Here is a 56351-nt window from a genome sequence, read left to right on the forward strand (position 1 = left end):
GCGCTGACGCTGTACACCCTGCTGTTGGCGCAGTTTTACCCCCTCAAGACCTTCCCTATCGCCCGGGAAAATCTGCAGATCTACGGGATGTGGCTGAGCTTTGCGCTGTCCGCTGCGGTTATCACGTTTTTCGCCGCGCGCATGGCCGAAGAGCTGCGCCGTCAGGAAGAACTGCGCGCCATTCGCCGTGAAGAAGGCCTGCGTGACCAGCAGTTGCTGGCCGTCGCCACCCAGGCCGCCGGCGCGGCCCATGAGTTGGGCACACCGCTGGCGACCATGAGCGTACTGCTCAAGGAAATGACCCAGGACCATCACGACCCGGCGCTGCAAGACGACCTGAGCGTGTTGCAGGAACAGGTCAAGCAGTGCAAGCAGACCTTGCAGCAACTGGTACGCGCCGCCGAGGCCAATCGCCGCCTGGCGGTGGAGATGCAGGACGTGACCCAGTGGCTCGACGAAGCCCTGAATCGCTGGCACCTGATGCGCCCCGAAGCCAGTTACCGTTTCAACCTGCTGGGCCAGGGCAGCGTGCCGCGCATGGCACCGCCGCCAGACCTGACGCAGGCGTTGCTCAACCTGCTGAACAACGCCGCCGATGCCTGCCCTGAAGGGTTGGGCGTGCAGTTGGACTGGGACGCGGAAAACGTGACCATCAGCATTCGTGACCACGGCGCGGGCGTGCCGTTGGCCATTGCCGAGCAGATCGGCAAACCCTTCTTTACCACCAAGGGCAAAGGCTTCGGCCTCGGCCTGTTTTTGAGCAAGGCCAGCGTGACCCGCGCGGGCGGCTCAGTGAAGCTCTATAGTCATGAGGAAGGTGGCACGCTCACCGAGCTGCGCCTGCCCCGTGTCGCACGAGGAGATATCGATGAGTGACGAGATCCAAGTCGAAGGCGAAGAACTGCCGCACCTGCTGCTGGTAGATGACGACGCCACCTTTACCCGCGTGATGGCGCGCGCCATGAGCCGCCGTGGTTTTCGCGTGAGCACCGCAGGCTCGGCCGAAGAAGGCCTGACCATCGCCCAGGCCGATTTGCCGGACTACGCCGCGCTCGACCTGAAAATGGACGGCGACTCCGGCCTGGTGCTGCTGCCCAAGTTGCTGGAACTCGACCCCGAAATGCGCGTGGTGATCCTCACCGGTTACTCGAGCATCGCCACCGCCGTCGAGGCTATCAAGCGCGGTGCCTGCAATTATCTGTGCAAGCCGGCGGACGCCGACGACGTGCTGGCCGCGTTGCTCTCCGAGCATGCCGACCTCGACACCCTGGTGCCGGAAAACCCGATGTCGGTGGACCGTCTGCAGTGGGAGCACATCCAGCGTGTGCTGACCGAGCACGAAGGCAATATCTCCGCCACTGCCCGCGCCCTGGGCATGCACCGGCGTACTCTGCAACGCAAGCTGCAGAAGCGCCCGGTACGGCGCTGAACAAAGTCTGAACAATCTGCTTCAGGCTGCACGGAGCCCTGAACCGATCGTCTATGATCGGTTCAAACGCCTGTCACTTTTTCCTACCGAGCCTGAACGATGAATCAGAACGCTGAGTACTCCGCGGTCAACGACGCGGTGCGTGGGCACTTCTTTCGCCGAACCTGGGCGATGATCACGCCCTATTGGCGCAGCGAAGAGAAGGGCAAGGCCTGGTTGTTGCTGGCTGCAGTGATTGGCCTGTCGCTGTTCAGCGTGGCGATCTCCGTGTGGATCAACCACTGGTATAAAGACTTCTACAACGCGCTGGAAAAGAAGGACACCGCCGCCTTCTGGCAGTTGATCGGCTATTTCGGCGGGATCGCCGCCGTAGCGATTCTCGGCGCGGTCTATCGCCTTTACCTGACCCAGATGCTGACGATCCGCTGGCGTGCCTGGCTCACCGAAAAGCATTTCGCTCGTTGGCTTGCCAACAAGAATTACTACCAGCTGGAGCAGGGCGGTTACACCGATAACCCGGACCAGCGGATTTCCGAAGACCTCAACAACTTCACCTCCAGCACTTTGAGCCTTGGTCTGGGCCTGCTGCGTAATGTGGTCAGCCTGGTGTCGTTCTCGATCATCCTGTGGGGCGTGTCGGGCAGCATTGAAGTATTTGGCTTCACCATTCCCGGCTATATGTTCTGGTGCGCATTGGTCTACGCGGGCGTCGGTAGCTGGCTGACCCACTTGATCGGCCGTCGTTTGATCGGCCTGAGCAACCAACGACAACGCTTCGAAGCAGACCTGCGTTTCTCCATGGTGCGTGTGCGTGAGAACGCCGAGAGCATCGCCTTGTACAACGGCGAGCCGAATGAGAACCAGCGCCTGAGCGCACGCTTTGGCAAGGTCTGGCACAACTTCTGGGACATCATGAAAGTGTCCAAGCGCCTGACCTTTTTCACCGCTGGCTACAGCCAGATTGCGATCATCTTTCCCTTCATTGTCGCCGCGCCACGCTACTTCACCGGCAAGATCGAGCTGGGCGAGCTGATGCAAATCAACTCGGCGTTCGGCAACGTGCAAGAGAACTTCAGCTGGTTTATCAACGCGTATTCGGAGCTGGCTTCGTGGCGCGCGACCAGCGATCGTCTGCTCAGCTTCCATCAGGCCATGAGTGACAACGAGCAGCGTGTGCCTGCCATCGACGTGCACCCCGAGGGCGAGCGCCTGGTGGTGAAAAACCTGGGCATGGATTTGGCTGACGGGCGTCACTTGCTGACCGACGCCGACATGACTGTAGAGCCGGGCCAGCGCGTGATGCTCAGTGGGCGCTCAGGTAGCGGCAAGAGTACGCTGCTGCGCGCAATGGGCCACCTTTGGCCCGCAGGCCACGGCAGCATTCGCCTGCCGGCTGCGCGTTACCTGTTCCTGCCGCAAAAGCCTTACTTGCCCATTGGCACGCTGAAGGCGGTGTTGAGTTATCCACAAGACGACAGTGCGTACACGAACGAACGTTATGCACAGGTCCTGGAAACGTGCCGCCTGCCGCATCTGGTTGCGCGCCTGGACGAAGCCAATCACTGGCAACGCATGCTCTCGCCGGGTGAGCAGCAGCGTCTGGCGTTTGCTCGTGCGTTGTTGTTCGCGCCGCAATGGCTGTACATGGATGAAGCCACCTCGGCGATGGATGAAGAAGACGAGGCCACGTTGTATCAAGCATTGATTGACGAGTTGCCGGGACTGAGCATCGTCAGCGTCGGCCATCGCAGCAGCCTCAAGCGCTTCCATGGGCGGCATGTACGCATTGACGGTGGGTTGTTGCAGGAGCAGCAACCGGCTTGAGGTCGTGCGGTCAGTGTGGGCGCGGGCTTGCTCGCGAATACGGTCTGTCGGTTAGCCATGTGCTGACTCACCCACCGCCTTCGCGAGCAAGCCCGCTCCCACGGTGAATCTCCAGTGTCATGGAAAGTGAAGCCCAACAAAAAGCCCGGCTGATCATCGATCAGCCGGGCTTTTTGTTGCTTAGAGAAGACTTACTTCTTCAAGCCGTAATGCTCATCCAGCATGCCCGGGGCGTCCGGCGTTTTTGGCGCGTAGTCCCGTGGTGGCTCCTGGTTTTCCCGCGGAGGCGTCAGGCGCTCCCGTGGCGCTTGCGGTGCATCGGAATGCAGCGCGGCCAGCAGACGCTGACGGGTGATGTCGTCGAGGGCCAGGCGGTTAGCGCCATCGGCGAGATGATCCTGTACGTCCTGGTAGCTCTGGGTGAGCTTCTTGACCAGGGTCGCGGTGCTGTTGAAGTGGGTAACAACCTCGTTCTGATAACTGTCAAAACGTTCCTGAATGTCATCCAGCTGACGCTGCGTGCGGTTAGGCGCGGCATTTGGCAGCAGGCGGGCAACCAGGAATCCAATGGCGACACCGGCAACCAAGGCGAGAGTCGGCAACAACCAAACTAAGAGCGAGTGTTCCACGAGTCCTTCCTCTATAAACGGCTTTGCTTTACGTTAACGGCTCGGACCTGCGCTGTATACCGCGATTAAGCTCGCAATGATGCCATGCACAGACTTTTAGCTAGACGAGTCGACCCTTTGTGAGGTCACGGAGTTCATTCCTTGCTCATGCGTGAAACCCCCGTTTTGATCGATGGCCCGGTTGGCCAATTGGAAGCCCTTTACCTGGATCACCCCGAGCCACGTGGCCTGGCGCTGATCTGCCACCCTAACCCGGTGCAGGGCGGGACCATGCTCAATAAAGTTGTCTCGACCCTGCAACGCACCGCTCGCGATGCCGGTTTGATTACTTTACGTTTCAATTACCGTGGCGTCGGTGCCAGCGCCGGTACCCACGACATGGCCACCGGTGAGGTGGACGACGCCGAAGCGGCCGCGACCTGGCTGCGAGAAAAACACCCCGACCTGCCGATCACGTTGCTCGGGTTTTCCTTCGGTGGCTACGTGGCTGCCAGCCTCGGCGGCCGTCTGGAAGCCAAGGGTGAAAAGCTGGCGCACCTGTTCATGGTGGCCGCCGCCGTGATGCGCTTGCGCGACACCGACGTGCTGCCCCAAGGCTGCCCATTGACGTTGATCCAGCCGCAAACCGATGAAGTGGTCGACCCGCAACTGGTCTACGACTGGTCCGCCGCCCTGAAACGCCCCCATGAGCTGCTGAAAGTGGCAGAATGCGGACACTTTTTTCATGGCAAGCTGACCGATCTCAAGGATCTGGTGCTGCCGCGTCTCTCGAATTGATAGCAGTCTGATAAGCGATTACCCATGACGACTCGTACCCGTATCCTCACCGGCATTACCACCACCGGCACGCCGCACCTGGGCAACTACGCCGGTGCGATCCGCCCGGCGATCCTCGCCAGCCAGGATGCCAATGCCGATTCCTTCTACTTCCTGGCTGACTACCACGCCCTGATCAAATGCGATGACCCGCAGCGCATCCAGCGCTCGCGCATGGAAATTGCCGCGACCTGGCTGGCCGGTGGCCTGGATGTGAACCGGGTGACGTTCTATCGCCAGTCCGACATCCCGGAAATCCCTGAACTGACCTGGCTGCTGACCTGCGTCGCCGCCAAGGGCCTGCTCAACCGCGCCCACGCCTACAAGGCCTCGGTGGATAAAAACGTGGAAACCGGCGAAGACCCGGACGCGGGCATCACCATGGGCTTGTACAGCTACCCGGTGCTGATGGCGGCGGACATCCTGATGTTCAACGCGCACAAGGTGCCGGTCGGCCGCGACCAGATCCAGCACGTAGAGATGGCCCGCGACATCGGCCAGCGCTTCAATCACCTGTTTGGCAACGGTAAAGAATTCTTCACCATGCCCGAGGCGTTGATCGAAGAAAGCGTCGCCACCTTGCCGGGCCTGGATGGCCGCAAGATGTCCAAAAGCTACGACAACACCATCCCGTTGTTCACCAGCGCCAAGGACATGAAGGATGCGATCTCGCGGATCGTCACCGACTCGCGTGCGCCTGGCGAAGCCAAAGACCCGAACAATTCGCACCTGTTCACCCTGTTCCAGGCGTTTGCAACCAAGGCCCAGGAAGAAGAGTTCCGTGCCGAACTGCTGCAAGGCCTGGGCTGGGGCGAGGCGAAGAATCGTCTGTTCCAACTGCTCGACGGCCAACTGGGTGAGGCGCGCGAGCGTTATCACCACCTGATGTCGCGCCCCTCGGACATGGAAGACCTGTTGCTGATCGGCGCCAAGAAAGCCCGCGCCGTGGCGGCGCCGTTCCTGGCCGAGCTGCGTGAGGCGGTTGGCTTGCGCTCGTTCGTCAATCAGGCCGCCGCGCCGGTGGCTGCCAAGAAGAAAGCCGCCAAAGCCGCGCGCTTTGTGAGCTTTCGCGAAGACGACGGCAGCTTCCGCTTCCGCTTGCTATCGGCCGACGGCGAGCAACTGCTGCTGTCGCGAAATTTTGCCGACGGCAAAGCGGCCGGTGCTGTGACCAAGCAACTGCAAAACGGTGACGCGCTGGATGTACGCACTGAGGCCCTGAGTTTCAGCGTATGGCTGGAAGGCGCGCTGGTGGCTGACAGTGCCGCGTTCGCCGACGAAGCGTCGCGCGATGCAGCCATCGCCGCGTTGCGCGTTGCGTTGACCCCAACCGAGGATTAACCCGACCAAGGGTTGATTGCCATTATCCAGGGCCGTCGTTACAGTGACGGCCCGTTTTTGTTGCCTTGCTAACGAAATTATGACGCCCCTAGAACGATATCAAGCTGATCTGAAACGCCCTGAATTCTTCCATGACGCCGCGCAGGAAAATGCGGTGCGTCATTTGCAGCGCCTGTACGACGACCTGGTCGCGGCCTCGCAAAACAAGCCAGGGATGTTCAGCAAGCTGTTTGGCAAGAAAGACCATACGCCGGTCAAAGGCTTGTACTTCTGGGGTGGCGTGGGCCGCGGCAAGACTTACCTGGTCGACACCTTCTTCGAAGCGCTGCCGTTCAAGGAAAAGGTGCGTACGCACTTCCACCGCTTCATGAAGCGCGTGCACGAAGAAATGAAGACGCTGCCGGGCGAGAAAAACCCGCTGACCATCATCGCCAAGCGTTTCTCCGATGAGGCGCGGGTGATTTGTTTCGACGAATTCTTCGTCTCCGACATCACCGATGCCATGATCCTCGGCACCCTGATGGAAGAGCTGTTCAAGAACGGCGTGACCCTGGTTGCGACCTCGAACATCGTGCCCGACGGCTTGTACAAGGACGGTCTGCAACGCGCGCGCTTCCTGCCGGCCATCGCGCTGATCAAGCAGAACACCGAGATCGTCAACGTCGACAGCGGCGTCGACTATCGCCTGCGTCACCTTGAGCAAGCGGAGCTTTACCACTACCCGCTGAACGATGCCGCGCTCGACAGCCTGAAAAAAAGCTTCCGCGCGCTCACGCCGGAATGCACCAAGGCGGTCGAAAACGACAAGCTGATGATCGAGAACCGCGAAATCATCGCGCTGCGCACCTGCGATGACGTGGCCTGGTTCGAGTTCCGCCAGCTGTGCGACGGCCCACGCAGTCAGAACGACTACATCGAACTGGGCAAGATTTTCCACGCGGTGATCCTGAGCGGCGTGGAACAGATGAGCGTCACCACCGACGACATCGCGCGCCGGTTTATCAACATGGTCGACGAGTTCTACGACCGCAACGTCAAGCTGATCATCTCGGCCGAAGTCGAGCTCAAGGACCTGTACACTGGCGGTCGCTTGAACTTTGAGTTCCAGCGCACGCTGAGCCGCTTGCTGGAAATGCAGTCCCACGAGTTCCTGTCGCGCGGGCACAAACCCTAAAAGCGACACGCATAAATGGTGGGAGGGGGCTTGCCCCCGATAGCGGTGTTTCAGGCCAGGTGTACTGACTGAGCTACCGCTATCGGGGGCAAGCCCCCTCCCACTTTTTTTACGGTGTTTGACCCTGCTTAAGCGGCTTGCTGGAACTGCTGCCGGTATTGGTTCGGCGACAGCTCGGTGTGCTGGCGGAACAGCCGCGCAAAGAAACTCGCATCGTCGTAACCCACCTCATAGCTGATGGTCTTGATGCTTTTGCGGCTGCCCGAGAGCAAGCCTTTGGCGGTCTCGATGCGCAGGCGTTGCAGGTAATGCAGCGGCTTGTCGCCGGTAGCGGTCTGGAAACGGCGCATGAAGTTACGGATGCTCATGCCGTGTTCCCGAGCGACGTCTTCGAAGCGGAACTTGTCGGCAAAGTGCTCTTCGAGCCAGTGCTGGATCTGCAGGATGATCACGTCCTGGTGCAGCTTTTGCCCACCAAAACCAATGCGGCCCGGTGCGTAGCTGCGTTGCACTTCGTAGAGGATGTCGCGGGCCACGGCCTGGGCGATGTTGGCGCCGCAGAAGCGTTCGATCAGGTAGATATAAAGGTCGCACGCCGAGGTGGTGCCGCCGGCGCAATACACGTTGTCGGCGTCGGTCAGGTGCTTGTCCTGGTTGAGCTGCACCTTGGGGAAGCGTTCGCTGAAGGCATTGAAGAAACGCCAGTAAGTGGTCGCTTCCTTGCCATCCAGCAATCCGGCCTCGGCCAGCCAGAACACACCGGTGGCCTCACCGCAGAGTACAGCGCCGCGGGCGTGTTGCTGGCGCAGCCAGGGCAGTACTTGCGGGTAGCGGGTGCACAGCGCGTCGAAGTCGTCCCAGAAGGCCGGTAGCACGATGATGTCGGCGTCTTCCAGGCCGCCGTCCACCGGCATGATCACATCACTGAAGCTGCGCACCGATTGCCCGTCGGGGCTGACCAGACGCGTTTCAAACGCCGGGGTCAGGCCCAGGCCTTGTTGTTTGCCATAACGCAGGCTGGCCAGATGGAAGAAATCCTTGGCTTGCATGAGGGTGGAAGCGAATACCCGATCAATGGCCAAAATGCTGACGCGCCGCAGGGGCGTGGAGATTTGGTTAGACATAATTTCATTTATTCTTATAGGGGAAAGTGGTCACCAGACGGCTGGATCGTCTTATTTTTTGTCGCATGTGTCCAGTGTCCCGTGACGGCTTCGCGGCATAGGCTTTGTGGTCTGGTCTTTGTCCGACAATCCACGCAGGTGACCCATGATCCCCAGAACCTTGTTCAGCTCGGAGCACGAGCTCTTTCGCGAGAGCGTGCGCACCTTCCTTGAAAAACACGCCGCGCCGTTCCATGGGCAATGGGAGAAACAGGGCTATATCGACCGTGCGTTGTGGAGCAAGGCGGGGGAGGCGGGGATGCTCTGCTCCCATTTGCCGGAAGCGTATGGCGGCCTGGGCGCCGACTTTCTCTACAGCGCGGTGGTGATCGAAGAGGTCAGCCGCCTGGGTTTGACGGGCATCGGTTTCTCGCTGCATTCAGACATCGTCGCGCCGTACATCCTGCATTACGGCAGTGAGGCGCTGAAACAGAAATACCTGCCCAAATTGATTTGCGGTGAAATGGTGACGGCCATCGCCATGACCGAGCCAGGGGCGGGTTCCGACTTGCAGGGCGTGAAGACCACTGCGGTGCTGGACGGCGATGAGTACGTGATCAATGGCTCAAAGACCTTCATCACCAATGGCTTTCTCGCCGAGCTGGTGATCGTCGTGGCCAAGACCGATCCCAAGGCCGGCGCCAAGGGCACCAGCCTGTTTGTGGTGGAAGCCGACACGCCGGGCTTCGACAAGGGCAAGCGCCTGGAGAAGGTAGGCATGAAGGCCCAGGACACCTCGGAGCTGTTTTTCCAGGACGTGCGCGTGCCCAAGGGCAACCTGCTGGGGCAGGCGGGCATGGGCTTCGCCTATTTGATGCAGGAGTTGCCGCAGGAGCGTTTGACCGTGGCGATTGGTGCGCTCTCATCGGCGGAGGCGGCGCTGCAGTGGACATTGGAATACACGCGCGAGCGCAAGGCGTTCGGCAAGGCGATTGCCGATTTCCAGAACACTCGGTTCAAGTTGGCGGAGATGGCGACGGAGATTCAGATCGGTCGCGTGTTTGTCGACCAGTGCATGGCGTTGCACCTGGAAGGCAAGCTCGACGTGCCTACCGCAGCGATGGCCAAGTACTGGGCCACGGACCTGCAATGCAAGGTGCTCGACGAGTGTGTGCAGTTGCACGGCGGCTACGGCTTCATGTGGGAATACCCGATCGCACGGGCCTGGGCGGATGCGCGGGTGCAGCGGATTTATGCGGGGACTAACGAAATCATGAAGGAGATTATTGCGCGAGCGCTTTGATCCTGGGGGGTAAGGGCTGTTGTGGCGAGCGGGCTTGCCCCGTGTTGGGCTGCGCAGCAGCCCCAAACCTCACACCTCAATCTTACTGAAAGAATCAGGCGGTCTTGCTTGGGGCCGCTGCGCAGCCCAACGGGGGCAAGCCCCCTCGTCACAAGGGATCAATCAAGGCGCAGGGTTCGGATGATCCTTCTGAATCGCTTCGATCCCTTCCAATACCTCTTTGGACAGCGTCAGGTCAGCGCTGGCCATGTTGCTATCCAGCTGCTCCAAAGACGTCGCACCAATGATGTTGCTGGTCACAAACGGCTGTTGCGTCACGAACGCCAAGGCCATCTGCGCCGGGTCCAGGCCGTGTTCACGCGCCAGCGCCACATAACGGCTGCACGCGGCTTCGGACTGCGGGTTGAAGTAGCGACTGAAACGGCTGTATTCGGTCAGGCGTGCCTTGGCCGGGCGTGCGCCGTTCTCGTACTTTCCGCTGAGCATGCCGAACGCCAGGGGCGAATACGCCAGCAGCCCGCACTGTTCACGAATCGCCACTTCCGCCAGGCCCACTTCAAAGCTGCGGTTGAGCAGGTTGTAAGGGTTCTGGATCGACACCGCGCGGGTCCAGCCGCGGGCCTCGGCCAGGGCGAGGAACTTCATGGTGCCCCACGGGGTTTCGTTGGACAGGCCGATGTGGCGGATCTTGCCGGCTTTTACCTGCTCGTCCAGTGCTTCGAGGGTTTCTTCCAGCGGGGTGAGGTCGTCTTCGTCCTTGTGCTTGTAGCTCAACTGGCCGAAGAAGTTGGTGCTGCGTTCCGGCCAGTGCAGCTGGTAGAGGTCGATCCAGTCGGTTTGCAGGCGCTTGAGGCTGGCGTCCAGTGCTTCGACAATGTGCTTGCGGTTGTGGCGCAGGTGGCCATCGCGGATGTAGTCGATGGTGTTGCCGGGGCCGGCGATCTTGCTGGCGAGGATCCAGTCGGCACGGTCGCCGCGGCTTTTGAAGTAATTACCGATGTAACGCTCGGTGGTGGCATAGGTGTCGGCCTTGGGCGGCACCGGGTACATTTCCGCCGTGTCGAGGAAGTTGATCCCCGCGGCCTTGGCCCGTTCGATCTGCGCGAAGGCCTCTGCCTCGCTGTTCTGCTCACCCCAGGTCATGGTGCCCAAGGCTATCGCGCTTACGTTCAGATCGGTTCGGCCCAGCTGTCGATAATCCATCGGGTACTCCTTCGGGGAAAACAATCATAAAAGCAGGTTGAATTTTTTTTCGCAATCTGCATAATTGCCCACCTCTTTCTGCAGTGGAAGTGATGCGCCGCCTGCCGAAGAATCTTGCCGTTGAACGGACGCGCCGACCCGAGCCCCCGATAGCGTCTGTATCCGGCTGCCTTTGACTTGTCAAAGTACGCACTATTCAGTAAGATCCGCCGTCTAATTTACAGGGCGGCCCCTGAGGCTATTAAAGAATGACAACTTTTACTGCAAAACCGGAAACAGTTCAGCGCGACTGGTTTGTCGTCGACGCCGCTGGTCAGACCCTGGGTCGTCTGGCCACTGAAGTCGCCAGCCGTCTGCGTGGCAAGCACAAGCCTGAGTACACCCCTCACGTTGACACCGGTGACTACATCGTGATCATCAACGCTGAGCAGGTACGTGTTACCGGCAACAAAGCGCAAGACAAAATGTACTACCGTCACTCCGGTTTCCCAGGCGGTATCAAGTCTTCGAACTTTGAAGGCCTGATTTCCAAGAAGCCTGAAGCCCCGATCGAAATCGCGGTCAAAGGCATGCTGCCGAAGGGCCCACTGGGTCGCGATATGTTTCGCAAGCTGAAAGTCTATGCGGGCGCTGTACACCCTCATGCTGCTCAGCAGCCCCAAGAACTGAAGTTTTAACGGAATAGTTCATTATGTCGGCGACTCAAAATTACGGCACTGGCCGTCGCAAAACCGCAACCGCACGCGTTTTCCTGCGTCCGGGCACTGGTAACATCTCGATCAACAACCGCACTCTGGACAACTTCTTCGGTCGCGAAACTGCCCGCATGGTAGTTCGTCAGCCGCTGGAACTGACCGAGACTGTTGAAAAGTTCGACATCTACGTCACCGTTATCGGTGGCGGTGTAAGTGGTCAAGCTGGCGCAATCCGCCACGGTATCACTCGCGCTCTGATGCAGTACGACGAAACCCTGCGTGGCGCACTGCGCAAAGCTGGCTTCGTAACTCGCGATGCTCGTGAAGTTGAACGTAAGAAAGTCGGTCTGCGTAAAGCGCGTAAGCGTCCGCAGTACTCGAAGCGTTAATTCGCTTTACGTTCCACAAAAACGCCCAACTCCTCACGGAGCTGGGCGTTTTTTATTGCCTGCGATTTATGCACAAATTTCGCCGTGACAACTTGCCACATCCGTAGACCCCCTATACTACAAGGCCTGGAGAGGGAGCCCCGGGCAATTCCCTTGTCATACGTGGGGCTTTTCATTACCATTCGGCAAAATTTTTATAAGTAAAGATTCAACACTTAGTAGACGCCTGATTTAACAGGCCAAAAAGCTGATGGGAGAGGACTGAATGAGCAATGACGGCGTGAATGCAGGCCGGCGTCGCTTCTTGGTAGCAGCCACATCCGTGGTGGGTGCTGCAGGAGCGGTGGGGGCTGCGGTCCCGTTCGTGGGGTCATGGTTTCCCAGTGCCAAGGCGAAAGCCGCAGGTGCACCGGTGAAGGTGAATGTCAGCAAGATCGACCCAGGCCAGCAGATGATTGCTGAGTGGCGCGGTCAGCCGGTCTTCATCGTTCGTCGTACTGAGGAAATCCTGGGGAATCTGAAAAAAATCGAAGGTCAGCTGTCTGATCCCGACTCGAAGAATTCCGACCAACCCGCCTACGTCGATAAGGAAATCCGTTCGATCAAGCCAGAGATTCTGCTGCTGATCGGTATCTGCACCCACCTCGGCTGCTCGCCTACCTTCCGCCCTGAAGTTGCTCCTGCCGACCTGGGCAAAGACTGGGTGGGCGGTTACTTCTGCCCTTGCCATGGCTCTCATTACGACCTGGCCGGCCGCGTCTACAAGTCACAACCCGCACCACTGAACCTGCCAGTTCCGCCACATCACTACGAGACTGACAGTGTCATTGTCATTGGCGTCGACGAGGGGGAGAAAGCCTGATGAGCAAGTTCATGGATTGGGTGGATGCGCGCTTCCCCGCTACCAAAATGTGGGAAGACCATCTCAGCAAATATTACGCACCAAAAAACTTCAACTTCTTCTACTTCTTCGGCTCCCTGGCACTGTTGGTGCTGGTCAACCAACTCGTCACCGGCGTCTGGCTGACGATGAGCTACACACCTTCGGCTGAAGAGGCCTTTGCGTCCGTTGAAGGGATCATGCGCGACGTCGAGTACGGCTCGATCCTGCGTTTGCTTCACTCCACCGGCGCCTCGGCATTCTTCATCGTGGTCTACATGCACATGTTCCGTGGCTTGCTCTACGGCTCATACCAAAAACCCCGCGAGCTGGTGTGGGTGTTTGGCATGCTGATCTATCTGGCGCTGATGGCCGAGGCCTTCATGGGTTACCTGCTGCCATGGGGTCAGATGTCGTACTGGGGCGCTCAGGTGATCATCTCGCTGTTCGGCGCGATCCCGGTCATCGGCAACGACCTGACCCAGTGGATTCGGGGTGACTACCTGATTTCCGGCATCACCTTGAACCGCTTCTTCGCCTTGCACGTTGTGGCCCTGCCGATCGTGATTCTGGGCCTGGTGGTGCTGCACATCCTGGCGCTGCACGAAGTGGGGTCGAACAACCCCGATGGCGTCGACATCAAGAAGCATAAAGACGAAAACGGCATCCCGCTGGACGGCATTCCGTTCCACCCGTACTACACCGTCAAAGACATTGTCGGCGTGGTGGTGTTCTTGTTCATCTTCTGCTCGATCGTGTTCTTTTTCCCGGAGATGGGCGGGTATTTCCTCGAGAAGCCTAACTTCGAACAGGCCAACGCCTTCAAGACGCCTGAGCACATTGCACCGGTCTGGTACTTCACGCCGTTCTACGCGATCTTGCGGGCCATTCCAGACAAGCTCATGGGCGTTGTTGCCATGGGTGCGTCGATTGCGCTGTTGTTCGTCCTGCCGTGGCTTGACCGCAGCCCGGTCAAGTCGATGCGCTACAAAGGATGGTTGAGCCGAATCTGGCTGGTGGTGTTCTGCATCGCCTTCATGCTGCTGGGCTGGACCGGCGTCCAGGCACCGACGCCTTCGCTGACGTTGCTGTCGCAGGTCTGCACCTTCCTGTACTTCGCCTACTTCATTCTGATGCCGTTCTACACCCGGCTCGAGAAGACCAAACCGGTTCCGGAAAGGGTGACTGGCTGATGAAAAAGTTATTCGTTGCTTTGATGCTTGCGGCACTGCCGCTACTGTCCTTCGCGGCCGAGCATGGCCCGGAACTGGAAAAAGTCGATATCGACGTCTCTGACAAAGCTGCAATGCAAGATGGCGCGCGTACCTTCGCCAACTACTGCATGGGTTGCCACAGTGCCAAGTTCCAGCGCTATGAGCGGGTTGCCGATGACCTCGGTATCCCGCATGAGCTGATGCTGGAGAAACTGGTGTTCACCGGCGCCAAGATTGGCGACCACATGAACATCGGCATGCAGCCTGCCGACGCCAAGGCCTGGTTCGGTGCCGCACCGCCTGACCTGACCCTGGTGGCGCGCGTGCGGGGTACCGATTGGCTGTACGGCTACCTTAAATCCTTCTACGAAGACCCGACGCGCCCTTGGGGGGTGAACAACAAAGTCTTCCCGAACGTCGGTATGCCTAACGTTCTGGTCGGCCTGCAGGGTCGCCAAGTGGTAGGATGCAAGCAGGTTCAGGTCGTTGAAGACGGCAAGAAGCAATATGATCCGTTGACCGGCACGCCTCTGACGCATGAAGCGTGTGATCAACTGACCATAGTGCCCAAGACCGGTACGCTGAACGAAGAGCAGTTTGACGAGAAGGTCAAGAATCTGGTGACCTTCCTGGCCTACTCGGCCAACCCGGTCAAACTGCAACATCAGCGCATCGGTACCTATGTATTGCTGTACCTGGCCTTCTTCTTCGTATTCGCCTATCTGCTTAAACGCGAATACTGGAAGGATGTGCATTGATCCAACCGTAAGCAATTGCTGTTAATCTTGCGCGCCCAGCGGCATCTCTGAACACGTAGCGGTCTGGTTGAACCAGGCACTACAGAGATGCTCTCTGGGCGCGCTCGTTTTTGAGCTTTCGATAATTTCAACAAGCGAGGAGGACCGCCATGGGCGTGACCAACCGGTTGGCCTGTTACTCCGACCCCGCCGACCACTATTCCCACCGAGTACGCATCGTGCTCGCAGAGAAGGGTGTCAGCGCCGAGATCATCAGTGTGGAGGTGGGACGTCATCCGCCGAAACTGATCGAAGTGAACCCTTACGGCAGCTTGCCCACCCTGGTCGATCGTGACCTGGCGTTGTGGGAGTCAACCGTGGTGATGGAATACCTGGATGAGCGTTACCCGCATCCCCCTTTGTTGCCGGTGTACCCGGTAGCGCGTGCCAACAGCCGCCTGCTGATCCATCGGATCCAGCGTGACTGGTGCGGGCTGGTGGATGTGATTCTGGATTCACGCAGTAAAGAAGCCGTTCGGGTGCAGGCGCGCAAGGAATTGCGTGAGAGCCTGACCGGCGTTTCGCCGCTGTTCGCCGACAAACCTTTTTTCCTCAGCGAGGAACAAAGCTTGGTGGATTGCTGCCTATTACCCATACTCTGGCGCTTGCCGATCCTGGGCATTGAACTGCCACGGCCGGCCAAGCCGTTGCTTGATTACATGGAGCGCCAGTTTGCGCGTGAGGCTTTCCAGGCGAGTCTGTCTGGTGTCGAACGCGATATGCGCTAAGGCTTAAGGAGCCGCTGATGAACTCCAGTCGACCCTATTTGGTCCGCGCGCTCTATGAGTGGATTGTGGACAACGATTGCACCCCGCACATGCTGGTCAACTCCGAATTTCCCAAGGTTGACGTGCCTCAAGGCTTTGCCAGTGACGGCCAGATTGTGCTGAACGTATCACCCAGTGCCGTGCGCCACCTGCACATGGACAACGAGGCTGTCAGCTTCGAAGGGCGTTTTGGCGGCGTGCCCCATACGCTGTTCGTGCCGATTGGCGCGATTCTCGGGATCTATGCCCGTGAGAATGGCCAAGGCATGGTGTTTGATCTGGAGTCGCCTTTCGAGGACGACGAATCGATCGAAGGCGAAGGCGGTGATGATGTACCACCGCCAGACTCCGAGCCACCGCGTCCAAGCGGCCGGCCGAGCCTGAAAGTGGTGAAGTAAGCGGCTTTCACCCTCGGGTGAGCCTGAAAAATGCCTCGACACGCGTCGGGGCATTTTTTTGCGCGAAGGATGTGGATGAAAGTCGCGACACAACGGTGATCGTACAACCGCCATGGGCTATGATGCGGGCTCAAGTTCGCCGAGAAAGATGGATCATCATGGAAAACGCCAACACCGCCCCTCGTCTTCCCCGCAAGCGCCGCAGCCTTGCCCAGGAATTGGTCACGGTGTTGTCTGAGCAGATCCGCGACGGTCAACTCAAACGTGGCGATAAGTTGCCCACCGAGTCGGCAATCATGGAAGCCCATGGCGTCAGTCGTACGGTCGTGCGTGAAGCCATCTCACGTTTACAGGCGGCGGGGCAGGTGGAAACCCGTCACGGTATCGGCACCTTTGTTTTGGACACGCCAAGCCCGAGCGGTTTCCGGATTGACCCGGCCACGGTGGTCACGCTGCGCGATGTGTTGGCGATTCTGGAGCTGCGGATCAGCCTGGAAGTGGAGTCCGCCGGCCTTGCCGCGTTACGTCGCAGCGATGAGCAACTGGCCGCCATGCGTGCGGCGCTCGATGCCCTGAATGAAAGCGCGGCCCACGCCGGCGATGCGGTGGCGTCAGATTTCGCGTTTCACCTGGAAATTGCGCTGTCCACTGGCAACCGCTACTTCACCGACATCATGACCCACCTGGGCACCAGCATCATTCCGCGTACGCGCCTGAATTCAGCACGCCTGGCCCATGACGATCAGCAGCACTACATGGGCCGCCTGAGCCGCGAGCACGAAGAGATTTATGAGGCAATTGCCCGCCAGGATTCGGACGCTGCACGCGCCGCCATGCGCTTGCATTTGACCAACAGCCGAGAGCGACTGCGCCATGCCCACGAAGAGGCAGAAGCGCAGCGCGGCTAACCGGGCAACCGTGGTGTCGGGAGTCAATCGATCCAAGTGTGGGAGCGGGCTTGCTCGCGAATGCGGTGTGTCAGTCTGCACGTGCATCAACTGAAAAAACGCCTTCGCGAGCAAGCCCGTTCCCACATCGTGATCTCCTTGGTCTGGAGGTTTGCGTCTACTTAATCAGCCGGCTGATTGGGCTTGTAGTCCTTGAGCAGCAGGTAGGTGCTCCAACCCCACCAATCATTGGTCCAGTGTTTGTCGTTCAGGTCATTCACGTCCTTGCGGCGCAGCACCTTGTCGCCCTCCATCTTGAACAGCGGCGAAAAGTTATTCGCCGGGTTCTGCGCGGCGTTCAAATCCGGCACATACAGCGGCGCCTTGAAGTTGGCCGGGGAGGGCGCCACACCGCTGATAAAGGTCTCGAAGACCTCATCGGCCGAGGCCTGTACCGCACGTTTGACCATCGCCCGATTGTCCGCGTCGATGGCATCGAAATAGCGTTTATCCCCATAGGCGTGCCATTGATCACCCTTGGCGTTGCGCACCTTGAGCCCGAACTTGCTGTCCTCATCGTGCATGAAGCGGCTGATCAGCGAGCCCAGTTCGCCAGGCGTCACCACCGCCGCCAATTGCTTGCGCGGCACGCGCAGGTGGCCAGCGGAAAACAGGTCGGTCAAAAAGTGATCAGCAAAGCCGTTCATGGCGTAGGCCAATTCCAGTGCCTGATCGGTGCCGGTTTGATGGGCCACGACCGCCTGTTGCAGTGCCGCCGTATGGCCAGCCAAATACGCTGACAGCGCCCATTCGCCGAAGTGGTCAGCGTTGTCTGCGGCCAATTTCAGGTAGCGCCCCAGCGGAATCAATGCCGAAACGGCACTGCCGCCGCCAGTGATGCGGTTCCATTCCTCGGACAACGTATCACCCAGCGCGTCATAGGCTTCATGCGGTTGTTTGCCGTCCTTGATCGCCTGGTTCACTGAGTTGATCTCCTTTTGCATCACCGCAAGAATTTTCCCGGCCTCTTCCCGCGAGGCTGGCAGCACCGCCAGCGAATTGAACGCTGCAGTAAAGCGCTGCGCGCGATCGGCCGCAGACGCGCCGTCGCTGATCGGCTGGCCAGGAATGCCATAGAAGTCGCCGCCCAGTGCGATCACCTGGCCATAGGTGAGTGCCAGCCCGTTGGGCAGGTGCAACTCGACCTGGTGTGCGGGAATCGCCGGGGCGTCCTTGACGAAACGCAACAGCGTGTCATCGCCGATGGCAGTGTGCTCACCGCCTTCGAAGCGCAGGGTAGGTGGGTTTTTCTCGGGTGCTGCGAGTTCAAGACCTGACATGTTAGCTCCTTGCTATGTCGTAGGAATCTTCCGTAATAACTGTATGCATATACAGTCAATCGGAGCATAGAGGATTAATTTCCCACGTCAAGAAAACGCGTTTAAACGCAGGGCCGCATGAAGCCCGATGAATTGCAGTTGACGAATCCTTTTATAGTTGTACGATGACGTACGACATCAACAAACCAACAATAACCTTTCGACAGAAAGTCTTCGCCCAGGGTGTTCGAATAATGAATCCACAAGAACTGAAGTCCATCCTCTCCCACGGTCTGCTGTCTTTCCCCGTGACAGATTTCAATGCGCAGGGTGACTTCCACCAGGCCGGCTACATCAAGCGTCTGGAATGGCTCGCCCCGTACGGCGCCACCGCCTTGTTCGCCGCCGGCGGCACCGGTGAGTTTTTTTCCCTGGCTGCCAGCGAATATTCCCAAGTGGTGAAGACCGCTGTTGATACCTGCGCCACCAGCGTGCCGATTCTTGCTGGTGTGGGTGGTTCGACCCGCCAGGCCATCGAGTACGCCCAAGAGGCTGAACGCCTCGGTGCCAAAGGCTTGCTGTTGCTGCCGCACTACCTGACCGAAGCCAGCCAGGACGGCGTCGCCGCCCACGTGGAAGCGGTGTGCAAGTCGGTCAAGATCGGCGTGGTGGTCTACAACCGCAACGTTTGCCGCCTGACAGCGCCTCTGCTGGAACGCCTGGCCGAACGCTGCCCGAACCTGATCGGCTACAAAGACGGCCTGGGTGACATTGAGTTGATGGTGTCGATCCGCCGTCGCCTGGGTGGCCGTTTCAGCTACCTCGGCGGCCTGCCGACTGCAGAGGTTTACGCCGCTGCCTACAAGGCCCTGGGCGTGCCGGTGTACTCCTCGGCGGTGTTCAACTTCATCCCGAAAACCGCGATGGACTTCTACCACGCGATTGCCAAGGACGATCACGCCACCGTCGGCAAGATCATCGACAACTTCTTCCTGCCTTACCTCGACATCCGCAACCGTAAGGCGGGTTACGCCGTGAGCATCGTCAAGGCCGGTGCAAAAATCGCCGGCTACGACGCAGGCCCGGTGCGCACGCCGCTGACCGACCTGCTGCCGGAAGAATACGAAGCCCTGGCCGCGCTGATCGACAAGCAAGGTCCGCAGTAACTCATCAACAAGGCCGCTGAGAGATCAGCGGCCTTTTGCGTCAGGAGAAGATTTGTGTCCCAAGCCAAACGTTTTGAGAACTACATCAACGGCGAGTGGGTGGCCGGTGCCGACTACTGCAACAACATCAATCCGTCGGAGTTGTCCGATGTCATTGGCGAATACGCCAAGGCCGACGTAGCTCAAGTCAACGCCGCCATCGATGCCGCCCGCGCCGCCTTCCCGGCCTGGTCGACCTCCGGCATCCAGGCTCGCCACGATGCGCTGGATAAAGTCGGCAGTGAAATCCTCGCCCGCCGTGAAGAACTCGGCACCTTGCTGGCCCGTGAAGAGGGCAAGACCCTGCCCGAAGCCATCGGCGAAGTGACCCGCGCCGGTAACATTTTCAAGTTCTTCGCCGGTGAATGCCTGCGCCTGTCCGGTGACTACGTGCCATCGGTGCGCCCAGGTGTCAATGTGGAAGTCACCCGCGAAGCCCTGGGTGTGGTCGGCTTGATCACCCCGTGGAACTTCCCGATTGCGATCCCTGCCTGGAAAATTGCCCCGGCCCTGGCCTACGGCAACTGCGTGGTGATCAAACCGGCCGAACTGGTGCCGGGCTGCGCCTGGGCGCTGGCCGAAATCATCTCCCGCGCCGGCTTCCCTGCCGGTGTGTTCAACCTGGTGATGGGCAGCGGCCGTGTGGTTGGCGACGTGTTGGTCAACAGCCCGAAAGTCGACGGCATCAGCTTTACCGGTTCGGTCGGCGTGGGCCGTCAGATCGCCGTCAGCTGCGTGTCGCGCCAGGCCAAAGTGCAGTTGGAAATGGGCGGCAAGAACCCGCAGATCATCCTCGACGACGCCGACCTCAAGCAGGCCGTCGAGCTGTCGGTACAGAGCGCGTTCTACTCCACCGGCCAGCGTTGCACTGCCTCCAGCCGCTTGATCGTCACCGCCGGTATCCACGACCAATTCGTTGCGGCCATGGCTGAGCGCATGAAGTCGATCAAAGTCGGCCACGCGTTGAAAAGCGGCACCGACATCGGCCCGGTGGTTTCCCAGGCCCAGTTGGACCAGGACATGAAGTACATCGACATCGGCCAAAGCGAAGGTGCGCGGCTGGTCAGCGGTGGCGGCCTGGTGACCTGCGACACCGAAGGCTACTACTTGGCGCCGACGCTGTTTGCCGACAGCGAAGCCGCCATGCGCATCAGCCGTGAAGAGATCTTCGGCCCGGTAGCCAACGTGGTGCGCGTAGCGGATTACGAGGCGGCACTGGCCATGGCCAACGACACCGAATTCGGCCTGTCGGCGGGCATTGCCACCACCTCGCTCAAGTACGCCAACCACTTCAAGCGCCACTCCCAGGCCGGGATGGTGATGGTCAACCTGCCGACTGCCGGTGTGGATTACCACGTGCCGTTCGGTGGCCGTAAGGGCTCCTCGTATGGTTCGCGCGAGCAAGGTCGCTATGCGCAAGAGTTCTACACCGTGGTGAAGACCAGCTACATCGGTTCGTAACACGCAACACCTGTGGGAACCGGCTTGTGTGGGAGCTGGCTTGCCTGCGATAGCGGTACATCAGTCACAGAGATGTTGACCGATACACCGCCATCGCAGGCAAGCCAGCTCTCACAGAAAGCGGTACCTGCACTTAAAACAGAAATGCTTACCCGCAAAAAAAATAATTAGTGGGAGTACATCTTCATGCAAGCGACCAAGCCGACCCACGTCCGCTATTTGATCCTGCTCATGCTGTTTCTGGTGACCACGATCAACTACGCCGACCGGGCCACTATTGCCATCGCCGGCTCCAGCCTGCAAAAAGACCTCGGTATCAGCGCGGTCACCCTCGGTTATATCTTCTCCGCATTCGGTTGGGCCTACGTGGCCGGGCAAATCCCCGGCGGCTGGTTGCTGGACCGGTTCGGCTCGAAAAAAGTCTATGCCCTGAGCATCTTCACCTGGTCGCTGTTCACCATCCTGCAAGGCTATGTCGGTGAGTTTGGCGTCTCCACCGCGATCGTCGCGCTGTTTATGCTGCGCTTTCTGGTGGGCTTGGCGGAAGCGCCGTCATTCCCCGGCAATGCGCGCATTGTGGCCGGCTGGTTCCCCACCGCCGAACGCGGTACGGCCTCGGCGATTTTCAACTCGGCGCAGTACTTCGCCACGGTGCTGTTCGCGCCGCTGATGGGCTGGATCGTCTACACCTTCGGCTGGCAGCACGTATTTATCGTGATGGGCGGGATTGGCGTGCTGTTCTCGCTGATCTGGCTGAAAATTATCCACAGCCCGCGCCAGCACCCGATGATCAACGACGCTGAACTCAAGTACATCTCCGAGAACGGTGCGATGGTCGACATGGACCAGGAAAAGACCAAGGGCCAGAAAACCGACGGTCCGAAGTGGGACTACATCCGCCAGCTGCTGACCAATCGCATGATGCTCGGCGTGTACCTGGGCCAGTACTGCATCAATGGCATCACCTATTTCTTCCTGACCTGGTTCCCGGTGTACCTGGTGCAGGAGCGTGGCATGACCATCCTCAAGGCGGGCTTCATTGCCTCGTTGCCGGCCATCTGCGGGTTTATCGGCGGGGTGTTGGGTGGTTTGATTTCCGATTACCTGCTGCGCAAAGGCCATTCCCTGACGTTTGCGCGCAAGGCGCCGATCATTGGCGGGTTGCTGGTGTCGTGCAGCATCGTGGCGTGCAACTACGTGGATATCGAATGGATGGTGGTGGGCTTCATGGCTTTGGCCTTCTTCGGTAAGGGCGTTGGCGCACTGGGTTGGGCGGTAGTGTCTGACACCTCACCGAAACAAATCGCCGGTCTCAGTGGCGGTCTGTTCAATATGTTTGGCAACCTGGCCTCCATCAGCACACCGATTGTGATCGGCTACATCATTGCCACCACTGGCTCGTTCAAGTGGGCCCTGGTGTTCGTCGGTGCCAACGCCTTGCTGGCGGTGTTCAGCTACTTGGTGATCGTCGGCCCGATCAAGCGTGTGGTACTCAAAGAGCCGCCCAGCAGCAAAGGGCCTGAGCTGACCCAATTTACCCAAGCGCATTCCTGAGGGGCGATGTAATGCAGTTGATTGAACATGCCGACTCGCCGCGCTCGATCCGTTTGCACGAGCGCGACAACGTAGTGATCGTGGTCAACGATCAAGGCGTACCGGCCGGGACCGAGTTCCCGGACGGCCTGGTGACCGTGGATTTCATTCCGCAGAGCCACAAGGTGACGCTGGAAGACATCCCCGAAGGCGGTCAGATTATTCGCTACGGGCAGACCATTGGTTACGCCCTGGCGCCGATTCCACGTGGCAGCTGGGTGCAGGAAGATCAACTGCGCATGCCCACCGCGCCGCCGCTGGACAGCCTGCCGCTGTCCACCGAGGTGCCTGAAACCCAGGCGCCACTGAAAGGCTTTACGTTTGAGGGTTACCGCAACGCCGACGGCACCGTGGGCACGCGCAATATTCTGGGCATCACCACCACGGTGCAGTGCGTCACCGGTGTGCTGGACCATGCGGTCAAGCGCATCAAGGATGAATTGCTGCCCAAATACCCGAACGTTGATGACGTGGTGGCACTGACCCACAGCTACGGCTGCGGCGTGGCGATCACTGCGACGGATGCTTACATCCCGATCCGTACCGTGCGCAACCTGGCGCGCAACCCGAACCTGGGCGGCGAAGCGCTGGTGATCAGCCTGGGCTGCGAGAAGCTGCAGGCCGGGCAGGTGATGCACGACAACGACAGCTCCGTCGACTTGAGCGAGCCGTGGCTGTATCGGCTGCAGGATTCCAGCCATGGCTTTACCGAGATGATCGAGCAGATCATGGCGCTGGCCGAAGTGCGCTTGAAGAAACTCGACCTGCGCCGCCGCGAAACCGTGCCGGCGTCGGAGCTGATTCTGGGCATGCAGTGCGGCGGCAGCGATGCGTTTTCCGGCATCACCGCCAACCCGGCGCTCGGCTATGCCTCGGACCTGCTGCTGCGGGCCGGGGCGACGGTGATGTTTTCCGAAGTGACTGAAGTGCGTGACGCCATTTACCTGCTGACCGCTCGTGCCCAGAGCAAAGAAGTGGCCCAAGCGCTGGTCAGGGAAATGGACTGGTACGACCGCTACCTGGCCAAAGGCGAGGCGGATCGCAGTGCCAATACCACGCCGGGCAACAAGAAAGGCGGGTTGTCGAATATCGTCGAGAAGTCCTTGGGCTCGATCGTCAAATCCGGCAGCAGCGCGATCAACGGCGTGCTCGGCCCGGGCGAGCGCTTCAAAGGCAAGGGCCTGATCTTTTGCGCCACGCCAGCCAGTGATTTTGTCTGCGGCACCTTGCAACTGGCGGCCGGGATGAACCTGCATGTGTTCACCACCGGGCGTGGCACGCCGTATGGGCTGGCGATGGCGCCGGTGGTGAAGGTCTCGACGCGTACGGAACTGGCGCAGCGCTGGCCGGACCTGATCGATATCGACGCCGGACGCATCGCCACCGGGCGTGCGAGCATTGAGGAATTGGGCTGGGAGTTGTTTCACTTCTACCTGGATGTGGCCAGCGGCAAGAAGCAGACGTGGGCGGAGCGGCATAAGCTGCATAACGACATTACGTTGTTCAACCCGGCGCCTATCACCTGAGACCGACGCGGCCCCTGTGGGAGCTGGCTTGCCTGCGACTGCAGTGTGTCAGTCAGCCCATCGGTTGCTGACACTCCGCTGTCGCAGGCAAGCCAGCTCCCACGGTTGATGGGTGAATACCTTCAACTGTGGGAGGGGGCCTACCAGACGCCGCACGGCCGCATGGCTTATCATTAGCCACCTGACGACACCCACCAAGGTTCTTCCCGGCATGCTGGCTATCTTCCTCACCACCCTCACCATCACCGCGCCGGTGTTTGCCATGCTGTTTCTGGGTGTGCTGCTCAAGCGCATCAACTGGATCAACGACAACTTTATCCACACCGCTTCCTCCCTTGTGTTCAACGTCACCATGCCGGCGCTGCTGTTCCTGGGCATCCTGCACGCCGACCTGCACTCGGCGCTCAAGCCAGGTCTGCTGATCTACTTTGCGCTGGCCACGTTGCTGAGCTTTGCGCTGGCGTGGGGCTGGGCGATCTATCGTTGCCCGCGCGTCGACCGCGGTATCTACACCCAGGGTGCGTTTCGCGGTAACAACGGCGTGATCGGCCTGGCGCTGGCGGCCAGCATGTATGGCGACTACGGCATTTCCCTTGGCGCGATCCTCGCGGCGCTGGTGATCCTGTTCTACAACACCCTGTCGACCATCGTGCTGGCGGTGTACAGCCCGGTGATCAAGTCCGACCCGTGGAGCATCTTCAAAAGCGTGGTGGCCAACCCGCTGATCATCAGCGTGATTGCGGCCGCACCGTTCGCGATTTTCAAGATCGGCCTGCCGGGGTGGCTGGAGTCGTCCGGGCAATACCTGGCGGACATGACCTTGCCGCTGGCATTGATCTGCATCGGCGGCACCTTGTCGCTGGCGGCCTTGCGCAAAAGCGGAAGCATGGCCTTCAGTGCCAGCCTGGTGAAGATGATCGGCCTGCCGCTATTTGCGACGCTGGGCGCATGGCTGCTGGGCTTTAGGGGCCCGGAGCTGGGGATTCTGTTTTTGTACTTTGGCGCACCGACCGCGGCGGCGAGTTTTGTCATGGCCAGGGCGGCCGAGGGCAATCATGAGCTGGCGGCGGCGATTATTGTGATTACGACCTTGATGGCGGCGGTGACCACCAATATCGGGATTTTTGTGTTGCAGGCGGGTGGTTGGATCTGAACGTTGTGGTGGGGTTGAGGGCCAATCGCAGGCAAGCCAGCTCCCACAGTTTGATCGGTGAATGCAATCAAAGGTGGGCGCTGGCTTGCCTGCGCTGACTATCCAGCCGTCACGGCTTATCCGCCTGATACGCCTCAATCACTTCCTGCGCCGCCCGAAACGCATCAATCGCCGCCGGCACGCCGGCATACACCGCGCAATGCAGCAGTGCTTCGCGAATCTCTTCCACTGTGCAGCCATTGTTCAGCGCGCCGCGCACGTGGCCCTTGAGTTCCTGCGGGCACTTGAGAGCAGTGAGGGCGGCCAGTGTGATCAGGCTGCGCGTCTTCAGCGGCAGGCCCTCGCGGTTCCACACGCTGCCCCATGCATGCTCATTGACGAAATCCTGCAGCGGCTGGGTGAACTCGGTGGCATTGCCCAGGGCGCGGTCGACGAACACATCGCCCATGACCTGGCGACGCATTTCAACCCCGGACTTTTTCTGTTCGGTCATTGCGATTCCCTCTTGTGTTGGCGGCGCCAGGCTTGCAGCGAGGTGAACAACACAAACGCGACCAGCGCTGGCAGGACGTAATGCAGCATCAATTGTTCAAGCCGGGTGGCCAACGGCATGCCGAAGGTAAACGACACCACATGCAGCCCATACGCCAGATACAACCCCAGAAACACCAGGCCTTCAGCGCGGGTGACGCGGTAGCCGCTGTAGAACACCGGCAGGCACAACACCACCACGCCGAGCATCACCGGCAAGTCGAAATCCAGTGCGTTGGGCGACACCGACAACGGCGAGGGCGCCACCAGCGCGGTGAACCCTAGTACGCCAAGCAGGTTGAACAGGTTGCTGCCAATCACGTTGCCCACGGCAATCTCGCGCTCGCCGCGCAACGCGGCAATCAGCGAGGTGGCCAGGCACGGCAGTGAGGTGCCAACACCGATCAGCGTCAGGCCGATGATGCGTTCGGACAGGCCCAGGTCGCTTGCTACATCCACCGCTGCGCCCAGCAGCAAATGCCCGGCCAGCACCAGAATCAACAACCCGCCCAGTATCAACGATGCGCTGCTGAGCCAGGGCGCGCGGGCCACCGTGTCCAGCGTGCGTGGACGGCGGGAATGGCGGGTCTGGTAGTGCAAAACACCGAGGTAGGCTATCAGCGCAACCAGTAAGAAAAGGCCGTCGAGCGGTGTCAGTTCTTCATTGCCGGCCAGGGTAAACACCAAGAGGCCGGCGAAAATCATCACCGGGATGTCCAGCCGCACCAACTGCCGCGAGACGCGCAGCGGAATGATCAACGCAGCCAGGCCCAGGGTGACGAGGGTGTTGAAGATACTGCTGCCGATGACGCTGCCCACGGCGATATCGGTATTGCCGGCCAGGGTGGCCTGCAGGCTCACGGTCATCTGCGGCGCACTGCTGCCGAAAGCGACGATGCTCAAGCCGATAATCAGTGGCCGCACCTTGAGGCTGGCCGCCAGGCGCACGGCGGCGCGCACCAGAATTTCGGCGCCGACGATCAGCAACACCAGGCCACTGATCAGCTCGATCAGGCTCCAGGGCGAGAGGGCGGTTAATCCGAAAATGGCCAGGGCTCCTTTATCAGTTGTTCAGCGCCTGCACGCGAACCCGTGCAGTGCCGCTGCCCAGCATACCGAGTTGTTCGGCAGCCTTGCGTGAAACGTCGATCAGGCGCCCACGGGTATGCGGGCCGCGATCGTTGACGCGCACGACCACGAATCTGTTGTTGTTAAGGTTGGTCACCTTGACCTGGGTGCCGAAGGGCAGGCGCCGATGGGCGGCGGTCAGGGTGTTCTGGTTGAAAGGTTCACCGCTGGCAGTCTTGTTGCCATGGTGCTTGGCGCCGTAATAGGAGGCGGTGCCGGTTTCGTCGTAGCCGTTGGGGTCGATGAGGCCGCTGGCGCAACCGGCCAACATAGAGAACAGGGCCAGCAGGCCGAGTAGACGCTTCACGTTAAGTAAGTCCCCATTGTAAATATGGGAGCTGGCTTGCCTGCGATACAGGCACCTCGGTGTTGCAGTTGCACCGAGGCACTGCTATCGCAGGCAAGCCAGCTCCCACATGGGGTCCGAGTTGGGCATGAAATCCCGCCCGGACCCTTTCACCGCGAATCAGCCTTCGAGCTTGCTTTTCAGCAGTTCGTTCACCTGTTGCGGGTTGGCTTTGCCTTTGGAGGCTTTCATCGCCTGGCCGACAAAGAAGCCGAACATTTTGCCGCGCTTGGCTTCGTCTGCGGCGCGGTATTGCTCGACCTGTTCGGCGTTGGCCGCCAGCATTTCATCGAGCACGGCCGAGATCGCGCCGCTGTCGGTGACTTGCTTGAGGCCGCGCTTCTCGATGATCTCATCGGCGCTGCCTTCGCCTGCGGCCATCGCTTCAAACACCGTCTTGGCGATTTTGCCGGAGATGGTGTTGTCCTTGATGCGCAGCAGCATGCCGCCCAGTTGCTCGGCGGTCACCGGCGCTTCGTCGATTTCCAGGCCCTGTTTGTTCAACAGGCTGCCCAGCTCAACCATCACCCAGTTGGCCGCCAACTTGGCGTCGCCGGCGATGCTCACGACTTTTTCGAAGTAGTTGGCTTGTTCGCGGCTAGAGGCCAACACGCTGGCATCGTAGACCGACAGGCCGAACTGCGCCTGGAAACGCTCGCGTTTGTGCTGCGGCAATTCCGGCAGGGTGGCGCGGATGTCATTGAGGAACGAGTCTTCAAGCATCACCGGCAACAGGTCCGGGTCGGGGAAGTAACGGTAGTCGTTGGCTTCCTCTTTGCTGCGCATGGCGCGGGTTTCGTCTTTGTTCGGGTCGTACAGGCGAGTCTGCTGGATGACCTTGCCGCCGTCTTCGATCAGTTCGATCTGGCGACGCACTTCGCTGTTGATGGCTTTTTCGATGAAGCGGAACGAGTTGACGTTCTTGATCTCGCAGCGGGTGCCGAACTCGACCTGGCCCTTGGGACGGATCGACACGTTGCAGTCGCAACGCAGCGAGCCTTCGGCCATGTTGCCGTCGCAGATGCCCAGGTAACGCACCAGCGCGTGGATGGTCTTGACGTAGGCCACGGCTTCCTTGGCGCTGCGCATGTCCGGCTCGGACACGATTTCCAGCAACGGCGTGCCGGCACGGTTCAAGTCGATACCGGTAGCGCCCGGGAATTCTTCGTGCAGGCTCTTGCCGGCGTCTTCTTCCAGGTGCGCGCGGGTCACGCCGACCCGTTTGATGGTGCCGTCTTCCAGCGGAATGTCCAGGTAGCCCTTGCCGACAATCGGCAATTCCATCTGGCTGATCTGGTAGCCCTTGGGCAGGTCCGGGTAGAAGTAGTTTTTGCGCGCGAACACGTTGTGCTGGCCGATCTCGGCGTCAATCGCCAGGCCGAACATCACCGCCATGCGCACTGCTTCCTGGTTCAGCACCGGCAGCACGCCGGGCATGCCCAGGTCTACCAGGCTGGCCTGGGTGTTGGGCTCTGCGCCGAACGTGGTGGCACTACCGGAGAAAATCTTCGATTGGGTGGCGAGCTGGGTATGAATCTCCAGCCCGATCACAACTTCCCATTGCATAGTGTTCTCCTCAGAAGCCGGTTGGGGTGCGAGTGTGCCAGTCGGTGTTCAACTGGTACTGGTGCGCCACATTGAGCAGGCGGCCTTCCTGGAAATACGGGGCGAGCAATTGCACGCCGACCGGCAGGCCATCGACGAAACCAGCCGGCATGGACAAGCCCGGCAAGCCCGCGAGGTTGGCCGTGATGGTGTACAGGTCTTCCAGGTACTCGGCGATCGGGTCGCCGGTCTTGGCGCCGAGCTTCCAGGCCGGGTTCGGCGTGGTTGGGCCGAGGATCACGTCGACTTCTTCGAAGGCAGCCATGAAGTCGTTCTTGACCAGGCGACGGATTTTTTGCGCCTTGAGGTAGTACGCGTCGTAGTAGCCGGCGGACAGGGCGTAGGCACCGACCATGATCCGACGTTGGACTTCGGCGCCAAAGCCTTCGCCGCGCGAGCGTTTGTACAGGTCTTCGAGGCCTTTCGGGTGTTCACAGCGATAGCCGAAGCGCACGCCGTCGAAACGCGACAGGTTGGAAGAGGCTTCTGCCGGCGCGATCACGTAGTAGGCAGGAATCGCGTGCTGGTTGTTCGGCAGGCTGATTTCCTTGATCACGGCGCCGAGCTGTTCCAGCGTCTTGACGCTGTTGTGCACCAGTTCGGCGATACGCGGGTCGAGGCCGGCGCTGAAATACTCTTTCGGCACGCCAATACGCAGGCCTTTGAGCGAGGTATTGAGGCTGGCGCTGTAGTCCGGCACCGGTTCGTCGATGCTGGTGGAGTCCTGCTTATCAAGCCCGGCCATACCTTGTAACAAAATCGCGCAGTCTTCAGCCGTGCGTGCCAGCGGGCCGCCCTGATCCAGGCTGGAGGCGTAGGCGATCATGCCCCAACGGGAAACACGACCGTAGGTCGGCTTCAAACCGGTGAGGTTGGTGAACGCGGCGGGCTGACGGATCGAGCCGCCGGTGTCGGTAGCGGTAGCCGCCGGCAGAAAGCGCGCGGCAACCGCGGCAGCCGAACCACCGGACGAACCGCCTGGCACGTGCTCCAGGTTCCACGGGTTTTTCACTGCGCCGTAGTAGCTCGACTCGTTGGCAGAACCCATGGCGAATTCGTCCATGTTGGTCTTGCCCAGGGTCACGGCGCCCGCGGCGGCCAGCTTGGACACGACCGTGGCATCGTAGGGCGCCTTGAAGTTGTCGAGCATCTTCGAGCCGCAACTGGTGCGAATGCCCTGGGTGCAGAACAGGTCTTTGTGGGCAATTGGTGCGCCCAGCAGGGCGCCATTCTCACCGTTGGCGCGACGTACGTCGGCGGCCTTGGCCTGGCTCAGGGCCAGCTCTTCGGTGAGGCTGATGAAGCTGTTGACCTTCGGATCAAGCTCGGCGATACGCGCAAGCAGGGTCTTGGTCAGCTCTTCGGAAGAAAACTTTTTGTCGGCGAGACCGCGGGCGATCTCGGCCAGAGTCATGTGATGCATGAAAGGCTCTTTCCCTTTAGTCGATGACTTTCGGAACCAGGTACAGGCCGTTTTCGACCGCTGGCGCGATGGACTGGTAGGCCTCGCGATTATTTCGCTCGGTCACAACGTCTGCGCGCAGGCGCTGGCTGGCTTCCAGCGGGTGAGCCAGGGGCTCGATGCCGTCGGTATTGACGGCCTGCATTTGGTCAACCAGCCCGAGAATGCTGTTCAGGGCTGCGGTGGTCTGTGGAAGATCGGCTTCATTCAGGCCAAGCGAGGCCAGATGAGCGATTTTTTCCACGTCGGAGCGTTCAAGCGCCATGGGATTCTCCAGTGGAAAACAGAACGGAGGGCGTCCGTGTGTTAGATTGTCGGAACACTACCGCATTTCTACGGTCATATGGCCGCGATTGTGGGGGTTGGTGCACAGAAAGTCGGCCAATTTAGCACATTGGCGCCTTGCCCAAAATCCCTGTCGTTGTTAGAGTTTGCCGCACTTTTTTACCCACGCGTTGCCTAGGGTCCTTTCCCCATGTTCAAGAAACTGCGTGGCATGTTTTCCAGCGATCTTTCCATTGACCTGGGCACTGCCAACACCCTTATTTACGTGCGCGAGCGCGGTATCGTTCTGAATGAGCCATCGGTTGTGGCCATTCGGACCCATGGTAATCAGAAAAGTGTCGTTGCCGTTGGCACCGAGGCCAAGCGCATGCTCGGCCGAACACCAGGCAACATCGCTGCCATTCGTCCGATGAAAGACGGCGTGATCGCCGACTTCAGCGTCTGCGAGAAGATGCTGCAGTACTTCATCAACAAGGTTCACGAAAACAGTTTCCTGCAGCCCAGCCCTCGTGTGCTGATCTGCGTTCCATGCAAGTCCACCCAGGTTGAGCGTCGCGCCATCCGTGAATCGGCCCTTGGCGCCGGTGCCCGCGAAGTATTCCTGATCGAAGAGCCTATGGCTGCCGCTATCGGCGCCGGCCTGCCGGTCGAAGAAGCGCGCGGTTCGATGGTGGTGGATATCGGTGGTGGTACCACTGAAATCGCCCTGATTTCCCTGAACGGTGTGGTGTATGCCGAATCCGTGCGCGTAGGCGGCGACCGTTTCGATGAAGCGATCATTACCTATGTGCGTCGTAACTACGGCAGCTTGATCGGCGAATCCACCGCCGAGCGCATCAAGCAGGAAATCGGCACCGCTTACCCGGGCGGCGAAGTTCGCGAAGTTGATGTTCGCGGTCGCAACCTGGCCGAAGGCGTTCCACGTGCTTTCACCCTGAACTCCAATGAAGTGCTGGAAGCTCTGCAAGAGTCCCTGGCCACCATCGTTCAGGCAGTGAAGAGCGCCCTGGAGCAATCGCCTCCGGAGCTGGCTTCCGACATCGCCGAGCGTGGCCTGGTGCTGACCGGTGGTGGCGCCTTGCTGCGCGACCTCGACAAGCTGCTGGCCCAGGAAACAGGCCTGCCGGTGATCGTCGCCGAAGACCCGCTGACCTGCGTCGCCCGTGGCGGTGGCCGTGCACTGGAAATGATGGATAAACACACCATGGACCTGCTTTCCAGCGAATAAGATTGCCGGAATGGTTCATGCTTCGCCCGCAGGCAGCACTTTGCAGTGCTGCCTGTTGGCGTTTATCTTCTTCAATCTGCATCCAGGCCGGTTTGATGCCGTATGAATAAAGAGAACATTTGCCCGGGAGGAGCGGCTTATTAAACCGCTTTTCGCCAAAGGCCCCTCATTGGGCGTGCGCTTATTGGTGCTGGTCGTGCTTTCGGTCGCGCTGATGGTGGTCGATGCCCGCTTTGCACTGCTCAAGCCCGTGCGTAGCCAGATGTCGCTGGTGTTGATGCAGACTTACTGGATCACCGACCTGCCGCAACGGCTTTATCAGGGCGTGGCCAGCCAGTTCGGCAGCCGCACTGAGCTTGTCGCCGAGAACGAAAAACTCAAGACCGAAAACCTGCTCTTGCAGGGGCGCATGCAAAAGCTGGCGGCCCTCACCGAGCAGAACGTTCGGCTGCGCGAGTTGCTTAACTCTTCGGCATTGGTCAACGAGAAGGTCGAAGTGGCCGAGTTGATCGGCATGGACCCCAATCCCTTCACCCATCGCATCATCATCAACAAGGGTGAGCGCGACGGCGTGGTCCTGGGCCAACCGGTGCTCGACGCCCGTGGCCTGATGGGCCAGGTGGTCGAGCTGATGCCCTACACTTCGCGCGTGTTACTGCTGACGGACACCACCCACAGCATTCCGGTGCAGGTCAACCGCAACGGCTTGCGTGCGATTGCCAGCGGTACCGGTAACCCGGAGCGTCTTGAGTTGCGTCATGTGGCCGACACTGCCGACATCAAGGAAGGCGACCTGTTGGTCAGTTCCGGCCTGGGTCAGCGGTTCCCCGCGGGTTACCCGGTAGCGACGGTCAAGGAAGTCATCCACGATTCCGGCCAGCCGTTCGCCATTGTGCGTGCGGTCCCGACGGCTGCCTTGAACCGCAGCCGTTACCTGCTGCTGGTGTTCAGCGACAACCGTACGCCCGAAGAGCGTGCCAACGACGCTGCCCAGGCGCAGGAAGCAGAAGACAAGCAGAACGGCACCGCGCCGGTCATTCCTGCCACGGTGCCAAAACCAGCCTTTATGGGGCCACCTGCACCTGCCGCGACCCCGGTCGCGCCAGTGGCGACGCCTGTCAAACCTGCGGCCCACAGCGCCCGCCCAGCCAAACCGGCTGCGACCAAGCCACCGGCCACGACGCCAGCCGCTACAGCGCCAGCGGCTAAACCGCCTGCCACGCCGGCAACCCGACCAGCGGCCGCAGCGCCGGCAACCACGCGGCAGAGGGAGGAATAATGGCCGGTACGCATTCGCGCAATGGCTGGATCGTCTGGCTGACTTTCGCCATCGGCTTGCTGCTCAGCGTTTCGCCGTTGCCGCAATTCATGGAAATCCTGCGACCGCTCTGGCTCGCCTTGCTCCTGGCGTTCTGGTCGCTGACCTTGCCGCATAAGGTAGGCATGGTCACAGCGATGTGCCTGGGCTTGGCGGAAGACGTGCTCTATGGCACCTTGCTTGGTCAGAACGCGCTGATCCTGACCCTGATTACTTTCCTGGTGCTGTCATTGCAGCAGCGGTTGCGCATGTTCCCGATGTGGCAGCAGTGCCTGGTGATTCTGGTGATCTTCGGCCTGGCGCAGTTGGTGCAACTGTGGCTTAGCGCATTGACCGGTAACCGCCAGCCGACCCTGGCCCTGGTATTGCCGGCCCTGGTCAGTGCGTTGCTGTGGCCTTGGGTCAGCTTCGGTCTGCGTGGTTTACGTCGCCGCTATAAAATCAATTGAATGGATTGCGAGGCTCTGCCTGGTTATCGAACCCTACAGGGAGAGTCTGCAATGAATTTGCTTTATCTGGCCTCGGGCTCCCCAAGGCGGCGTGAACTGTTGACGCAGATCGGTGTGCCTTTCACCGTGGTCAGCGCCGCCATTGATGAAACTCCTCTTACAAACGAATCCGCTGTTGCCTACGTCGAGCGCCTTGCGCACGGCAAGGCTACGGCGGGTTTTGTTGCGCTTGAAAAGACTGCCGGCGCCTGCGTGCTGGGCGCCGACACGGCCGTGATCGTTGATGGTCAGATCCTTGGCAAACCGGTGGACCAGGCCGACGCCCTGGCGATGTTGATGGCCCTGTCGGGACGCGAGCATGACGTCCTCACCGCCATTGCTGTCACCGACGGCGAGCGCAGCGAAACTCGATGTGTAAGCAGCCGGGTACGTTTTCGCGCTATTTCTGTCGAGGAGGCTACAACCTACTGGCACAGCGGCGAACCTCAGGACAAGGCAGGCGGCTATGCTATCCAGGGGCTTGGATCGGTGTTTGTCGCCGGGCTCAATGGCAGCTATTCCGCCGTGGTAGGCCTGCCCGTGTGCGAAACCGCGCAACTGCTTGGTCAATTCGGCATACCCTGTTGGCAAAACCTTACCGCGCGCTGAACGCCGTATCCCAGCGCCAAGCCTTAAGCGATCGGTCACTATTGTGAAAACGCCTGAACGAGACCCAGCCATGAGTGAAGAGATTCTGATCAATATCACGCCGATGGAATCGCGCGTGGCGGTGGTAGAGAACGGTGTTCTGCAAGAAGTGCACGTCGAGCGCACCCAGAAGCGCGGCATTGTCGGCAATATCTATAAAGGTAAAGTAGTGCGTGTGTTGCCAGGCATGCAGGCGGCATTTGTCGACATTGGCCTGGACCGTGCCGCGTTTATCCATGCATCGGAAATTTCCCTGCGCGAAGGCCCGGCGGTTGAAAGCATCAGCGCGCTGGTACACGAAGGGCAGAGCCTGGTGGTGCAGGTCACCAAGGACCCGATCGGTTCCAAGGGCGCGCGGCTGACTACTCAATTGTCGATTCCTTCGCGTTACCTCGTGTACATGCCGCGCACTGCGCATGTCGGTATTTCCTTGAAAATCGAGGACGAAGCCGAGCGTGAGCGCCTTAAAAAGGTGGTCAGCGATTGCGTGGCTGCCGAGGGCATCAAGGAAGCGGGTGGTTTCATCCTGCGCACGGCCGCAGAAGGCGCCGGCGCCGATGAAATCCTCATGGATATCCGATACCTGCGGCGCCTGTGGGACCAGATCGGCGCACAGATCAAAACCATTGGCGCGCCGAGCGTGATCTATGAAGACCTTGGCCTCGCGCTGCGTACATTGCGCGATTTGGTCAGCCCGAAAATCGAGAAAATTCGCATCGACTCGCGGGAAACCTTCCAGCGCACCACACAATTTGTCGCCGAATTGATGCCGGAAATTGCCGACCGCCTGGAGCATTACCCCGGCGAGCGGCCGATCTTCGATCTTTATGGTGTCGAAGACGAAATCCAGAAAGCCCTGGAGCGCAAAGTACCGCTCAAATCCGGCGGCTACCTGGTCGTGGACCCGGCAGAGGCCATGACCACCATCGACGTCAATACCGGCGCGTTTGTCGGCCACCGCAATCTCGAAGAGACCATCTTCAAGACCAACCTTGAAGCCGCCACCGCGATTGCCCGCCAACTGCGCCTGCGCAACCTGGGCGGCATCATCATCATTGACTTCATCGACATGGAAGACGAAGAGCACCAGCGCCAGGTGCTGCGTACCCTCGAGAAGCAACTGGAGCGCGATCACGCCAAGACCAACATCATCGGCATCACCGAGCTGGGCCTGGTGCAGATGACCCGCAAGCGCACCCGCGAAAGCCTTGAGCAAGTGCTCTGCGAACCCTGCAGCAGCTGCCAGGGGCGCGGCAAGTTGAAGACCCCGGAAACGGTTTGCTACGAGATTTTCCGCGAAATTCTACGGGAGGCACGCGCCTATCAGGCCGAAGGTTATAGAGTGCTCGCCAACCAGAAAGTTGTCGATCGGTTACTCGATGAAGAGTCTGGTAACGTCGCCGAGCTGGAGGGTTTTATCGGGCGCACGATTCGCTTCCAGGTCGAAACCATGTATTCCCAGGAACAATATGACGTGGTGCTGCTCTGATCCCCAATCGCTTAATTTCTTCGAGAACGGCAGACCTTGATCTGCCGTCCGTCAACTGCTTTGAGGGTCGCCTGACATGGAGCGTCTGATACGCTTTTTTGCCGCTTTGACCCGTTGGGGCCTGGGCTTGTGTGCCTTGGTGCTGGTGTTGGCTGCGGTGTACGTGAGCCTGGGTCGTGAATTGACCCCGCTGGTGGCTGAATACCGCGCCGAAATCGAAGCCAAGGCTCAGGCTGCGGTGGACATGCCCGTGCAAATCGGCAGCCTGGAAGGCCGCTGGAGCGGTTTCGCCCCCGTGTTGCTGGCTCACGACGTGATGGTCGGCGAGGGCAGCAGTGCCTTGCGCCTGGACCAGGTTGAAGTGGTGCCGGATATCTGGGCCAGCCTGATGGCCCGCGAGGTGCGCATAGCCCACCTGGAAGTCAGCGGGCTGCAGTTGAGCGTCAAGGAAGACAAGGATGGCCACTGGGCGCTCCAGGGCCTGCCGGTACAGGACGATCAGCCGTTGGACCCTGAGCAGTTGCTGACGCGCATGCAGATGGTCAAGCGCGTGTCGTTGCTCGATAGCCAGGTCACGCTGCAACCGTTCGGCCAGGCGCCGCTGACCCTGACTTACGTGGGCCTCAGCTTGCACACCGGCGCCACTCGCCAGCGCCTCGATGCCCGCCTGACCCTGCCGGATGGCCAGCCACTGGCTGTCAACCTGCGTACACGTATTCGCGCCAGCGCTTGGAAAGACGGTGAGGTCCAGGCTTACCTGAGCCTTCCGCAAAGCGACTGGGCCAAATGGATACCCGGCAGGCTGACCCAGCAATGGAAAGTCACGCAGTTCAAGGCCGGCGGCGAATTCTGGCTGACCTGGGCCAAAGGCACCGTGCAAAGCGCGGTGGCGCGTCTCAACTCACCCCAGGTGAAAGGCAGCTACGCCGACCGCAAGCCGGTCCATATCGAAAACCTTGCCCTCACGGCTTACCTGCAACGCAGTGAGAGCGGCCTCAATGTGCTGTTTGACTCGTTGGCAATGAACATCGGTGACACGCTCTGGGAGTCGCGCCTGCAATTGCAGCAGAGCCTGGCTACCGACAAGGATCTGGAGGTCTGGAAACTTCAGGCCGACCGCCTTGACCTCACGCCCATTACGCCGCTGCTGAATGCCTTGGCGCCCCTGCCGGAAGGCTTTGCAAAAGCCGTCGAACACCTCAATGCCACTGGCATGCTGCGCAACGTACTGGTGGATTTCCGTCCCCAGGACACGAGCGATCAGAAGGTCAGTTTTGCCGCCAACCTCGAGCGCATCGGGTTTGATGCCTACTTCGGCGCGCCGGCTGCGCGCAACGTGTCCGGCAGTATCAGCGGCGACCTTGGGCACGGTGAGTTGCGCATGGACAGCAAGGACTTCTCCTTGCACCTGTACCCGATCTTTGCCAAGCCGTGGCAGTACATCCAGGCCAATGCACGCCTGACGTGGAAGCTGGATAAAGAAGGTTTCACCCTGATCGCCCCCTACATCAAGGTGCTCGGCGAAGAAGGCAAGGTTGCGGCAGACTTCCTGATTCGCCTGCATTTCGATCACAGCCAGGAAGACTATATGGACCTGCGGGTCGGCATGGTCGATGGCGATGGCCGTTTTACACCCAAGTATTTGCCGGCGGTATTGAGCCCGTCGCTGGATGAGTGGTTGCGCACAGCGATCCTCAAAGGCGCGGTTGACCAAGGTTTCTTCCAGTACCAAGGTTCGCTGAACCATGACGCACTGCCGGCTGCACGCAATATCAGCCTGTTTTTCAAGGTGCACGATGCCGAACTGGCGTTCCAGCCAGGCTGGCCGCATGTGAGCAAGGTCAATGGTGAAGTGTTTGTCGAGGAGAGCGGCGTACGCATCCTGGCGAGCAAGGGCCAATTGCTCGATACCAAGGTCAAGGACGTCTACGTCAATATTCCACACGCGCCAGCCGGTAAAGACAGTCATCTGCTGATCACCGGTGGATTCGCGGGTGGTCTGGGGGATGGCTTGAAGATCCTTCAGGAAGCGCCGATCGGCACCGGCTCGACGTTTGCCGGCTGGAAAGGCGAGGGCGACCTGCAAGGCAAGCTGGACCTGGATATTCCGCTGGTCAAAGGCACCGAACCCAAGATTGTGGTGGATTTTCAGACCGACAAGTCCCGCCTGCAATTGGCCGAGCCGACTCTGGACTTGAGCCAGCTCAAGGGCGATTTCCGCTTTGACAGCACCAAGGGGCTGAGTGGCCAGAACATCTCCGCCCAGGCGTTTGATCGTCCGATCACCGCGCAGATCATTGCCGATGGCAAACCAGGCAATATCAGCACGCGTATCACCGCCAAAGGGCAGGTCACGGTTAAGCGCTTGACGGATTGGTTGAAAATTAGCCAACCGCTGCCGGTGTCCGGCGATATCCCCTACCAATTGCAAGTGACACTGGACGGCGCCGACAGCCAACTGATGGTCAGTTCCAACATGAAAGGCGTAGCGGTCGACCTGCCCGCACCGTTCGGCATGCCCGCCAGCCAGGGGCGCGACAGCGTGTTCCGCATGACCTTGCAGGGGGCTGAGCGCCGCTACTGGTTCGATTATGGCGAGCTGGCGAGCTTCACCTTTGCGTCGCCTCCAGACAAATTCAATGAGGGTCGCGGGGAGTTGTTCCTGGGGGACGGCGATGCCGTGCTGCCGGCTGCCAAAGGCTTGCGCATTCGTGGCGTGCTGTCGGAGCTGGATATAGACCCTTGGAAGAAACTGGTCGACCGTTACGCCGGCAATGACCCAGGCGGCAATGCCAAGCAACTGCTCAGCGGTGCTGATTTCAAGGTGGGCAAGTTGAGCGGTTTTGGTACCCAATTTGACCAGGTCAACCTGCAACTCGATCGCAAACCGTCCGCATGGGGGTTGCAGTTCGACAGTCAGCAAGCCAAAGGTGCTGTGAACCTTCCGGATGCCAAGGGCGCGCCTATTGCGATCAACCTGCAGTACGTGAAATTGCCGGCGGTGGATCCGAAGGCACAGGCCGACGAAAACGCGCCCGACCCGTTGGCGGATGTCGACCCCAAGGACATCCCAGCGCTGGATATCTCCATCAATCAACTGTTCCAGGGGCCGGACTTGGTGGGCGCCTGGTCACTGAAAGTACGGCCGACGGCCAAAGGCCTGGCCTTTAACAATCTGGACCTTGGCCTCAAAGGCATGCAGCTCAACGGCGCTGGTGGTTGGGAAGGCGCGCCGGGTAACAGCAGCAGTTGGTACAAAGGTCGCCTGGACGGCAAGAACATCGCCGATGTGCTCAAAGGCTGGGGGTTTGCGCCGACGGTAACCAGTGAGGACTTCCATCTGGATGTGGACGGTCGTTGGCCGGGCTCCCCGGCTTGGGTCGGTCCCAAGCGCTTCTCCGGTAGCCTGGATGCAGCGTTCCGCAAAGGCCAGTTCGTTGAGGTCGAAGGTGGCGCGCAGGCTCTGCGGGTATTTGGCTTGCTGAACTTCAACTCCATCGGGCGCCGCTTGCGTCTGGACTTCTCGGACTTGCTTGGCAAAGGCTTGAGCTATGACCGGGTCAAAGGCTTGCTCGCGGCCAGCAATGGCGTGTTTGTGACGCGTGAACCCATCACCATGACCGGGCCTTCCACCAACCTGGAACTCAATGGCACGCTGGACCTGGTAGCCGACCGCGTCGACGCCAAGCTGCTGGTCACGTTGCCGGTGACCAATAACCTGCCGATTGCCGCTTTGATTGTCGGGGCACCGGCCATTGGTGGCGCGTTATTCCTGATCGACAAGTTGATTGGCGATCGTGTTTCGCGCTTCGCCAGCGTGCAGTACAAGGTGCAAGGGCCTTGGAAGGATCCAAAAATCACCTTCGACAAGCCATTTGAAAAACCAAACTGAGAGGCTGTGGAGTAGCATGGCCGCATGCCCTTTACGGAGTGTCGGCCTATGTCCTTTGCGGTAATTCAAATGGTCAGCAAGAGCGATGTTCTGGCCAACCTGGCCCAGGCCAGGCGCTTGCTGGAGCAAGCGGCGGCGGGCGGTGCGAAGCTGGCGGTACTGCCGGAAAACTTCGCCGCCATGGGCCGCCGTGACGTAGCCGATCTCGGCCGCGCCGAAGCTTTGGGCGAAGGCCCGATCCTGCCGTGGTTGAAACAGACCGCTCGCGACCTCACCTTATGGATAGTGGCCGGTACTTTGCCGTTGCCGCCCAAGGACCAACCCAACGCCAAGTCCAACGCTTGCTCGCTGCTGATCGATGACCAGGGCGAAATCGTTGCCCGTTACGACAAGCTGCACTTGTTCGATGTGGATGTAGCAGATGCGCGGGGTCGTTATCGCGAATCTGACGACTATGCTTTCGGGAGCAATGTAGTGGTAGCGGACACGCCGGTGGGGCGATTGGGCCTGACGGTGTGCTACGACCTGAGGTTCCCCGAGCTGTACAGCGAATTGCGTGCGGCGGGAGCTGAATTGATTACCGCGCCCTCGGCCTTTACCGCGGTGACGGGCGCTGCACATTGGGATGTGCTGATTCGGGCGCGAGCCATTGAAACCCAGTGCTACTTGCTGGCAGCTGCTCAGGGCGGCGTACACCCAGGCCCACGGGAAACCTTTGGCCACGCAGCGATTGTCGACCCTTGGGGGCGCGTGCTGACACAACAGGATCAAGGCGAAGCGGTGTTGTTGGCCGAACGCGATAGCAGTGAACAAGCGTCGATTCGGACGCGCATGCCGGTGGTCAACCATCGGCGCTTTTTCTCGCAGGGCGCGCAGCGACCTGCTTCGGAACGATGAATTTAAGGCCAAACCTATGAGCGAGTTGTTGTCCTCAGTCAGTGAACACCTCCTGGCACCCGGTGGCGTGACCATCGAAAGCTTGCAAACCGTGCTCGGCGACCTGGCCGGGCCAGGCATCGACGCGGCGGACCTGTATTTCCAGGGGCAGATTTCCGAGTCATGGGCCCTCGAAGACGGCATCGTCAAAGAAGGCAGTTTCAACCTTGACCAGGGCGTGGGCGTGCGTGCGCAATCCGGTGAAAAGACCGGGTTTGCCTACAGTAATGCCATCACTCTTGAAGCACTGGGTCTGGCGGCACGCGCAGCGCGCTCGATTTCCCGCGCGGGCCAAAACGGCACGGTGCAGGCGTTCAGTACTCAGGACGTGGCGCAGTTGTACGCGCCGGATAACCCTCTGGAAGTGATCAGTCGTGCGGAAAAGGTCGATTTACTCAAGCGTATCGACGCCGCCACCCGTGCCCTCGACCCGCGCATACAGCAAGTGACCGTGAGCATGGCCGGTGTGTGGGAACGCATTCTGGTGGCGTCCACCGATGGTGGGCTGGCGGCGGATGTACGGCCGCTGGTACGGTTTAATGTCAGTGTGATCGTCGAGCAGAATGGTCGCCGCGAGCGCGGTGGCCATGGCGGCGGCGGGCGTACCGACTACCGGTATTTCCTTTCCGATGACCGCGCCATGGGCTACGCCCGCGAGGCGCTGCGCCAGGCGCTGGTTAACCTGGAAGCCATTCCTGCACCGGCCGGTACCTTGCCGGTGGTATTGGGTTCGGGTTGGTCCGGGGTTTTGCTGCACGAAGCGGTGGGCCACGGCCTGGAGGGTGACTTCAACCGCAAGGGCAGTTCGGCCTACAGTGGGCGCATGGGCGAGATGGTCGCGTCCAAGCTGTGCACCATCGTCGATGACGGCACCTTGGCGGGTCGCCGTGGTTCGTTGAGCGTTGACGACGAAGGCACGCCGACCGAGTGCACCACGCTGATTGAAAACGGTGTGCTCAAGGGCTACATGCAGGACAAACTCAATGCGCGCCTGATGGGCGTGGCGCGCACCGGTAACGGCCGTCGCGAGTCCTACGCGCACTTGCCGATGCCACGTATGACCAACACCTACATGCTCGGTGGCGAAAGCGATCCGGCGGAAATCATCGCCTCGGTCAAACGCGGGATCTACTGCGCGAACCTCGGCGGCGGCCAGGTGGATATCACCAGTGGCAAGTTTGTGTTTTCCACCAGCGAGGCGTACCTGATCGAAGACGGCAAGATTACCGCGCCGGTCAAAGGGGCGACGTTGATTGGTAACGGGCCGGAAGCCATGAGCAAGGTGTCGATGGTCGGTAACGACCTGTCGCTGGACAGCGGCGTGGGCACGTGCGGCAAGGATGGGCAGTCGGTGCCGGTCGGCGTTGGCCAGCCAACGTTGAAGATTGATGCGATCACCGTGGGTGGCACGGGGTCGTAAGCGGTGGAGCTTCGGGTGGCGCAGAACGCCACCCGGGGAAGAGGATCAGCGCAGGCCGCGTTGAGTCTCGTCCAGCTCACGGATGTACTTGAAAATTTTACGGCTGGTGGCCGGAGCCTTGTTTTGCGCCAGTTCGTGCTGGGCCTGACGGATCAGGGAGCGCAGTTGCTGGCGGTCCGCGTCCGGGTAGTCCACCACGAATTTCTCCAGTACAGCGTCATCGCCCGAAATCAGGCGGTCACGCCAACGTTCCAGGTTATGGAAGCGTTCGTTGTACTGGCGAGTGGAGGCATCGAGTTGATCGAGCAAAGTCAAAATGGCGTCAGTGTCCTGATCGCGCATCAATTTGCCGATAAACATGATGTGCCGTTTACGCGCGATATTCGCGGTGTGCTTCGGCGCATCCGCCAGGGCCCGGCGCATTTCGTCGGTCAGTGGCAGTTTTGCAACCAAATCCGGCTTGAGCGTTGTAAGGCGCTCGCCAAGGTCAACCAGAGCATGCAGCTCGCGTTTGACCTGGGTTTTGCTTTTCTCCCCATCGAGGGAGTCGTCGTAAGAATCAACCATGGTGGCAGTCCGCAAAGAAACGCCGCCATGATAACCAGTCGGGGGCCGCTTGTCCGGCCCGGTCGCTCGATGGCCTTAACCGAAAGCAGAATTTGAGTGGAGAAAACCATGAGTGCAGCCCAAAGCGTCGGTCCGCAAGCGTTACCGGCACTGCAGGAACAAGTCGAGCAGATCCTTGCCGAAGCCAAGCGCCAGGGTGCCAGTGCCTGTGAAGTGGCCGTCTCGCTGGAGCAGGGGCTGTCGACGTCGGTGCGCCAGCGGGAAGTGGAAACTGTCGAATTCAATCGCGATCAGGGTTTTGGTATCACCTTGTATTCGGGGCAGCGCAAAGGCTCGGCGAGTACGTCGGCCAGCGGGCCGGAAGCGATACGCGAAACTGTCGCTGCTGCATTGGCGATTGCCAAGCACACGTCCGAAGATGAAAGCTCGGGCTTGGCCGACAAAGCGCTTATGGCCAAGGACTTGAAGGATTTCGACCTCTTTCACGCCTGGGACATCACGCCTGAGCAGGCTATCGAGCAAGCGCTGATCTGCGAAGCCGCGGCATTTGATGTCGATCCCCGTATCAAGAATGCTGATGGCACCACCCTGAGCACCCATCAGGGTTGCCGTGTTTACGGCAACAGCCACGGTTTTATCGGCGGTTACGCCTCCACTCGCCATAGCTTGAGCTGCGTGATGATCGCCGAAGCCGATGGCCAGATGCAGCGTGATTATTGGTACGACGTGAGCCGCCAGGGTGAATTGCTGGCGAACCCGGTCAGTATTGGTCAGCGCGCTGCACAGCGCGCGGCGAGCCGTTTGGGCGCGCGTCCGGTGCCGACATGTGAAGTGCCGGTGCTGTTCTCGGCCGAACTTGCCGGCGGCCTGTTTGGCAGCTTCCTGGGGGCGATTTCCGGTGGGAACCTGTACCGCAAGTCCTCGTTCCTCGAGGGTGCAATCGGCCAGAAGTTGTTCCCTGAGTGGCTGACCATCGATGAGCGTCCTCATCTGATGCGTGCCATGGGCAGTTCCGCCTTTGACGGTGACGGCCTGGCGACCTATGCCAAGCCGTTCGTCGAGAAGGGCGAGCTGGTCTCGTACGTGTTGGGCACTTACGCCGGTCGCAAGCTGGGTCTGCCGAGCACGGCCAACTCCGGAGGCGTGCACAACCTGTTCGTGACCCATGGCGATGAAGACCAGGCTGCGCTGCTGCGTCGCATGGGCCGCGGCCTGCTGGTGACTGAATTGATGGGCAGTGGCCTGAATATGGTGACAGGTGACTATTCCCGCGGCGCCGCCGGTTTCTGGGTGGAAAATGGCGAGATTCAGTTCGCTGTCCAGGAAGTGACTATCGCCGGCAACATGCGCGACATGTTCAAGCAGATCGTGGCCGTCGGTAACGATTTGGAGTTGCGCAGCAATATTCGCACGGGGTCGGTGTTGATCGAGCGGATGACCGTCGCCGGCAGCTAAACACTCAACGTCTCAAAAAAAGGCGCGCCATCCTACAGATGGCGCGCCTTTTTTTATGCTCGCGTCACGGCTGGATTCACGTGCCACCCTTGTTTTGATTCTCAATATCATTTAATAATAAATATCATTACCGAATGAGTGTGGATCATGAGTTCTGTCCTGCATGAGGATCCGTACCTGGAAAGCTGGCGCTGGATGAGTCGTCAGATTCGCTGCGGCCTCGACCCCAATGAACCTCGCCTGATCGAACATTACCTCAATGAGGGTCGATACCTGGCGTGCTGCACCGCGACCCATCCGTGGACGATCGCTGAAACCTCATTCCGTTTGTTGATCGACACAGCCAGCGATGTCGCCTTGCCCTGGCATTGGCGATCCATGTGCCTGGACCAGGCGTGGCGCCCGCTGCGTGACCTGGAAAAACTCTCTCACTGTGCCTGCCGCCTCAAGCGCTGGCAGACCTTTGCCTGGCAATTGGCGACCTGCGAATTGCTGCCCTCCCTTTCCGTTTCTGACTTGGTGCAAGGATCTTCCGATGAGTAACACCCGTATCGAACGCGACAGCATGGGCGAACTGCAAGTGCCTGCCGGGGCCTTGTATGGCGCGCAAACCCAGCGCGCGGTGAACAACTTCCCGATCAGCAACCTGCGTATGCCAGCGCAATTCATTCGCGCCCTGATTCTGGCCAAGGCCGCCGCGGCCAAGGTCAACGTCGACCTCAAACAGATCAGCGAAGGGCAAGGCAAAGCCATCGTCGATGCCGCCCAGGGTTTGCTGGAAGGTGATTACATGCCGCACTTTCCGGTGGATATCTTCCAGACCGGTTCCGGCACCAGCTCCAACATGAACGCCAACGAAGTGATCGCGACCCTCGCCAGCCGTTTGCTGGGCGAGGCGGTCAACCCCAATGACCACGTGAACTGCGGCCAAAGCAGCAACGACATCATTCCGACCACGATTCACGTCAGCGCCGCATTGGTGCTGCACGAGCAAACGCTGCCGGCCTTGCTGCACTTGGTGCAGGTGATCGAACGCAAGGCCGAGGAGGTCCACCCGTTCATCAAAACCGGACGCACCCACTTGATGGACGCCATGCCGGTGCGTATGAGCCAAGTGCTCAACGGCTGGGCACAACAACTCAAAGCCAATATCGGTCACCTGCAGGACTTGCTGCCGAGCTTGCAAGCCCTGGCCCAGGGCGGCACGGCGGTCGGCACCGGGATCAACGCACACCCGGAATTCGCTGCGCGTTTCAGCCAGCAACTGAGCACCCTGACCGGCGTGAAATTCACACCGGGCAAGAACCTGTTCGCGTTGATTGGCTCGCAGGACACCGCCGTGGCCGTCTCCGGCCAGTTGAAAGCCACCGCCGTTTCGCTGATGAAAATTGCCAACGACTTGCGCTGGATGAACTCCGGACCGCTCGCAGGCCTGGGAGAAATCGAACTGGAAGGCTTGCAGCCGGGCTCTTCGATCATGCCTGGCAAGGTCAATCCGGTGATCCCCGAAGCGACTGCCATGGTTGCTGCGCAAGTCATCGGCAATGACACCGTGATCACTGTTGCGGGCCAGTCCGGCAACTTTGAACTCAACGTGATGCTGCCGATCATTGCCCAAAACCTGCTCAGCAGCCTCGAACTGCTGGCTAACTCCAGCCGATTGCTGGCGGACAAGGCCATCGCCAGCTTCAGAGTCAACGAGGCCAAGCTCAAGGAAGCGCTGTCGCGCAACCCGATCCTGGTCACGGCCCTCAACCCGATCATTGGTTACCAAAAAGCCGCTGAAATTGCCAAGAAGGCCTACCAGCAAGGCCGCCCGGTAATGGATGTCGCCCTTGAGCACACCGACTTGTCACGTAGCCAACTCGAGATCCTGCTGGATCCTGAAAAGCTCACGGCCGGCGGCGTGTAATCACCGACTCTGCTTTGGAGGCTCACCATGGAGCACTGGAAACGCACGATCGAACGAGCCAATCGCTGCTTTATGCAGGGCGAATTGGTTGACGCTCGCGAGGCTTATTTGCAAGCCCTGGCCCTGGCTCAAGTGTTATTCGAGCGCTGGGCGGATGCCGACGAAGCAGTGGCGGCTTGCGTCATCTCCCACCACAACCTGGCGGACTTGCACCTGCGCCTGAACCAGCCCGAGGAAAGCGCGGAATACCTGTGCGCTATCCACCAACGCCTGTTGCAGACCATGCAGGACCCGCGCCTGAGCCCGCAATTGCGCGAGGCGGCGCTGCGCCAGAGCAGCAAGACCTACGTCGAACTGTTGAACTTCATCAGTGATCACGGCGAATACCCGCGGACCCATCGCTTGCTGGGTGGCACTGCGGCGCAACCGCAAGCGTCGACCCGCAACAGTCCCTACTACGGAGCACATTGATATGTCCTACACCTTGCCTGCCTTGCCCTACGCCTATGATGCCCTGGAGCCGCATATCGATGCGCAGACCATGGAAATCCACTACACCAAGCATCACCAGACCTACATCAACAATCTGAATGCAGCGGTAGAGGGCACCGAGTTTGCGGGCTGGCCGGTTGAAAAGCTGGTCTCCAGCGTCCAGCAACTGCCGGAAAAACTTCGCGCCGCGGTGATCAACCAAGGTGGCGGTCACGCTAACCATTCGTTGTTCTGGGCGGTGATGTCGCCCAAAGGCGGCGGCAAACCCGAGGGCGCACTAGGCACAGCGATCGAGACCCAACTGGGCGGCTTCGACAGTTTCAAGGAAGCCTTCACCAAGGCGGCCTTGACCCGATTCGGCAGCGGCTGGGCCTGGTTGAGCGTCACGCCACAAAAGACTCTGGTGGTCGAGAACAGCGGCAACCAGGACAGCCCACTGATGAACGGCAACACGCCGATCCTCGGCCTGGACGTCTGGGAGCACGCCTACTACTTGCTCTACCAGAACCGCCGCCCGGAATACATCAACGCCTTCTACAGCGTCATCAACTGGCCGGAAGTCGCCGCACGCTACCAGGCCGCCTTGGCCTGATATTCATCCAATAACAAGATCTAAGGCCGACTATGGGCACTGAAACACTGGCGATCAGCAGCGGACGAATGTTTCGCTATGCGTTTGGTTCGCTGCTGCTATTGGCAGGTACTGCATTGCTGGTGGCCCACGGGCTGGCCTGGCTGGATCTGGAACCGCGCATCCTGCGTGCCTTGCAGGGCGGGGCAATCTGCGCGCTTGGCACGGCACTGGGCGCAGTCCCGGTGCTGGTGATTCGTCGGATGCCAGTGGCGCTCAGCGATACCTTGCTGGGATTTGGCGCCGGTGTGATGTTGGCGGCGACGGCCTTTTCGCTGATCGTGCCGGGTATTGCGGCCGCTGAGGGTCTTGGGCTATCGCCTTGGGGAGCCAGTGGTTTGATCAGCTTTGGCATCATGCTCGGTGCGTTCGGGTTGTACCTGGTTGACTGCAAGGTCTCCGGCGCCAGCCCGGAAATGCTGGTGGGCACGCCGGACAAGCCGGTGATTCCACCGCGCATTTGGTTGTTCGTGTTTGCCATCATTGCCCACAACATTCCGGAGGGCATGGCCGTAGGTGTTTCCGCGGGTGGCGGCATGCCGGATGCCGACAGCCTGGCCATGGGCATCGCCCTGCAGGATGTTCCGGAAGGTCTAGTGATTGCACTGGTCTTGGCCGGGGCAGGGATGTCGCGGACCAAAGCGTTCCTGATCGGCGCTGCGTCAGGGTTGGTCGAACCGGTCTTTGCGGTGCTCTGCGCCTGGCTGGTGAGCCTGGCGGAAATTTTGTTGCCGCTGGGGCTCGCGCTGGCAGCTGGGGCGATGTTGCTCGTGGTGACGCACGAAGTGATTCCCGAATCGCGCCGCAATGGTCACGAAAAGCTTGCCAGCCTGGGGCTGTGCATCGGGTTCTGTTTGATGATGGTGATGGATACTGCTCTGGGATAAACCTCAGCCCACTATCACAGGCAGGCTTGGTGACTGTCGCCCGGTGAAGGTAAGGCTTGAGGGCGTCCTGCCAACAAGCCGAGTGCCTAGACGCGGTTATTCGCCTTCGTCAAAGAAGTTATTGATCAGCTTTACCAGAGCGTCCATCGCTTCCTGTTCTTGCTCACCCTCAGTCTTTAAGTGAATCCTGGTGCCCTTGCCGGCAGCCAGCATCATCATGGCCATGATGCTCTTGCCGTCGACCATGGATTCGGGCGTGCGCCCAGCCCGGATCTGACAGGGGAACTGCCCGGCCACACCGACGAATTTGGCGGAAGCGCGAGCGTGCAGGCCCAGCTTGTTGATGATTTCGATTTCCAAAGCGGGCATCGCGCAGGTGTTCCTTTCAGCTAAGGTCGCGGTGGCGAACCTGGACGTTCTTGAGGGTTTGTTGCAGCACCTGGCCCAGGCGTTCAGTCAGGTAGACAGAACGATGATGGCCGCCGGTGCAGCCGATGGCGATAGTGACATAGGCACGATTACTCGCGGCAAAACGTGGCAACCATTTAAGCAGGTAGCTGGAAATGTCCTGGAACATCTCTTCGACATCCGGTTGCGCAGCCAGGTACTCGGCCACCGGCTGATCCAGCCCGGACTGATCACGCAGCTCCGGCTTCCAGTAAGGGTTGGGCAGGCAGCGAACGTCGAACACCAGGTCGGCATCGACCGGCATGCCTCGTTTGAAGCCAAACGACTCGACGAGAAATGCCGTGCCAGGCTCTGGTTGATTCAGCAGGCGTAGCTTGATGGCGTCGCGCAGCTGATACAAGTTCAGGCCGGTGGTGTTGATCTTGAGATCGGCGAGGTCGATGATCGGCCCCAGCAGCGTGGTCTCGTCCTCAATGGCCTCGGCCAGCGAGCGGTGAGGGCTGCTCAGAGGATGGCGTCGACGCGTTTCAGAGAAGCGCTTGAGCAGCGTCTCTTCGTCGGCATCCAGGTACAGCACGTCGCAATTGATGTGCTTGGCCCGCACTTCTTCGAGCAATTCAGGAAATCGCGAGAGGTGGCTGGGCAGATTACGGGCATCAATTGAAACGGCAACCAACGGCTGCGCCAACTCAGTATGAATCAGCGCACGCTCGGCCAATTCCGGCAGCAGGCCGGCGGGCAGGTTGTCGATGCAATAGAAGCCGTTGTCTTCAAGGACATTGAGTGCGGTGCTTTTACCCGAGCCGGAACGGCCGCTGACGATGATCAAACGCATGATTACTGCCTGTTTTGTTCATCCAGGACAACCTGATAGAGCGCCTCGTTGCTGCTGGCACTGCGCAGTTTGTCGCGTACTTCCTTGCGGTCGAGCATGCTGGCGATCTGCCGGAGCAGCTCCAGGTGTGCATCGGTGGCGGCCTGCGGGACCAGCAGCACGAACAGCAGGTCAACCGGGGCGCCGTCGATGGCATCAAAATCGATTTTTTCTTGCAGGTGTAAAAGTGCACTTACGGGCGAAGTACAGCCTTCAAGGCGGCAGTGAGGAATGGCGATGCCGTTACCAAAACCGGTCGAGCCCAGCTTTTCACGGTCAATCAGGGCCTTGAACACAACTTGCTCATCCAGCTCAGGCACTTCACGGCTGATCAGGTTAGCGATGTGTTCGAGGGCTTTCTTCTTGCTGCCGCCCGGCGCGTTCACGAGTGAACGGCCGGGGGTCAGGATGGTTTCAAGTTGGATCATGGGGGAGAGTTAACGACCTGTACCTTGCATCAGGTGCAGATACTTTTCCTTATGCTTTATGAGTTGGCGGTCCAGCTTGTCGTAGAGCGAGTCAATCGCTGCGTACATGTCTTCATGCTCCGCATTGGCGACTAGCTTCGCATTCGGTACGTGCAGGGTGGCCTCGATTTTTTGCTTGAGCTTGTCGACCTCCATGATGACCTGCACGTTGGTGATCTTGTCAAAATGCCCCGCAAGCTTGTTCAGCTTGCTCTCGGTGTACTCACGCAGGGGCTTGGTAACTTCTAGTTGGTGTCCACTGATGTTGACTTGCATACAGCTTCTCCTTCGTTGCCAGTGCATAAAGCGGCGGGTAGGAATACCCGCCACTGGAACGCTATGGCCCGCCCGTCACATCAAACGCTTACGCTCGCTGGAAGGCGCGATCCCGAGGGACTCGCGGTACTTGGCGACGGTTCGACGGGCGACCTGAATGCCTTGTGCCTCCAGTAAACCAGCGATCTTGCTGTCACTCAACGGCTTTTTCTGATTTTCCGCAGCAACCAGTTTTTTGATGATCGCGCGGATCGCCGTGGACGAGCATTCGCCGCCTTCGGAGGTGCTGACATGGCTGGAGAAAAAGTATTTCAACTCATAAATACCCCGTGGGGTATGCATGAACTTCTGCGTGGTCACCCGGGAAATCGTTGATTCGTGCATGCCTACCGCCTCGGCGATGTCATGCAGCACCAACGGTTTCATTGCCTCGTCGCCATATTCCAGGAAGCCGCGCTGGTGCTCGACGATCTGGGTGGCCACTTTCATCAGGGTTTCGTTGCGGCTTTGCAGGCTCTTGATGAACCAGCGCGCTTCCTGCAACTGGTTGCGCATGAAGGTGTTGTCGGCACTGGTGTCGGCGCGGCGCACAAAGCCTGCGTATTGTGGGTTGACGCGCAAACGTGGCACCGATTCCTGGTTAAGCTCCACCAGCCAGCGTTCGTTGTCCTTGCGCACGATCACGTCGGGAACGACGTATTCGGCTTCGCTGGACTCGATTTGCGAGCCGGGGCGCGGATTGAGGCTCTGTACCAGCTCGATGACCTGGCGCAGGTCGTCTTCCTTGAGCTTCATGCGGCGCATCAACTGGCTGTAGTCGCGGCTGCCCAGCAGGTCGATGTAGTCGGTGACCAGGCGCTGGGCCTCGGCGAGCCAAGGTGTCTTGGCGGGCAGTTGACGCAATTGCAGCAGCAGGCACTCGCTGAGGGTGCGGGCGCCAATGCCGGCGGGCTCAAACTGTTGAATGCGGTGAAGGACGGCTTCGATTTCGTCCAGCTCGATGTCCAGTTCCGGGTCGAAGGCCTCGAGAATTTCATCAAGGGTTTCGTCCAGGTAGCCCTGGTTATTAATGCAGTCGATCAGGGTGACAGCGATCAGGCGATCGGTGTCGGACATCGGCGCGAGGTTAAGTTGCCACAACAAATGGCTTTGCAGGCTTTCGCCAGCGGACGTGCGGGTGGTGAAATCCCATTCGTCATCGTCATTGCTGGGCAGGCTGCTGGCGCTGGTCTGGTAAACGTCTTCCCACGCGGTATCCACGGGGAGGTCGTTGGGAATGCGTTCGTTCCATTCGCCTTCCTCAAGGTTATCCACCGTTGGGGCGGTTTCCTGGTAGGAGGGTTCCTGCACGTCGGAGTTGGGTTTTTGCTCGATGTTGTCGGCCAGCGGGTCTGCATTATCGAAGTCGTCGCCTTCTTCCTGGCGTTCGAGCATCGGATTGGACTCCAGGGCCTCCTGGATTTCCTGTTGCAGGTCCAGGGTCGACAATTGGAGCAGGCGGATGGCCTGTTGCAGCTGCGGTGTCATCGTCAGCTGCTGGCCCATTCTCAGGACTAGCGATGGTTTCATGGCAGGGGCTTAACACCTTATTCGCCGGCGCAATGCGCCATCCACGACAGGGCGCGTGAGCGCCAAACATAAGCAAATTATATGCCTGATGTCGGGGGCTTTGCCTAGAGCGCGGTAACAATAAAAAAACGAGGTTTTTATTGACTCCCGCGCGCCTTGGCGAACAGCCGTGACACCACGATGCTTACAGGCGGAACTCGTGGCCCAGGTACACTTCCTTGACCAGTTCGTTAGCCAGGATGGTGGCGGAATCGCCTTCGGCTATCAGCTGGCCATCGTTGACGATATAAGCCGTCTCACAGATATCGAGGGTTTCACGGACGTTGTGGTCAGTGATCAATACGCCGATGCCCTTGGCTTTGAGGTGATGGATGATCTGTTTGATGTCGCCGACCGAGATCGGGTCAACGCCGGCAAACGGTTCGTCCAGCAGGATGAACTTCGGCGCGGTTGCCAGTGCACGTGCGATTTCCACGCGACGGCGCTCACCACCGGACAGGCTCATGCCGAGGTTGTCGCGAATGTGGTTGATGTGGAATTCCTGAAGCAGGCTTTCCAGCTCCTTGCGGCGGCCGTCACGGTCGAGTTCCTTGCGGGTCTCGAGGATCGCCATGATGTTGTCCGACACCGACAGTTTGCGAAAGATCGACGCCTCCTGGGGGAGATAGCCGATACCTGCGCGTGCACGACCGTGCATTGGCTGGTGGCTCACGTCGAGGTCGTCGATCAATACACGGCCCTGATCCGCCTGGACCAGCCCGACGATCATATAGAAGCATGTGGTTTTGCCGGCACCGTTAGGGCCGAGCAGGCCGACGATCTGGCCACTGTCGATCGACAGGCTGACGTCGCGCACGACCTGACGGCTTTTGTAAGCCTTGGCCAGATGCTGGGCTTTGAGGGTTGCCATTAGTTCGCCTTCTTCGCAGCGGGTTTAGCCGCAGGCTGAGCGGCAGCGTCTTTCTGCTTGGGCTGGATAACCATGTCGATACGCGGTTTCGGCGTGCCGATCTTCGCGCCGGTGGCACGACCAGCCTGAGCGATCTGCTTCACGGTGTCATAGGTGATTTTCTCACCGTCCGTGGTATTGCCGTCGCTGCTCACAACCCTGGCCTGATCGATCAGGATGATACGGTTCTGCTGGGCGTGATACTGGATGGTCTTGCCGTAGCCCTTCATCGGAGCAGGATCTGCAGCAGCCTGCTTCTGTTCGAAATAGGCCAGGTTACCCACCGAAGTCACCACGTCGATGTCACCCGCAGGCGTACGCGTGAGCGTCACCGTGTTGCCGGTAATCTTCATCGAACCTTGGGTGATGATCACGGCGCCGGTATAGGTTGCAACGCCTTGCTTGTCATCCAGCTGTGCATCGTCAGCCTGAATGTGGATCGGTTGCTGGCTATCGTTCGGCAGAGCCCAGGCGCTCACGCTTCCCAGTGCTGCGCCCAGACCGAGCAAAATAGGGAGGGTTTTAACGAGCCTCATACTGTCCTCTTACGTTCGATAGCAGGTGTATCCTGCTTTCTTTCAAATACGCTTTCATTCCCTTGCCAGTCGATACACCGCCAGCGCCGTCGATTCTAACGTCTTGCTCGGTCTGCGCATATTGCTGTTGTGGGAAAACGGTCATGCGACTGCTGGTAATAATAGTGTCGCGGTTCTTATCGTCAGTACGTGCAACACGTACCGAGTCGATCAGTTCTACCTGAGTGCCGTCCGGGTTGACTTCGCCATGCTTGCTGGTGACATGCCAAGGGAACTCAGTGCCGCGGTACAAGTTCATGTCCGGGTTGGTCAGCAACGTGACTTCGGACGACTTCAAGTGCTCGACTTTGTCCGAGGTCATTTCATACTGAACCTTGCCATCCGGCAGGAACTGTACGCTGTAGGCGTTGGTTGCGTAATAGTCGATAGCGCCTGCGTCAACCTGCCCGACAGGCTTGTCGAGAAAGCGTTCGGGGCTGATATTCCAGTAGCCTACCGCCAGAAACAGCGCGGCGATGATCCCGAACAGCAGGAAATTGCGAATCTTTTTGCTCAGCATAAAACGCTCTATAAGTAGGCGGCATGTGCCGCTTCAAGGCTGCCCTGGGCACGCAGGATCAATTCACAGAACTCGCGGGCGGCACCTTCGCCGCCACGGGCCGTGGTGATGCCATGGGCGTGCTCGCGAACAAAGGTCGCCGCATTGGCAACGGCCATGCCCAGACCTACGCGGCGGATAACCGGGAGGTCGGGCAGGTCATCGCCCAAGTAGGCGACCTGCTCATAGCTTAGGTTGAGTTGGCCAAGAAGCTCGTCCAGAACCACCAGTTTATCCTCACGGCCCTGATACAGGTGAGGAATACCCAGGTTTTGTGCACGGCGTTCCACAACCGGTGTTTTTCGACCGCTGATAATCGCAGTTTGCACGCCCGCGGCCATCAACATTTTGATGCCTTGGCCGTCGAGGGTGTTGAACGTCTTGAATTCACTGCCATCTTCGAGGAAGTACAGGCGGCCGTCGGTCAGCACGCCATCGACGTCGAAAATCGCCAGTTTGATGTGTTTACCGCGTTGCAGCAGGTCGCTGGTCATTTACATCACTCCCGCACGCAGCAAGTCGTGCATGTTCAGGGCGCCAACCGGGTGATCGTCGCCGTCGACGACTACCAGCGCAAGAATCTTGTGGTCTTCCATGATCTTCAACGCTTCGGCCGCGAGCATTTCCGGGCGTGCGGTCTTGCCGTGAGGGGTCATGACTTCATCGATCGTCGCCGTTTGAATGTCGAGATTGCGGTCCAGCGTACGGCGTAGGTCACCGTCAGTGAAAACGCCGGCCAGACGCCCGTCGGACTCCAGAATGACAGTCATGCCCAGACGTTTGAGGGTCATTTCCATCAGCGCGTCCTTTAGCAGGGTGCCGCGCTGGACGTGGGGCAGTTCATCGCCCGAATGCATGACGTTTTCCACTTTCAGCAGCAAGCGACGGCCGAGAGCGCCGCCTGGATGCGAAAACGCGAAATCTTCAGCGGTAAAGCCGCGGGCTTCCAAGAGCGCCACGGCCAAGGCATCGCCCATCACCAGGGCGGCGGTGGTCGAGGACGTCGGCGCCAGGTTCAGCGGGCAGGCCTCGTGGGCTACGTGAACATTCAAGTTCACTTCCGCGGCCTTGGCCAGCGTCGAATCCGGGTTACCGGTAATGCTGACCATCTTGATGCCCAGGCGCTTAATCAGCGGCAGCAGGGTCACGATTTCGTTGGTGGTGCCGGAGTTCGACAATGCCAGGATGATGTCATCCTTGGTGATCATGCCCATATCGCCGTGGCTGGCTTCGGCCGGGTGTACGAAAAAAGCCGTGGTTCCGGTGCTGGCCAACGTAGCGGCAATCTTGTTGCCGACGTGGCCTGACTTGCCCATGCCAACCACGACAACGCGGCCTTTGCTGGCCAGAATCATCTCGCAGGCACGTACGAAATCCGCGTCGATATGGGCCAGCAAGCCTTCTACGGCTTCTAGCTCGAGACGGATGGTGCGTTGTGCGGATTGAATAAGGTCGCTGGATTGGCTCATGTCTGAAATCGTATAGCCTGACGAAAAGTCGGCGATTATAGCGGTAATGATCAATTCCCTCACGCAAGTTCGTCAGGGTTTATTCTGCTTGAGCAAGAGAATCATGCCCGGCAGGGTTTTTTTCCCTGTCCCGAATCTGAACGAGCGCTGTTCCGGCCTTGGGGGCTCTGTACCAGCAGTGATATAGTTCGCCGCCAGTTCGGTCCGCCCAACCCATGTGACTAAATAATGCGCACCCGTTGCAAACTATTGCGCGACCATTGCAAACGAATGTCGCAAACATGGTGTCTGAGTGAAAGGCTGCATCCCAAGGAGATTAGATGAGTGCCGATAACGCCTACGCGGTCGAGCTGAAGGGCCTTACCTTCAAGCGCGGGACGCGCAGCATCTTCAATAACGTCGATATTCGCATTCCCCGCGGTAAAGTCACGGGCATCATGGGGCCTTCCGGTTGCGGCAAGACCACCCTGTTGCGCCTGATGGGTATGCAATTGCGCCCTAGCGCCGGCGAAGTATGGGTCAACGGCCAGAACCTGCCGACGCTGTCGCGCAGCGATCTGTTCGATGCCCGCAAGCATATGGGCGTGCTGTTCCAGAGCGGCGCCTTGTTCACCGACCTCGATGTTTTCGAAAACGTGGCGTTTCCGCTACGGGTGCATACCCAGCTGTCCGATGAAATGATTCGTGACATCGTGTTGCTGAAACTGCAGGCCGTTGGCCTACGCGGCGCCATCGACCTGATGCCTGATGAATTGTCCGGCGGCATGAAGCGCCGTGTCGCTTTGGCGCGTGCCATTGCTCTCGATCCGCAGATCCTCATGTATGACGAGCCTTTCGTCGGTCAGGACCCCATCGCTATGGGCGTGCTGGTGCGGTTGATCCGCCTGCTCAACGATGCGCTCGGCATCACCAGTATCGTGGTGTCCCACGACCTGGCTGAAACCGCGAGCATCGCCGACTACCTTTATGTAGTAGGCGATGGTCAGGTGCTGGGGCAAGGCACGCCTGAAGAGCTGATGAACGCTGACAACCCGCGCATTCGCCAATTCATGACCGGCGATCCCGATGGCCCGGTGCCTTTCCATTTTCCGGCAGCGGACTACCGCTCAGATCTTCTGGGGAAGCGCTGATGCGCAAGACATCTCTCATCGAAAAGGTTCGCCTTTTCGGTCGCTCGGGCATCGACATGGTCGAAGTGCTTGGGCGTTCGACGATTTTTCTGTTTCACGCGTTGCTCGGTCGCGGCGGCATTGGTGGCGGCTTTGGCCTGCTGCTCAAACAACTGCACTCCGTCGGCGTGATGTCCCTGGTCATCATCGTGGTTTCCGGGATTTTCATCGGCATGGTGCTGGCGTTGCAGGGGTTCAACATCCTCTCCA

General features: G+C 59.7%; 57 protein-coding genes (2 of these 57 running past the window's edge). 36 read left to right on the forward strand and 21 right to left on the reverse strand.

The genetic code is table 11. The features are described 5' to 3' along the window. From AACV02_RS00905 to AACV02_RS00915, 3 genes are all read left to right on the forward strand, one after another. Window positions 1–876, forward strand: partial view of an ATP-binding protein gene (locus tag AACV02_RS00905; protein WP_106578640.1) — the 3' portion only. 387 nt of this gene lie to the left of the window's left edge; only the last 876 of its 1263 coding nucleotides appear in the window; the start codon falls outside the window, past its left edge; its stop codon occupies window positions 874–876. Then, window positions 869–1429, forward strand: coding sequence for a response regulator transcription factor (locus tag AACV02_RS00910; RefSeq protein ID WP_003171731.1), 561 nt, complete (start codon window positions 869–871; stop codon window positions 1427–1429). The genes AACV02_RS00905 and AACV02_RS00910 overlap by 8 nt, the downstream gene beginning before the upstream one ends. A 99-nt stretch (window positions 1430–1528) precedes the next feature. After that, on the forward strand, window positions 1529–3253 hold the full coding sequence (locus AACV02_RS00915; RefSeq protein WP_119736576.1) for an ABC transporter ATP-binding protein/permease: 1725 nt from the start codon (window positions 1529–1531) through the stop codon (window positions 3251–3253). Between the two features lie 191 nt (window positions 3254–3444). On the opposite strand, the gene AACV02_RS00920 is transcribed toward AACV02_RS00915, so the two are convergent. Beyond that, window positions 3445–3882: a YhcB family protein gene (locus AACV02_RS00920; RefSeq protein WP_106578642.1), complete on the reverse strand. Its 438-nt coding sequence runs from the start codon at window positions 3880–3882 to the stop codon at window positions 3445–3447. Window positions 3883–4029: 147 nt separating this feature from the next. Between AACV02_RS00920 and AACV02_RS00925 the strand changes: the two genes are divergently transcribed. The 3 genes from AACV02_RS00925 to zapE all read left to right on the forward strand — a co-directional run bounded on the left by AACV02_RS00925 (window position 4030) and on the right by zapE (window position 7213). Then, window positions 4030–4659, forward strand: coding sequence for an alpha/beta hydrolase (locus AACV02_RS00925; protein WP_106578643.1), 630 nt, complete (start codon window positions 4030–4032; stop codon window positions 4657–4659). A 24-nt stretch (window positions 4660–4683) separates the two neighbouring features. Beyond that, the gene (locus AACV02_RS00930) at window positions 4684–6039 is read left to right on the forward strand and encodes a tryptophan--tRNA ligase (protein WP_119736578.1); all 1356 of its coding nucleotides are present in this window, start codon (window positions 4684–4686) and stop codon (window positions 6037–6039) included. Window positions 6040–6118: 79 nt separating this feature from the next. Then, window positions 6119–7213 carry a cell division protein ZapE gene (gene zapE / locus AACV02_RS00935; RefSeq protein WP_106578645.1) on the forward strand — a complete coding sequence of 365 codons (1095 nt, stop codon included), beginning with the start codon at window positions 6119–6121 and terminating at the stop codon, window positions 7211–7213. A 128-nt stretch (window positions 7214–7341) separates the two neighbouring features. Here zapE and AACV02_RS00940 read toward each other — a convergent pair whose 3' ends face one another. Next, the gene (locus tag AACV02_RS00940; RefSeq protein WP_177410109.1) at window positions 7342–8238 is read right to left on the reverse strand and encodes a GlxA family transcriptional regulator; all 897 of its coding nucleotides are present in this window, start codon (window positions 8236–8238) and stop codon (window positions 7342–7344) included. A 244-nt stretch (window positions 8239–8482) separates the two neighbouring features. Between AACV02_RS00940 and AACV02_RS00945 the strand changes: the two genes are divergently transcribed. Continuing rightward, window positions 8483–9619, forward strand: coding sequence for an acyl-CoA dehydrogenase family protein (locus AACV02_RS00945; RefSeq protein WP_106578647.1), 1137 nt, complete (start codon window positions 8483–8485; stop codon window positions 9617–9619). A 162-nt stretch (window positions 9620–9781) separates the two neighbouring features. Here AACV02_RS00945 and AACV02_RS00950 read toward each other — a convergent pair whose 3' ends face one another. Next, window positions 9782–10822, reverse strand: coding sequence for an NADP(H)-dependent aldo-keto reductase (locus tag AACV02_RS00950; RefSeq protein ID WP_119736580.1), 1041 nt, complete (start codon window positions 10820–10822; stop codon window positions 9782–9784). A gap of 248 nt (window positions 10823–11070) precedes the next feature. Here AACV02_RS00950 and rplM point away from each other — a divergent pair, with 248 nt between their 5' ends. From rplM to AACV02_RS00990, 8 genes are all read left to right on the forward strand, one after another. Further along, window positions 11071–11499: a 50S ribosomal protein L13 gene (rplM, locus tag AACV02_RS00955; protein WP_003171742.1), complete on the forward strand. Its 429-nt coding sequence runs from the start codon at window positions 11071–11073 to the stop codon at window positions 11497–11499. A gap of 14 nt (window positions 11500–11513) precedes the next feature. After that, window positions 11514–11906 carry a 30S ribosomal protein S9 gene (rpsI, locus tag AACV02_RS00960; RefSeq protein ID WP_003171743.1) on the forward strand — a complete coding sequence of 131 codons (393 nt, stop codon included), beginning with the start codon at window positions 11514–11516 and terminating at the stop codon, window positions 11904–11906. 265 nt (window positions 11907–12171) lie between these two features. After that, on the forward strand, window positions 12172–12768 hold the full coding sequence (gene petA / locus AACV02_RS00965) for a ubiquinol-cytochrome c reductase iron-sulfur subunit (protein ID WP_003216040.1): 597 nt from the start codon (window positions 12172–12174) through the stop codon (window positions 12766–12768). Next, a complete protein-coding gene (locus AACV02_RS00970; protein WP_106578649.1) occupies window positions 12768–13979 on the forward strand; it encodes a cytochrome b in 1212 nt (403 codons plus the stop codon). The genes petA and AACV02_RS00970 overlap by 1 nt, the downstream gene beginning before the upstream one ends. Beyond that, complete coding sequence (locus AACV02_RS00975; RefSeq protein ID WP_106578650.1) at window positions 13979–14758, forward strand: cytochrome c1; 780 nt, start codon at window positions 13979–13981, stop codon at window positions 14756–14758. Before AACV02_RS00970 ends, AACV02_RS00975 begins: the two co-directional genes overlap by 1 nt. Window positions 14759–14907: 149 nt before the next feature. Continuing rightward, the gene (locus tag AACV02_RS00980; protein WP_106578651.1) at window positions 14908–15525 is read left to right on the forward strand and encodes a glutathione S-transferase N-terminal domain-containing protein; all 618 of its coding nucleotides are present in this window, start codon (window positions 14908–14910) and stop codon (window positions 15523–15525) included. A 17-nt stretch (window positions 15526–15542) separates the two neighbouring features. Then, complete coding sequence (locus AACV02_RS00985) at window positions 15543–15962, forward strand: ClpXP protease specificity-enhancing factor (protein WP_106578652.1); 420 nt, start codon at window positions 15543–15545, stop codon at window positions 15960–15962. Between the two features lie 158 nt (window positions 15963–16120). Further along, entirely contained in the window at window positions 16121–16870 is a 750-nt protein-coding gene (locus tag AACV02_RS00990; RefSeq protein ID WP_106578653.1) for a FadR/GntR family transcriptional regulator, read from the forward strand. A gap of 161 nt (window positions 16871–17031) precedes the next feature. On the opposite strand, the gene AACV02_RS00995 is transcribed toward AACV02_RS00990, so the two are convergent. After that, a complete protein-coding gene (locus AACV02_RS00995) occupies window positions 17032–18189 on the reverse strand; it encodes a phospholipase (RefSeq protein WP_119736582.1) in 1158 nt (385 codons plus the stop codon). Window positions 18190–18422: 233 nt separating this feature from the next. On the opposite strand from AACV02_RS00995, the gene kdgD reads away from it, so the two are divergent. From kdgD to AACV02_RS01020, 5 genes are all read left to right on the forward strand, one after another. Then, a complete protein-coding gene (gene kdgD, locus AACV02_RS01000) occupies window positions 18423–19334 on the forward strand; it encodes a 5-dehydro-4-deoxyglucarate dehydratase (protein WP_119736584.1) in 912 nt (303 codons plus the stop codon). 54 nt (window positions 19335–19388) lie between these two features. Next, window positions 19389–20834 carry an aldehyde dehydrogenase family protein gene (locus AACV02_RS01005; RefSeq protein WP_017138260.1) on the forward strand — a complete coding sequence of 482 codons (1446 nt, stop codon included), beginning with the start codon at window positions 19389–19391 and terminating at the stop codon, window positions 20832–20834. Window positions 20835–21020: 186 nt separating this feature from the next. Continuing rightward, window positions 21021–22388: an MFS transporter gene (locus AACV02_RS01010; RefSeq protein ID WP_119736586.1), complete on the forward strand. Its 1368-nt coding sequence runs from the start codon at window positions 21021–21023 to the stop codon at window positions 22386–22388. 11 nt (window positions 22389–22399) lie between these two features. Next, window positions 22400–23953: a galactarate dehydratase gene (gene garD, locus AACV02_RS01015; protein WP_119736588.1), complete on the forward strand. Its 1554-nt coding sequence runs from the start codon at window positions 22400–22402 to the stop codon at window positions 23951–23953. 211 nt (window positions 23954–24164) lie between these two features. Beyond that, window positions 24165–25106 carry an AEC family transporter gene (locus tag AACV02_RS01020; RefSeq protein WP_106578659.1) on the forward strand — a complete coding sequence of 314 codons (942 nt, stop codon included), beginning with the start codon at window positions 24165–24167 and terminating at the stop codon, window positions 25104–25106. A gap of 109 nt (window positions 25107–25215) precedes the next feature. Here the strand turns inward: AACV02_RS01020 and AACV02_RS01025 are convergent, their stop codons facing one another. From AACV02_RS01025 to gatC, 6 genes are all read right to left on the reverse strand, one after another. After that, on the reverse strand, window positions 25216–25599 hold the full coding sequence (locus AACV02_RS01025; protein ID WP_106578660.1) for a carboxymuconolactone decarboxylase family protein: 384 nt from the start codon (window positions 25597–25599) through the stop codon (window positions 25216–25218). Next, complete coding sequence (locus AACV02_RS01030; protein ID WP_106578661.1) at window positions 25596–26642, reverse strand: calcium/sodium antiporter; 1047 nt, start codon at window positions 26640–26642, stop codon at window positions 25596–25598. Before AACV02_RS01030 ends, AACV02_RS01025 begins: the two co-directional genes overlap by 4 nt. A 58-nt stretch (window positions 26643–26700) precedes the next feature. Continuing rightward, complete coding sequence (locus AACV02_RS01035; RefSeq protein WP_106578662.1) at window positions 26701–27072, reverse strand: septal ring lytic transglycosylase RlpA family protein; 372 nt, start codon at window positions 27070–27072, stop codon at window positions 26701–26703. A gap of 159 nt (window positions 27073–27231) precedes the next feature. Next, window positions 27232–28677, reverse strand: coding sequence for an Asp-tRNA(Asn)/Glu-tRNA(Gln) amidotransferase subunit GatB (gatB, locus tag AACV02_RS01040; protein WP_119736590.1), 1446 nt, complete (start codon window positions 28675–28677; stop codon window positions 27232–27234). A 10-nt stretch (window positions 28678–28687) separates the two neighbouring features. Then, a complete protein-coding gene (gene gatA / locus AACV02_RS01045) occupies window positions 28688–30139 on the reverse strand; it encodes an Asp-tRNA(Asn)/Glu-tRNA(Gln) amidotransferase subunit GatA (protein WP_119736593.1) in 1452 nt (483 codons plus the stop codon). A 16-nt stretch (window positions 30140–30155) separates the two neighbouring features. Further along, window positions 30156–30443 carry an Asp-tRNA(Asn)/Glu-tRNA(Gln) amidotransferase subunit GatC gene (gene gatC, locus AACV02_RS01050; RefSeq protein ID WP_003171764.1) on the reverse strand — a complete coding sequence of 96 codons (288 nt, stop codon included), beginning with the start codon at window positions 30441–30443 and terminating at the stop codon, window positions 30156–30158. Window positions 30444–30653: 210 nt separating this feature from the next. Here gatC and mreB point away from each other — a divergent pair, with 210 nt between their 5' ends. From mreB to tldD, 8 genes are all read left to right on the forward strand, one after another. Further along, complete coding sequence (mreB, locus tag AACV02_RS01055) at window positions 30654–31691, forward strand: rod shape-determining protein MreB (protein WP_002555108.1); 1038 nt, start codon at window positions 30654–30656, stop codon at window positions 31689–31691. Between the two features lie 139 nt (window positions 31692–31830). Continuing rightward, window positions 31831–32970 (forward strand): rod shape-determining protein MreC, encoded by a 1140-nt coding sequence (mreC, locus tag AACV02_RS01060; RefSeq protein ID WP_119736595.1) that lies wholly within the window; start codon window positions 31831–31833, stop codon window positions 32968–32970. After that, a complete protein-coding gene (mreD, locus tag AACV02_RS01065) occupies window positions 32970–33458 on the forward strand; it encodes a rod shape-determining protein MreD (protein ID WP_017138250.1) in 489 nt (162 codons plus the stop codon). Before mreC ends, mreD begins: the two co-directional genes overlap by 1 nt. A 51-nt stretch (window positions 33459–33509) precedes the next feature. Then, entirely contained in the window at window positions 33510–34106 is a 597-nt protein-coding gene (locus AACV02_RS01070) for a Maf family protein (protein WP_119736597.1), read from the forward strand. 70 nt (window positions 34107–34176) lie between these two features. Then, entirely contained in the window at window positions 34177–35634 is a 1458-nt protein-coding gene (gene rng / locus AACV02_RS01075; RefSeq protein ID WP_010213134.1) for a ribonuclease G, read from the forward strand. A 76-nt stretch (window positions 35635–35710) separates the two neighbouring features. Further along, complete coding sequence (locus AACV02_RS01080; RefSeq protein WP_119736600.1) at window positions 35711–39526, forward strand: YhdP family protein; 3816 nt, start codon at window positions 35711–35713, stop codon at window positions 39524–39526. A 48-nt stretch (window positions 39527–39574) separates the two neighbouring features. Further along, the gene (locus AACV02_RS01085) at window positions 39575–40423 is read left to right on the forward strand and encodes a carbon-nitrogen hydrolase family protein (RefSeq protein WP_119736602.1); all 849 of its coding nucleotides are present in this window, start codon (window positions 39575–39577) and stop codon (window positions 40421–40423) included. A 16-nt stretch (window positions 40424–40439) separates the two neighbouring features. Next, window positions 40440–41882 (forward strand): metalloprotease TldD, encoded by a 1443-nt coding sequence (gene tldD / locus AACV02_RS01090; protein WP_106578669.1) that lies wholly within the window; start codon window positions 40440–40442, stop codon window positions 41880–41882. A 45-nt stretch (window positions 41883–41927) separates the two neighbouring features. On the opposite strand, the gene yjgA is transcribed toward tldD, so the two are convergent. Continuing rightward, entirely contained in the window at window positions 41928–42449 is a 522-nt protein-coding gene (gene yjgA, locus AACV02_RS01095; RefSeq protein ID WP_083360139.1) for a ribosome biogenesis factor YjgA, read from the reverse strand. A gap of 108 nt (window positions 42450–42557) precedes the next feature. Here yjgA and pmbA point away from each other — a divergent pair, with 108 nt between their 5' ends. From pmbA to AACV02_RS01125, 6 genes are all read left to right on the forward strand, one after another. Next, complete coding sequence (gene pmbA, locus AACV02_RS01100) at window positions 42558–43904, forward strand: metalloprotease PmbA (protein ID WP_119736605.1); 1347 nt, start codon at window positions 42558–42560, stop codon at window positions 43902–43904. Window positions 43905–44051: 147 nt separating this feature from the next. Next, window positions 44052–44447 (forward strand): FagA protein, encoded by a 396-nt coding sequence (locus AACV02_RS01105; RefSeq protein WP_119736607.1) that lies wholly within the window; start codon window positions 44052–44054, stop codon window positions 44445–44447. Next, window positions 44440–45816: a class II fumarate hydratase gene (locus tag AACV02_RS01110; RefSeq protein ID WP_119736609.1), complete on the forward strand. Its 1377-nt coding sequence runs from the start codon at window positions 44440–44442 to the stop codon at window positions 45814–45816. Before AACV02_RS01105 ends, AACV02_RS01110 begins: the two co-directional genes overlap by 8 nt. Before the next feature lie 27 nt (window positions 45817–45843). After that, window positions 45844–46287, forward strand: a complete 444-nt coding sequence (locus tag AACV02_RS01115; RefSeq protein WP_119736611.1) for a hypothetical protein — start codon at window positions 45844–45846, stop codon at window positions 46285–46287. Window position 46288: 1 nt separating this feature from the next. Continuing rightward, window positions 46289–46900 (forward strand): superoxide dismutase, encoded by a 612-nt coding sequence (locus AACV02_RS01120; RefSeq protein ID WP_119736614.1) that lies wholly within the window; start codon window positions 46289–46291, stop codon window positions 46898–46900. Window positions 46901–46932: 32 nt separating this feature from the next. Continuing rightward, window positions 46933–47826: a ZIP family metal transporter gene (locus AACV02_RS01125; protein WP_106578675.1), complete on the forward strand. Its 894-nt coding sequence runs from the start codon at window positions 46933–46935 to the stop codon at window positions 47824–47826. A 96-nt stretch (window positions 47827–47922) separates the two neighbouring features. On the opposite strand, the gene AACV02_RS01130 is transcribed toward AACV02_RS01125, so the two are convergent. From AACV02_RS01130 to AACV02_RS01175, 10 genes are all read right to left on the reverse strand, one after another. After that, the gene (locus AACV02_RS01130) at window positions 47923–48195 is read right to left on the reverse strand and encodes an HPr family phosphocarrier protein (RefSeq protein WP_106578676.1); all 273 of its coding nucleotides are present in this window, start codon (window positions 48193–48195) and stop codon (window positions 47923–47925) included. 16 nt (window positions 48196–48211) lie between these two features. Further along, the gene (gene rapZ / locus AACV02_RS01135; RefSeq protein WP_106578677.1) at window positions 48212–49069 is read right to left on the reverse strand and encodes an RNase adapter RapZ; all 858 of its coding nucleotides are present in this window, start codon (window positions 49067–49069) and stop codon (window positions 48212–48214) included. Window positions 49070–49071: 2 nt separating this feature from the next. Then, on the reverse strand, window positions 49072–49536 hold the full coding sequence (ptsN, locus tag AACV02_RS01140) for a PTS IIA-like nitrogen regulatory protein PtsN (RefSeq protein WP_058419319.1): 465 nt from the start codon (window positions 49534–49536) through the stop codon (window positions 49072–49074). A 9-nt stretch (window positions 49537–49545) separates the two neighbouring features. After that, a complete protein-coding gene (gene hpf / locus AACV02_RS01145; RefSeq protein ID WP_106578678.1) occupies window positions 49546–49851 on the reverse strand; it encodes a ribosome hibernation-promoting factor, HPF/YfiA family in 306 nt (101 codons plus the stop codon). A 75-nt stretch (window positions 49852–49926) separates the two neighbouring features. Beyond that, entirely contained in the window at window positions 49927–51420 is a 1494-nt protein-coding gene (locus AACV02_RS01150) for an RNA polymerase factor sigma-54 (RefSeq protein ID WP_106578679.1), read from the reverse strand. Between the two features lie 184 nt (window positions 51421–51604). Then, complete coding sequence (gene lptB, locus AACV02_RS01155) at window positions 51605–52330, reverse strand: LPS export ABC transporter ATP-binding protein (protein WP_016974288.1); 726 nt, start codon at window positions 52328–52330, stop codon at window positions 51605–51607. Further along, a complete protein-coding gene (gene lptA, locus AACV02_RS01160; RefSeq protein ID WP_119736616.1) occupies window positions 52330–52905 on the reverse strand; it encodes a lipopolysaccharide transport periplasmic protein LptA in 576 nt (191 codons plus the stop codon). Before lptA ends, lptB begins: the two co-directional genes overlap by 1 nt. Then, window positions 52892–53464 carry an LPS export ABC transporter periplasmic protein LptC gene (gene lptC / locus AACV02_RS01165; RefSeq protein WP_119736618.1) on the reverse strand — a complete coding sequence of 191 codons (573 nt, stop codon included), beginning with the start codon at window positions 53462–53464 and terminating at the stop codon, window positions 52892–52894. The genes lptA and lptC overlap by 14 nt, the downstream gene beginning before the upstream one ends. Window positions 53465–53472: 8 nt before the next feature. Further along, entirely contained in the window at window positions 53473–53997 is a 525-nt protein-coding gene (locus AACV02_RS01170) for a KdsC family phosphatase (protein WP_106578682.1), read from the reverse strand. After that, window positions 53998–54972, reverse strand: coding sequence for a KpsF/GutQ family sugar-phosphate isomerase (locus tag AACV02_RS01175; protein ID WP_106578683.1), 975 nt, complete (start codon window positions 54970–54972; stop codon window positions 53998–54000). A 320-nt stretch (window positions 54973–55292) separates the two neighbouring features. Between AACV02_RS01175 and AACV02_RS01180 the strand changes: the two genes are divergently transcribed. Together AACV02_RS01180 and mlaE are read left to right on the forward strand one after the other, a co-directional pair. Further along, window positions 55293–56102 (forward strand): ATP-binding cassette domain-containing protein, encoded by an 810-nt coding sequence (locus AACV02_RS01180; RefSeq protein ID WP_003171811.1) that lies wholly within the window; start codon window positions 55293–55295, stop codon window positions 56100–56102. Next, window positions 56102–56351, forward strand: partial view of a lipid asymmetry maintenance ABC transporter permease subunit MlaE gene (gene mlaE, locus AACV02_RS01185; RefSeq protein WP_106578684.1) — the 5' end (the start) only. The gene runs 548 nt beyond the window's last position; the window shows 250 of its 798 coding nt (coding positions 1–250); it begins with the start codon at window positions 56102–56104; the stop codon falls past the right edge of the window. Before AACV02_RS01180 ends, mlaE begins: the two co-directional genes overlap by 1 nt.

Origin of the sequence: Pseudomonas sp. Larv2_ips, from assembly GCF_963879675.1 — a bacterium.
Taxonomy (GTDB): domain Bacteria; phylum Pseudomonadota; class Gammaproteobacteria; order Pseudomonadales; family Pseudomonadaceae; genus Aquipseudomonas.

Excerpts from the sequence above, each read along its gene's own strand:
- AACV02_RS00910 (WP_003171731.1), top strand. The coding sequence starts at position 869 with ATGAGTGACGAGATCCAAGTCGAAGGCGAAGAACTGCCGCACCTGCTG.
- AACV02_RS00915 (WP_119736576.1), top strand. The coding sequence starts at position 1,529 with ATGAATCAGAACGCTGAGTACTCCGCGGTCAACGACGCGGTGCGTGGG.
- AACV02_RS00925 (WP_106578643.1), top strand. The coding sequence starts at position 4,030 with ATGCGTGAAACCCCCGTTTTGATCGATGGCCCGGTTGGCCAATTGGAA.
- AACV02_RS00930 (WP_119736578.1), top strand. The coding sequence starts at position 4,684 with ATGACGACTCGTACCCGTATCCTCACCGGCATTACCACCACCGGCACG.
- zapE (WP_106578645.1), top strand. The coding sequence starts at position 6,119 with ATGACGCCCCTAGAACGATATCAAGCTGATCTGAAACGCCCTGAATTC.
- AACV02_RS00945 (WP_106578647.1), top strand. The coding sequence starts at position 8,483 with ATGATCCCCAGAACCTTGTTCAGCTCGGAGCACGAGCTCTTTCGCGAG.
- AACV02_RS00950 (WP_119736580.1), bottom strand. The coding sequence starts at position 10,822 with ATGGATTATCGACAGCTGGGCCGAACCGATCTGAACGTAAGCGCGATA.
- rplM (WP_003171742.1), top strand. The coding sequence starts at position 11,071 with ATGACAACTTTTACTGCAAAACCGGAAACAGTTCAGCGCGACTGGTTT.
- rpsI (WP_003171743.1), top strand. The coding sequence starts at position 11,514 with ATGTCGGCGACTCAAAATTACGGCACTGGCCGTCGCAAAACCGCAACC.
- petA (WP_003216040.1), top strand. The coding sequence starts at position 12,172 with ATGAGCAATGACGGCGTGAATGCAGGCCGGCGTCGCTTCTTGGTAGCA.
- AACV02_RS00970 (WP_106578649.1), top strand. The coding sequence starts at position 12,768 with ATGAGCAAGTTCATGGATTGGGTGGATGCGCGCTTCCCCGCTACCAAA.
- AACV02_RS00975 (WP_106578650.1), top strand. The coding sequence starts at position 13,979 with ATGAAAAAGTTATTCGTTGCTTTGATGCTTGCGGCACTGCCGCTACTG.
- AACV02_RS00980 (WP_106578651.1), top strand. The coding sequence starts at position 14,908 with ATGGGCGTGACCAACCGGTTGGCCTGTTACTCCGACCCCGCCGACCAC.
- AACV02_RS00985 (WP_106578652.1), top strand. The coding sequence starts at position 15,543 with ATGAACTCCAGTCGACCCTATTTGGTCCGCGCGCTCTATGAGTGGATT.
- AACV02_RS00990 (WP_106578653.1), top strand. The coding sequence starts at position 16,121 with ATGGAAAACGCCAACACCGCCCCTCGTCTTCCCCGCAAGCGCCGCAGC.
- AACV02_RS00995 (WP_119736582.1), bottom strand. The coding sequence starts at position 18,189 with ATGTCAGGTCTTGAACTCGCAGCACCCGAGAAAAACCCACCTACCCTG.
- kdgD (WP_119736584.1), top strand. The coding sequence starts at position 18,423 with ATGAATCCACAAGAACTGAAGTCCATCCTCTCCCACGGTCTGCTGTCT.
- AACV02_RS01010 (WP_119736586.1), top strand. The coding sequence starts at position 21,021 with ATGCAAGCGACCAAGCCGACCCACGTCCGCTATTTGATCCTGCTCATG.
- garD (WP_119736588.1), top strand. The coding sequence starts at position 22,400 with ATGCAGTTGATTGAACATGCCGACTCGCCGCGCTCGATCCGTTTGCAC.
- AACV02_RS01020 (WP_106578659.1), top strand. The coding sequence starts at position 24,165 with ATGCTGGCTATCTTCCTCACCACCCTCACCATCACCGCGCCGGTGTTT.
- AACV02_RS01025 (WP_106578660.1), bottom strand. The coding sequence starts at position 25,599 with ATGACCGAACAGAAAAAGTCCGGGGTTGAAATGCGTCGCCAGGTCATG.
- gatB (WP_119736590.1), bottom strand. The coding sequence starts at position 28,677 with ATGCAATGGGAAGTTGTGATCGGGCTGGAGATTCATACCCAGCTCGCC.
- gatA (WP_119736593.1), bottom strand. The coding sequence starts at position 30,139 with ATGCATCACATGACTCTGGCCGAGATCGCCCGCGGTCTCGCCGACAAA.
- gatC (WP_003171764.1), bottom strand. The coding sequence starts at position 30,443 with ATGGCGCTTGAACGCTCCGACGTGGAAAAAATCGCTCATCTGGCCTCG.
- mreB (WP_002555108.1), top strand. The coding sequence starts at position 30,654 with ATGTTCAAGAAACTGCGTGGCATGTTTTCCAGCGATCTTTCCATTGAC.
- mreD (WP_017138250.1), top strand. The coding sequence starts at position 32,970 with ATGGCCGGTACGCATTCGCGCAATGGCTGGATCGTCTGGCTGACTTTC.
- AACV02_RS01070 (WP_119736597.1), top strand. The coding sequence starts at position 33,510 with ATGAATTTGCTTTATCTGGCCTCGGGCTCCCCAAGGCGGCGTGAACTG.
- rng (WP_010213134.1), top strand. The coding sequence starts at position 34,177 with ATGAGTGAAGAGATTCTGATCAATATCACGCCGATGGAATCGCGCGTG.
- AACV02_RS01080 (WP_119736600.1), top strand. The coding sequence starts at position 35,711 with ATGGAGCGTCTGATACGCTTTTTTGCCGCTTTGACCCGTTGGGGCCTG.
- AACV02_RS01085 (WP_119736602.1), top strand. The coding sequence starts at position 39,575 with ATGTCCTTTGCGGTAATTCAAATGGTCAGCAAGAGCGATGTTCTGGCC.
- tldD (WP_106578669.1), top strand. The coding sequence starts at position 40,440 with ATGAGCGAGTTGTTGTCCTCAGTCAGTGAACACCTCCTGGCACCCGGT.
- yjgA (WP_083360139.1), bottom strand. The coding sequence starts at position 42,449 with ATGGTTGATTCTTACGACGACTCCCTCGATGGGGAGAAAAGCAAAACC.
- pmbA (WP_119736605.1), top strand. The coding sequence starts at position 42,558 with ATGAGTGCAGCCCAAAGCGTCGGTCCGCAAGCGTTACCGGCACTGCAG.
- AACV02_RS01105 (WP_119736607.1), top strand. The coding sequence starts at position 44,052 with ATGAGTTCTGTCCTGCATGAGGATCCGTACCTGGAAAGCTGGCGCTGG.
- AACV02_RS01110 (WP_119736609.1), top strand. The coding sequence starts at position 44,440 with ATGAGTAACACCCGTATCGAACGCGACAGCATGGGCGAACTGCAAGTG.
- AACV02_RS01115 (WP_119736611.1), top strand. The coding sequence starts at position 45,844 with ATGGAGCACTGGAAACGCACGATCGAACGAGCCAATCGCTGCTTTATG.
- AACV02_RS01120 (WP_119736614.1), top strand. The coding sequence starts at position 46,289 with ATGTCCTACACCTTGCCTGCCTTGCCCTACGCCTATGATGCCCTGGAG.
- AACV02_RS01125 (WP_106578675.1), top strand. The coding sequence starts at position 46,933 with ATGGGCACTGAAACACTGGCGATCAGCAGCGGACGAATGTTTCGCTAT.
- AACV02_RS01130 (WP_106578676.1), bottom strand. The coding sequence starts at position 48,195 with ATGCCCGCTTTGGAAATCGAAATCATCAACAAGCTGGGCCTGCACGCT.
- rapZ (WP_106578677.1), bottom strand. The coding sequence starts at position 49,069 with ATGCGTTTGATCATCGTCAGCGGCCGTTCCGGCTCGGGTAAAAGCACC.
- ptsN (WP_058419319.1), bottom strand. The coding sequence starts at position 49,536 with ATGATCCAACTTGAAACCATCCTGACCCCCGGCCGTTCACTCGTGAAC.
- hpf (WP_106578678.1), bottom strand. The coding sequence starts at position 49,851 with ATGCAAGTCAACATCAGTGGACACCAACTAGAAGTTACCAAGCCCCTG.
- AACV02_RS01150 (WP_106578679.1), bottom strand. The coding sequence starts at position 51,420 with ATGAAACCATCGCTAGTCCTGAGAATGGGCCAGCAGCTGACGATGACA.
- lptB (WP_016974288.1), bottom strand. The coding sequence starts at position 52,330 with ATGGCAACCCTCAAAGCCCAGCATCTGGCCAAGGCTTACAAAAGCCGT.
- lptA (WP_119736616.1), bottom strand. The coding sequence starts at position 52,905 with ATGAGGCTCGTTAAAACCCTCCCTATTTTGCTCGGTCTGGGCGCAGCA.
- lptC (WP_119736618.1), bottom strand. The coding sequence starts at position 53,464 with ATGCTGAGCAAAAAGATTCGCAATTTCCTGCTGTTCGGGATCATCGCC.
- AACV02_RS01170 (WP_106578682.1), bottom strand. The coding sequence starts at position 53,997 with ATGACCAGCGACCTGCTGCAACGCGGTAAACACATCAAACTGGCGATT.
- AACV02_RS01175 (WP_106578683.1), bottom strand. The coding sequence starts at position 54,972 with ATGAGCCAATCCAGCGACCTTATTCAATCCGCACAACGCACCATCCGT.
- AACV02_RS01180 (WP_003171811.1), top strand. The coding sequence starts at position 55,293 with ATGAGTGCCGATAACGCCTACGCGGTCGAGCTGAAGGGCCTTACCTTC.